The organism is Streptosporangium sp. NPDC000239 (assembly GCF_040300765.1).
In the GTDB taxonomy this organism is placed as follows: Bacteria; Actinomycetota; Actinomycetes; order Streptosporangiales; family Streptosporangiaceae; genus Streptosporangium.
Window position 1 is genome coordinate 455,173 of sequence record NZ_JBEPEI010000004.1, and the last position, 55,613, is coordinate 510,785.

The 55,613-nt window shown below is 70.1% G+C and carries 58 protein-coding genes (2 of these 58 only partly in view); 30 read left to right on the forward strand and 28 right to left on the reverse strand.

What is annotated here, in order from left to right; translation table 11 throughout:
* The 6 genes from ABT340_RS14350 to ABT340_RS14375 form a co-directional block, all read left to right on the forward strand.
* Positions 1-1,598 carry the 3' portion of a sensor histidine kinase gene (locus ABT340_RS14350; protein WP_352011164.1) on the forward strand. Its footprint begins 703 nt before the window's first position, so only the last 1,598 of its 2,301 coding nucleotides appear in the window; its start codon lies off the left edge, out of view; it ends in the stop codon at positions 1,596-1,598.
* Complete coding sequence (locus ABT340_RS14355) at positions 1,598-2,005, forward strand: roadblock/LC7 domain-containing protein (RefSeq protein ID WP_352011165.1); 408 nt, start codon at positions 1,598-1,600, stop codon at positions 2,003-2,005. Before ABT340_RS14350 ends, ABT340_RS14355 begins: the two co-directional genes overlap by 1 nt.
* Before the next feature lie 70 nt (positions 2,006-2,075).
* Complete coding sequence (locus ABT340_RS14360; RefSeq protein ID WP_352011166.1) at positions 2,076-2,426, forward strand: DUF742 domain-containing protein; 351 nt, start codon at positions 2,076-2,078, stop codon at positions 2,424-2,426.
* The gene (locus tag ABT340_RS14365; RefSeq protein WP_352011167.1) at positions 2,407-2,982 is read left to right on the forward strand and encodes a GTP-binding protein; all 576 of its coding nucleotides are present in this window, start codon (positions 2,407-2,409) and stop codon (positions 2,980-2,982) included. The genes ABT340_RS14360 and ABT340_RS14365 overlap by 20 nt, the downstream gene beginning before the upstream one ends.
* Positions 2,983-3,042: 60 nt before the next feature.
* Complete coding sequence (locus tag ABT340_RS14370) at positions 3,043-3,762, forward strand: helix-turn-helix transcriptional regulator (RefSeq protein WP_352011168.1); 720 nt, start codon at positions 3,043-3,045, stop codon at positions 3,760-3,762.
* Between the two features lie 79 nt (positions 3,763-3,841).
* Positions 3,842-4,420, forward strand: coding sequence for a hypothetical protein (locus tag ABT340_RS14375; protein ID WP_352011169.1), 579 nt, complete (start codon positions 3,842-3,844; stop codon positions 4,418-4,420).
* Positions 4,421-4,473: 53 nt separating this feature from the next.
* On the opposite strand, the gene ABT340_RS14380 is transcribed toward ABT340_RS14375, so the two are convergent.
* From ABT340_RS14380 to ABT340_RS14390, 3 genes are all read right to left on the reverse strand, one after another.
* Positions 4,474-5,064 carry a DUF1963 domain-containing protein gene (locus ABT340_RS14380; protein WP_352011170.1) on the reverse strand — a complete coding sequence of 197 codons (591 nt, stop codon included), beginning with the start codon at positions 5,062-5,064 and terminating at the stop codon, positions 4,474-4,476.
* A gap of 54 nt (positions 5,065-5,118) precedes the next feature.
* Complete coding sequence (locus tag ABT340_RS14385; RefSeq protein WP_352011171.1) at positions 5,119-8,988, reverse strand: nSTAND1 domain-containing NTPase; 3,870 nt, start codon at positions 8,986-8,988, stop codon at positions 5,119-5,121.
* A gap of 73 nt (positions 8,989-9,061) precedes the next feature.
* Positions 9,062-9,478 (reverse strand): hypothetical protein, encoded by a 417-nt coding sequence (locus tag ABT340_RS14390; protein ID WP_352011172.1) that lies wholly within the window; start codon positions 9,476-9,478, stop codon positions 9,062-9,064.
* 414 nt (positions 9,479-9,892) lie between these two features.
* On the opposite strand from ABT340_RS14390, the gene ABT340_RS14395 reads away from it, so the two are divergent.
* On the forward strand, positions 9,893-10,894 hold the full coding sequence (locus ABT340_RS14395; protein ID WP_352011173.1) for an RNA polymerase subunit sigma-70: 1,002 nt from the start codon (positions 9,893-9,895) through the stop codon (positions 10,892-10,894).
* Between the two features lie 100 nt (positions 10,895-10,994).
* On the opposite strand, the gene ABT340_RS14400 is transcribed toward ABT340_RS14395, so the two are convergent.
* The 6 genes from ABT340_RS14400 to ABT340_RS14425 form a co-directional block, all read right to left on the reverse strand.
* Positions 10,995-12,959, reverse strand: coding sequence for an FHA domain-containing protein (locus ABT340_RS14400; RefSeq protein WP_352011174.1), 1,965 nt, complete (start codon positions 12,957-12,959; stop codon positions 10,995-10,997).
* A 185-nt stretch (positions 12,960-13,144) separates the two neighbouring features.
* Positions 13,145-15,172 (reverse strand): WD40 repeat domain-containing serine/threonine protein kinase, encoded by a 2,028-nt coding sequence (locus ABT340_RS14405; protein ID WP_352011175.1) that lies wholly within the window; start codon positions 15,170-15,172, stop codon positions 13,145-13,147.
* Positions 15,173-15,474: 302 nt separating this feature from the next.
* Entirely contained in the window at positions 15,475-15,705 is a 231-nt protein-coding gene (locus ABT340_RS14410; RefSeq protein WP_352011176.1) for a BldC family transcriptional regulator, read from the reverse strand.
* A 274-nt stretch (positions 15,706-15,979) separates the two neighbouring features.
* Positions 15,980-16,255, reverse strand: coding sequence for a hypothetical protein (locus tag ABT340_RS14415; RefSeq protein ID WP_352011177.1), 276 nt, complete (start codon positions 16,253-16,255; stop codon positions 15,980-15,982).
* Positions 16,256-16,323: 68 nt separating this feature from the next.
* A complete protein-coding gene (locus ABT340_RS14420; RefSeq protein ID WP_352011178.1) occupies positions 16,324-16,662 on the reverse strand; it encodes a hypothetical protein in 339 nt (112 codons plus the stop codon).
* Entirely contained in the window at positions 16,659-17,105 is a 447-nt protein-coding gene (locus tag ABT340_RS14425) for a hypothetical protein (protein WP_352011179.1), read from the reverse strand. The genes ABT340_RS14420 and ABT340_RS14425 overlap by 4 nt, the downstream gene beginning before the upstream one ends.
* 240 nt (positions 17,106-17,345) lie before the next feature.
* Between ABT340_RS14425 and ABT340_RS14430 the strand changes: the two genes are divergently transcribed.
* Positions 17,346-18,770, forward strand: a complete 1,425-nt coding sequence (locus ABT340_RS14430) for an NsdA family TPR-like regulatory protein (RefSeq protein WP_352011180.1) — start codon at positions 17,346-17,348, stop codon at positions 18,768-18,770.
* On the opposite strand, the gene ABT340_RS14435 is transcribed toward ABT340_RS14430, so the two are convergent.
* Both ABT340_RS14435 and ABT340_RS14440 read right to left on the reverse strand, forming a co-directional pair.
* Positions 18,739-19,773, reverse strand: a complete 1,035-nt coding sequence (locus tag ABT340_RS14435; RefSeq protein WP_352011181.1) for an NAD-dependent epimerase/dehydratase family protein — start codon at positions 19,771-19,773, stop codon at positions 18,739-18,741. The two genes, ABT340_RS14430 and ABT340_RS14435, sit on opposite strands and share 32 nt — an antisense overlap.
* 726 nt (positions 19,774-20,499) lie before the next feature.
* Positions 20,500-21,117: a DUF6461 domain-containing protein gene (locus tag ABT340_RS14440; protein WP_352011182.1), complete on the reverse strand. Its 618-nt coding sequence runs from the start codon at positions 21,115-21,117 to the stop codon at positions 20,500-20,502.
* 147 nt (positions 21,118-21,264) lie between these two features.
* Between ABT340_RS14440 and ABT340_RS14445 the strand changes: the two genes are divergently transcribed.
* Together ABT340_RS14445 and ABT340_RS14450 are read left to right on the forward strand one after the other, a co-directional pair.
* A complete protein-coding gene (locus ABT340_RS14445; RefSeq protein WP_352011183.1) occupies positions 21,265-21,765 on the forward strand; it encodes a DUF6010 family protein in 501 nt (166 codons plus the stop codon).
* Between the two features lie 59 nt (positions 21,766-21,824).
* Positions 21,825-21,971 carry a hypothetical protein gene (locus tag ABT340_RS14450; RefSeq protein ID WP_352011184.1) on the forward strand — a complete coding sequence of 49 codons (147 nt, stop codon included), beginning with the start codon at positions 21,825-21,827 and terminating at the stop codon, positions 21,969-21,971.
* 126 nt (positions 21,972-22,097) lie between these two features.
* On the opposite strand, the gene ABT340_RS14455 is transcribed toward ABT340_RS14450, so the two are convergent.
* From ABT340_RS14455 to ABT340_RS14480, 6 genes are all read right to left on the reverse strand, one after another.
* A complete protein-coding gene (locus ABT340_RS14455; RefSeq protein ID WP_352011185.1) occupies positions 22,098-22,475 on the reverse strand; it encodes a DUF742 domain-containing protein in 378 nt (125 codons plus the stop codon).
* Positions 22,472-22,861, reverse strand: a complete 390-nt coding sequence (locus ABT340_RS14460) for a roadblock/LC7 domain-containing protein (protein WP_184725372.1) — start codon at positions 22,859-22,861, stop codon at positions 22,472-22,474. Before ABT340_RS14460 ends, ABT340_RS14455 begins: the two co-directional genes overlap by 4 nt.
* Before the next feature lie 66 nt (positions 22,862-22,927).
* Positions 22,928-25,141 carry a sensor histidine kinase gene (locus ABT340_RS14465; RefSeq protein WP_352011186.1) on the reverse strand — a complete coding sequence of 738 codons (2,214 nt, stop codon included), beginning with the start codon at positions 25,139-25,141 and terminating at the stop codon, positions 22,928-22,930.
* A gap of 143 nt (positions 25,142-25,284) precedes the next feature.
* Positions 25,285-25,947, reverse strand: coding sequence for a DUF998 domain-containing protein (locus ABT340_RS14470; protein ID WP_352011187.1), 663 nt, complete (start codon positions 25,945-25,947; stop codon positions 25,285-25,287).
* Between the two features lie 222 nt (positions 25,948-26,169).
* Complete coding sequence (locus ABT340_RS14475) at positions 26,170-26,391, reverse strand: hypothetical protein (protein WP_352011188.1); 222 nt, start codon at positions 26,389-26,391, stop codon at positions 26,170-26,172.
* A 169-nt stretch (positions 26,392-26,560) separates the two neighbouring features.
* Positions 26,561-27,007, reverse strand: coding sequence for a MarR family winged helix-turn-helix transcriptional regulator (locus ABT340_RS14480; RefSeq protein ID WP_352011189.1), 447 nt, complete (start codon positions 27,005-27,007; stop codon positions 26,561-26,563).
* 75 nt (positions 27,008-27,082) lie between these two features.
* Between ABT340_RS14480 and ABT340_RS14485 the strand changes: the two genes are divergently transcribed.
* Positions 27,083-27,592 (forward strand): VOC family protein, encoded by a 510-nt coding sequence (locus ABT340_RS14485; protein ID WP_352011190.1) that lies wholly within the window; start codon positions 27,083-27,085, stop codon positions 27,590-27,592.
* Between the two features lie 213 nt (positions 27,593-27,805).
* On the opposite strand, the gene ABT340_RS14490 is transcribed toward ABT340_RS14485, so the two are convergent.
* The gene (locus tag ABT340_RS14490; RefSeq protein WP_352011191.1) at positions 27,806-28,237 is read right to left on the reverse strand and encodes an RrF2 family transcriptional regulator; all 432 of its coding nucleotides are present in this window, start codon (positions 28,235-28,237) and stop codon (positions 27,806-27,808) included.
* Between the two features lie 169 nt (positions 28,238-28,406).
* On the opposite strand from ABT340_RS14490, the gene ABT340_RS14495 reads away from it, so the two are divergent.
* A complete protein-coding gene (locus ABT340_RS14495) occupies positions 28,407-29,168 on the forward strand; it encodes an ankyrin repeat domain-containing protein (RefSeq protein WP_352011192.1) in 762 nt (253 codons plus the stop codon).
* Positions 29,169-29,434: 266 nt separating this feature from the next.
* Here ABT340_RS14495 and ABT340_RS14500 read toward each other — a convergent pair whose 3' ends face one another.
* From ABT340_RS14500 to ABT340_RS14525, 6 genes are all read right to left on the reverse strand, one after another.
* The gene (locus ABT340_RS14500; protein WP_352011193.1) at positions 29,435-29,920 is read right to left on the reverse strand and encodes a hypothetical protein; all 486 of its coding nucleotides are present in this window, start codon (positions 29,918-29,920) and stop codon (positions 29,435-29,437) included.
* Positions 29,921-30,163: 243 nt separating this feature from the next.
* On the reverse strand, positions 30,164-31,057 hold the full coding sequence (locus ABT340_RS14505; protein ID WP_352011194.1) for a bifunctional 5,10-methylenetetrahydrofolate dehydrogenase/5,10-methenyltetrahydrofolate cyclohydrolase: 894 nt from the start codon (positions 31,055-31,057) through the stop codon (positions 30,164-30,166).
* Positions 31,054-31,674 carry a cyclodeaminase/cyclohydrolase family protein gene (locus tag ABT340_RS14510; RefSeq protein ID WP_352011195.1) on the reverse strand — a complete coding sequence of 207 codons (621 nt, stop codon included), beginning with the start codon at positions 31,672-31,674 and terminating at the stop codon, positions 31,054-31,056. Before ABT340_RS14510 ends, ABT340_RS14505 begins: the two co-directional genes overlap by 4 nt.
* A 69-nt stretch (positions 31,675-31,743) precedes the next feature.
* On the reverse strand, positions 31,744-32,697 hold the full coding sequence (locus ABT340_RS14515) for a DMT family transporter (protein ID WP_352011196.1): 954 nt from the start codon (positions 32,695-32,697) through the stop codon (positions 31,744-31,746).
* Between the two features lie 50 nt (positions 32,698-32,747).
* Positions 32,748-33,719: an asparaginase gene (locus tag ABT340_RS14520; RefSeq protein WP_352011197.1), complete on the reverse strand. Its 972-nt coding sequence runs from the start codon at positions 33,717-33,719 to the stop codon at positions 32,748-32,750.
* 90 nt (positions 33,720-33,809) lie between these two features.
* Positions 33,810-35,003: a cytochrome P450 gene (locus tag ABT340_RS14525; RefSeq protein WP_352011198.1), complete on the reverse strand. Its 1,194-nt coding sequence runs from the start codon at positions 35,001-35,003 to the stop codon at positions 33,810-33,812.
* Positions 35,004-35,223: 220 nt separating this feature from the next.
* Here ABT340_RS14525 and ABT340_RS14530 point away from each other — a divergent pair, with 220 nt between their 5' ends.
* From ABT340_RS14530 to ABT340_RS14540, 3 genes are all read left to right on the forward strand, one after another.
* Positions 35,224-35,853 (forward strand): TetR/AcrR family transcriptional regulator, encoded by a 630-nt coding sequence (locus ABT340_RS14530; protein ID WP_352011199.1) that lies wholly within the window; start codon positions 35,224-35,226, stop codon positions 35,851-35,853.
* A gap of 290 nt (positions 35,854-36,143) precedes the next feature.
* Positions 36,144-36,797, forward strand: a complete 654-nt coding sequence (locus ABT340_RS14535; protein WP_352011200.1) for an RNA polymerase sigma factor — start codon at positions 36,144-36,146, stop codon at positions 36,795-36,797.
* A 41-nt stretch (positions 36,798-36,838) separates the two neighbouring features.
* On the forward strand, positions 36,839-37,102 hold the full coding sequence (locus tag ABT340_RS14540) for an anti-sigma factor family protein (RefSeq protein ID WP_352011201.1): 264 nt from the start codon (positions 36,839-36,841) through the stop codon (positions 37,100-37,102).
* Here the strand turns inward: ABT340_RS14540 and ABT340_RS14545 are convergent.
* The gene (locus tag ABT340_RS14545) at positions 37,043-37,387 is read right to left on the reverse strand and encodes a zf-HC2 domain-containing protein (protein ID WP_352011202.1); all 345 of its coding nucleotides are present in this window, start codon (positions 37,385-37,387) and stop codon (positions 37,043-37,045) included. The genes ABT340_RS14540 and ABT340_RS14545 overlap by 60 nt on opposite strands.
* Before the next feature lie 133 nt (positions 37,388-37,520).
* Here ABT340_RS14545 and egtA point away from each other — a divergent pair, with 133 nt between their 5' ends.
* From egtA to ABT340_RS14585, 8 genes are all read left to right on the forward strand, one after another.
* Complete coding sequence (gene egtA / locus ABT340_RS14550; protein ID WP_352011203.1) at positions 37,521-38,747, forward strand: ergothioneine biosynthesis glutamate--cysteine ligase EgtA; 1,227 nt, start codon at positions 37,521-37,523, stop codon at positions 38,745-38,747.
* A complete protein-coding gene (gene egtB / locus ABT340_RS14555; protein WP_352011204.1) occupies positions 38,744-40,054 on the forward strand; it encodes an ergothioneine biosynthesis protein EgtB in 1,311 nt (436 codons plus the stop codon). Before egtA ends, egtB begins: the two co-directional genes overlap by 4 nt.
* Positions 40,055-40,765, forward strand: a complete 711-nt coding sequence (gene egtC, locus ABT340_RS14560) for an ergothioneine biosynthesis protein EgtC (protein ID WP_352011205.1) — start codon at positions 40,055-40,057, stop codon at positions 40,763-40,765.
* A 23-nt stretch (positions 40,766-40,788) separates the two neighbouring features.
* Entirely contained in the window at positions 40,789-41,769 is a 981-nt protein-coding gene (gene egtD / locus ABT340_RS14565; RefSeq protein ID WP_352011206.1) for an L-histidine N(alpha)-methyltransferase, read from the forward strand.
* 238 nt (positions 41,770-42,007) lie between these two features.
* On the forward strand, positions 42,008-43,108 hold the full coding sequence (locus ABT340_RS14570) for a M20 family metallopeptidase (RefSeq protein WP_352011207.1): 1,101 nt from the start codon (positions 42,008-42,010) through the stop codon (positions 43,106-43,108).
* A 378-nt stretch (positions 43,109-43,486) separates the two neighbouring features.
* Positions 43,487-44,602, forward strand: coding sequence for a sensor histidine kinase (locus tag ABT340_RS14575; RefSeq protein WP_352011208.1), 1,116 nt, complete (start codon positions 43,487-43,489; stop codon positions 44,600-44,602).
* Between the two features lie 11 nt (positions 44,603-44,613).
* Positions 44,614-45,267 (forward strand): response regulator, encoded by a 654-nt coding sequence (locus ABT340_RS14580; protein ID WP_352011209.1) that lies wholly within the window; start codon positions 44,614-44,616, stop codon positions 45,265-45,267.
* A 388-nt stretch (positions 45,268-45,655) separates the two neighbouring features.
* Complete coding sequence (locus ABT340_RS14585; RefSeq protein ID WP_352011210.1) at positions 45,656-47,296, forward strand: carboxylesterase/lipase family protein; 1,641 nt, start codon at positions 45,656-45,658, stop codon at positions 47,294-47,296.
* A gap of 132 nt (positions 47,297-47,428) precedes the next feature.
* On the opposite strand, the gene ABT340_RS14590 is transcribed toward ABT340_RS14585, so the two are convergent.
* Together ABT340_RS14590 and ABT340_RS14595 are read right to left on the reverse strand one after the other, a co-directional pair.
* Positions 47,429-48,232, reverse strand: coding sequence for an MOSC domain-containing protein (locus ABT340_RS14590; protein WP_352011211.1), 804 nt, complete (start codon positions 48,230-48,232; stop codon positions 47,429-47,431).
* Positions 48,233-48,318: 86 nt separating this feature from the next.
* Positions 48,319-49,179, reverse strand: coding sequence for an oxidoreductase (locus ABT340_RS14595; protein WP_352011212.1), 861 nt, complete (start codon positions 49,177-49,179; stop codon positions 48,319-48,321).
* A 113-nt stretch (positions 49,180-49,292) separates the two neighbouring features.
* Here ABT340_RS14595 and ABT340_RS14600 point away from each other — a divergent pair, with 113 nt between their 5' ends.
* The 7 genes from ABT340_RS14600 to secY all read left to right on the forward strand — a co-directional run bounded on the left by ABT340_RS14600 (position 49,293) and on the right by secY (position 55,075).
* Positions 49,293-49,931 (forward strand): helix-turn-helix transcriptional regulator, encoded by a 639-nt coding sequence (locus tag ABT340_RS14600; RefSeq protein ID WP_352011213.1) that lies wholly within the window; start codon positions 49,293-49,295, stop codon positions 49,929-49,931.
* A gap of 301 nt (positions 49,932-50,232) precedes the next feature.
* Positions 50,233-50,493: a hypothetical protein gene (locus tag ABT340_RS14605; RefSeq protein WP_352011214.1), complete on the forward strand. Its 261-nt coding sequence runs from the start codon at positions 50,233-50,235 to the stop codon at positions 50,491-50,493.
* Between the two features lies 1 nt (position 50,494).
* A complete protein-coding gene (locus tag ABT340_RS14610; RefSeq protein WP_352011215.1) occupies positions 50,495-50,902 on the forward strand; it encodes a hypothetical protein in 408 nt (135 codons plus the stop codon).
* Positions 50,903-50,921: 19 nt separating this feature from the next.
* Entirely contained in the window at positions 50,922-51,149 is a 228-nt protein-coding gene (locus ABT340_RS14615) for a hypothetical protein (protein WP_352011216.1), read from the forward strand.
* Positions 51,150-51,170: 21 nt separating this feature from the next.
* Positions 51,171-52,373 (forward strand): radical SAM protein, encoded by a 1,203-nt coding sequence (locus ABT340_RS14620; RefSeq protein WP_352011217.1) that lies wholly within the window; start codon positions 51,171-51,173, stop codon positions 52,371-52,373.
* Positions 52,370-53,551, forward strand: coding sequence for a cupin domain-containing protein (locus ABT340_RS14625; protein WP_352011218.1), 1,182 nt, complete (start codon positions 52,370-52,372; stop codon positions 53,549-53,551). Before ABT340_RS14620 ends, ABT340_RS14625 begins: the two co-directional genes overlap by 4 nt.
* A gap of 201 nt (positions 53,552-53,752) precedes the next feature.
* Positions 53,753-55,075, forward strand: a complete 1,323-nt coding sequence (secY, locus tag ABT340_RS14630) for a preprotein translocase subunit SecY (RefSeq protein WP_352011219.1) — start codon at positions 53,753-53,755, stop codon at positions 55,073-55,075.
* On the opposite strand, the gene ABT340_RS14635 is transcribed toward secY, so the two are convergent.
* Positions 55,050-55,613 carry the 3' portion of a response regulator gene (locus ABT340_RS14635; RefSeq protein WP_352011220.1) on the reverse strand. Its footprint extends 108 nt past the window's final position, so the window shows 564 of its 672 coding nt (coding positions 109-672); the start codon falls outside the window, past its right edge; it ends in the stop codon at positions 55,050-55,052. The two genes, secY and ABT340_RS14635, sit on opposite strands and share 26 nt — an antisense overlap.

Consider the following 55,613-nt stretch of genomic DNA (forward strand, 5'->3'; position numbering starts at 1 on the left):
CCCTGGAGAGGGCCATCGCGGGGACCCAGGGGGACCGGCTGCCCATCGAGGCGCAGCGCTGGAAGCAGACCACCAACAGCGTGGCCAACTGGCTCGACCAGCTCGGCGTCTCCTCCTCCAACACCCTGTCCCAGCGGTCCAGGTCCATCGCCACCGGGATCATCGTCAGGATCGTGGTCGCCGGCGGCCTGGGACTCGTCGCGGTGATCGCCTCGATCATCCTGTCCGTCCGCTTCGGCCGCAGGCTCGCCGGTGAGCTCGCCACCCTCCGTTCGACCGCCCTCGACCTGGCCGACGTACGGCTCCCGAGCGTCGTCGAACGGCTGCGGCGCGGCGAGGAGGTGGACGTCCCCGCCGAGATCCCACCGATCAAGGTGGGCGACTCCACCGAGGTCGGCGACGTCGCCCACGCCTTCGACTCGGTACGGCGCACCGCCGTCGAGGCGGCCGTCGGCCAGGCCAACCTGCGCCGCGGCGTCGGCCAGGTCTTCCTGAACCTCGCCCGGCGCAAGCAGAACCTGCTGCAGCGCCAGCTCACCCTGCTCGACGGCATGCAGCGCAGGGCGACCGACCCCGACAGCCTTGAGGACCTCTTCCGGCTCGACCACCTGACCACCCGCATGCGGCGGCACGCGGAAGGCCTGATCATCCTGTCCGGGGCGGCCCCGGGACGCGCCTGGCGCAACCCCGTGGCGGCCGTGGACATCGTCAGGGCGGCCATCGCCGAGGTCGAGGACTACACCAGGGTCAACGTCGCGCCGATGCCCGCCGCCGCGCTCGACGGCGCCGCGGTCGCCGACATCACCCACCTGATCGCCGAGCTGATCGAGAACGCCACGATCTACTCCCCCGAGCAGACCATGGTGACCGTGCGCGGAGACCTGGTCGCCAACGGCTTCGTCATCGAGGTCGAGGACCGCGGCCTGGGCCTGAGCGCCGAGGAGTACGCGGTCCTCAACGAACGGCTGGCCACCCCGCCGGAGTTCGACCTGGCCGACAGCGAGCGTCTCGGCCTGTTCGTGGTCGGGCGGCTCGCCGCCAGACACGACATCCGCGTCATCCTGCGCGGCTCCCCCTTCGGCGGGACCACCGCCATCGTGCTCATCCCGCGCACCGTGCTGGCCGAACTGCCCGCGCAGCTCGCCCTCACCGCGGAGCGGGTGGAGGAACGGCCCGCCGAACCTCCCGCGCGTCCCTCCGGCGGCCTGTTCGAGTCGTCCATTCCGGGCGCCCTGCCCCGCAGGAGCAGGACGACGGGTGCCCCGCCCGTTCCCGAACCCTCCCTGTCCGTGGTCGCGGACGGCCCCGTCGCGGGCGGCCCGGCCCCGGGAGGCCCCAACGGCGCGGGCGGCGGGGAACCCGCGCAGGGGGCGCCACGGCCACGGGCCCTGCCCCGCCGGGTACGGCAGGCCAACCTGGCCCCGCAGCTCCGCCAGGAGCCTCCAGAGGGCCCCGAGCCCGGCCCCGCCGAGGCACCGGAGCGCTCACCGGACGAGGCGCGGGCGTTGTTCTCCGCCTTCCAGGCGGGCGCGCGACGCGGCCGGGAGGAAGAGAAACCCGATCTCGCACACCACAGGACAGGCGACAAGGAGGACTAATGACTGGAAAAGCGTCCAGTACTGGCGAGCTCAACTGGCTCCTCGACGACCTGACCAACCGGGTGGGCGCGGTACGTCAGGCGGTGATCCTGTCGACCGACGGGCTCGCCGTCGGCTTCTCCAAGGGGCTCAACCGGGAGGAGGCCGAACACCTGTCCGCCATCGCCTCCGGGTTCCAGAGCCTGGCGCGCGGAGCGGGCCGTCACTTCAACGGTGGTGAGGTGCGCCAGACCATCGTGGAGATGGAGTCGGCGTTCCTGTTCGTCACGGCCGCCGGGCAGGGCACCTGCCTGGCCGTGCTGAGCGCCGCGGACGCCGACGTCGGCCACATCGCCTACGAGATGGCGATGCTGGTCAAGCGGGTCGGCCAGCACATCTCCGCCCGGCCGAGACAGGGCCTCACATGACCGGGCTTCCGTCGTCCTGGTTCTCGTCCCCCGGGTTCTCCCACCCCGGGGCCGAGGGCGGAGCGGGCGGATGACCCGGTGGATGGACGAGGAGGCGGGACCGGTCGTCCGGCCGTTCGCGCTGATCGGAGGCCGTACCAGATCGTCCGGTGACACGCTGGACCTGGTCGCGATGGTCAAGGCGACCGGTTCGGCCCCGTCCGGCGGGTTCGTCCCGGGACCCGAGCACGAACGCATTCTCTCCCTGGTCACCGTCGAGGCCACCTCGGTCGCCGACATCGCCTCCGACCTGGACCTGCCGCTCGGCGTCGTCCGGGTGCTCCTCGGTGACCTCAAGGACCACAAGCTCATTTCGATCGGGCGCGCGTCGGCGAGCGAGCGCATTCTCAAGGAAGTGATCAATGGACTTCGGGCCCTCTGACGAACCTGTAGCGCTCAAGATCCTCATCGCGGGCGGATTCGGTGTCGGCAAGACCACGCTCGTCGGCTCGATCAGTGAGATCCGCCCACTGCGCACGGAGGAGGTGCTCTCCGACCGCGGTATCGGCATCGACGACGTCGAAGGCGTGGAGAACAAGACCACGACCACCGTGGCCATGGACTTCGGACGCATCACGATCCGGGAGGGGCTGGTCGTCTACCTGTTCGGCACCCCGGGTCAGGAACGGTTCTGGTTCATGTGGGACGAGCTGTCCTACGGCGCGCTCGGCGCCGTCGTGCTCGCCGACACCCGCAGGCTGACCGACTGCTTCCCGTCGATCGACTATTTCGAGCAGCGTGGCACGCCGTTCATCGTGGCGGTCAACTGCTTCGACGGGGCCGAGCAGTACGAGGCGGAGGAGGTGCGCGTCGCCCTCGACCTGGACCCGGACGTCCCGGTCCTGCTCTGCGACGTACGGCGCCGCAGCTCGGCCAAGACCGTCCTGGTGACCCTCGTGGAGCACTCCCTGCGGGTTCTCACCGCCAGCCAGCCCTGACCCCGCCGTCCGTTTTGGTGAGAGTCGTCGGGTCTGGTGGGTCATGGGAAACTTCTCCTGATGGAAGCGTCTCTTGACCAACTGGCCCGGCGGCTCGAAGAGGTCGTCGGCGAGCTGCGCGGTGTCCCCGTGGACGTCGCGCGGCTGGAGGACGGGGAGCGGGTCAGGCAGGAGATCACCCGGCTGGTCGCCACCTCGCGCGAACTACGCGCCATGCAGCCGCTGGGCTCTCCTGAGCAGGGGCGCGAGGAGCAGCGCAGCCGCCGCCAGGTGCTGGACGCCCTGGCACGCGGGATGCGGATGCGGACGGTCGTCCACGCGAGCGTGCTGGACGACGAACGCAAGCTCGCCCGGCTCAGGGAACTGCACGCCGCAGGTGACCTGCACCGGGTCGTGGACGAGCCGATCCAGCAGCTGCTCGTCTTCGACCGGGAGGCGGCCTTCGTCAGGATCACCCCCGTGCTCCGCTCGCCGGGCGCGCTGCTGATCCGGCAGCAGAGCCTGATCAGCGTCCTGATCGACCTGTTCGAACAGACCTGGGACAGGGCCAGGGAGGTCACCGAGCCGACGGCGCGGCTGAGCCCTCGGGAGCGGGAGGTGCTGGCGCTGATCGCGGAGGGACGCTCCAACGCGGCCGTGGCGCGGGCCCTGTCGATCAGTGAGGCGGCGGTCGGCAAACACGTGGCCGGTGTGTTCGCCAAACTCGACCTGCCCTCGGGCGACGACGTCAACCGGCGGGTGCTGGCGGTGCTGGCCTACCAGCGCGGGGCCGCCAGGTAGGGGCGGCACTACGTCAGGGTAGGTCTGGCACCCGTGTCCGGCCGGCGTCCGGCGGGCTTGGATGAAACGCATGCAACGTATGAGCGGATTACTGGTCGGCGCCGTCTTCGGTGCGGTCTTCGTCTTCGTCAACGCGCGGAGTCCGCTGGGCGACGTCGTGGTCACGGTCCTGCGGGTGCTCGCGGGCCTGGCCGTCGCGGCCGTGCTGGCGCTGTGGTTCACCGATGTGCGACGACCTGCCGCCGCCGTCTCGGGAGGGACCGCCGTCTCGGGAGGGACCGCCGCCTCCGGAGGGACCGCCGCCTCCGGAGGGACCGTGAGGACGATGTTCGGGCGCGGTTACCTGATCGTGGTGGCCGTCGAGGTGCTCGCGCTGTTCGGCGGCCTCCGGCTGCTGGCCGCCCTGGGCGCGCCCGCGGAGGTCAACGTGGCGTGGGTGGCGATCATCGTGGGCGTCCACTTCGTCGCCCTGGCCCCGGTGTGGAAGGACGGGACCATCGCGGTGCCGGGCGTGGCCCTGACCCTGCTCGGGATCGCCGGATTCCTCATGGCCTGGGCGGGTTCCCTGCCCTGGGTGCCGATCGTCAGCGGGGTGGCCTCCGGTGCCGTACTGCTGGCCGGATCCCTCACCGCCGGACTACGGCTCGCCAGGCCCTGAACCCCTTGGTCGTACGGCCCGCTCTTGTCGGCCACGCCGTACGGACCGGGGTTTCAGCCCTGCAGGACCACGGACGCCGCGTCGCAGGGAGGGCAGGCGAAGACGAACGCCTCGCCGCCGCCGAAGTTCATCAGCCAGTTCCTGCTGTAGCCCTCCCTCATCTGCGCGACGAAGCCCATGGGGGTGCCGCAGGTGGAACACGTGGGCGTCATGTCCGTCTCCCACCACTCCGCCTCGCCACCCAGCCAGCCGACCACCTTGAACTCCGCGACCTCGTCCGCCGTCTCCGGCTCGACCTCGCAGATGCCGATCTCGAAGCACTGCGGGAGAACGAACGCCTCCCCGGGGGACGGCAGGGGCACCGTGGCGTCCTCGGCGAACAGGTAGGCGCGGTTGCCGCCCGCCTCGGGGTTCCAGGCCTCGCACTGGCCGGGATCGTTGTCGCACATGAAGAACGACAGGAGTGCCCCGGGCCGCAGGGCCTCGGCGTGGTCGCCGAGGTCGTCCGTGATGAGCTGCAGCAGGAACCGCAACGGCCCATCGCACACGGCGCAGCGCGGCCAGTCGAAGCCCTCCGGCGCCAACGGCAGCCCACCGATACGGCTCACCCGCGCCGCGACCTCGACATCCTTCACAAACGCCATAGATCCACTCACGGCTCGGCAGCCTATACCGGCCAGATACCGGATATGTCGGGATCAGGGGCAGGGCGGGTCGTAGGGGATGCCCTCCCCCACGAAACGGCGCCACTTCTCGGGGTCGAGGGCGCCCCTGGTATAGGCGCAGATCCGCCGGGCGGCCTGTTCCTCGTCCAGCGTCCACAGCCAGACGGCCCCGTCGTCACTGCCGCCCGCCAGCAACCCGCCGGTCCGGTCGAAGGCGACGGGAAGGAACGCGGTGGTGTGTCTGAGCAGCGGCTGCCCGAGAGGTTTCCCTCCTGCGGGGTCGGTCATGTCCCACAGCCGAAGCACACCGTCGAAGCCGGAACTCGCCATGGTGCGCCCGTCGGGACTGAACAGCGCCGAATAGGCGACACCCGTGTGGCCCGTCAACGGTCGTTCCTTGAGCGTGGCCCGCGCGGGGTCGGTGATGTCCCACCGGTACACCTTCCCGTCGGCGCTTGAGGCGGCCAGGGTGTGCCCGTCGGGACTGACGGTCACCGAGTAGAAGTTGGAGGACTCCGAACTCCTGCTCGTGGCGTCGGCCCGCAGTTCCAGCGGACGGCCCACCGGCCTGAGACGGGCGGGATCGGAGACGTCCCACAGCGTGATGGTGTTGTTCAGGTTGATACTCGCCAGGAGCCTTCCGCCCTGGCCGAACGCGATCGAGCTGAAACGCGCCTCGTCGTCCCCGGCGGCCTTCTTCCCCGGCGACTCGGCGAGGAGCTTGCGGGCGGCGACGTCCCACAGGCGCACCGCTCCGTCGCCCGACGCGGCGGCGAGCACGTCTCCCGTGGGGTCGAAGGCCACCGCGTAGATGATCGCGACCTTCTTCCCAGCTCTCAGCGGCGTTCCCACGGGAGTGGCCCGCGCGGGGTCCGTCACGTCCCACAGCCGGATGTCCCCGTCGGCGCCCGAGCTCACCAGCGTGTGCCCGTCGGGGCCGAAGGCCAGGGAGGCGACGGAGTTCCTGTGCCCCAGGAGCGGACGGCCGACGCGCCTGGCCCGCAGCGGGTCGGAGACGTCCCACAGGATGATCGATCTGTCGACTCCGGCACTCGCCAGCAGCCGCCCGCCTGGGCCGAACGCCACGGAGGTGACGGTCTCCGTGTGCCCGGGGAGGTAGGCGCTGGGCGCGTTCCACAGCCGCACCGACCCGTCCGAGGCACCGCTGGCCAGGGTCCGCCCGTCAGGGCTGAACGCGGCCGAGGTGACGAACCCCGTGTGGCCGACGAGGAAGTGACCCAGCGGCGTCATGACGGAGGGGTTGGAGACGTTCCACAGCCGGACGGTCCAGTCGGTGTACGTCGCGGCCAGGGTCCGCCCGTCAGGACTGAATGCGACCGACGTGCCGATGAAGGTACGGCTCCGCGAGGGAATGTTGAGCAGTGTGCCGTCGGTGGGGTCGGAGACGTCCCACAGCAGCACCCCCGCGTCACCGGCGCCTCCGATCGTGGCCAGCGTCCTGCCGTTCGGACTGAACGCCATCGCCTTGACCTCACCTCTGTGGATCTCCAGGAGATCGCTGAGCGGTTTGGGACGGTTGACGTCTGAGATGTCGAACAGGTGCACCTTCGCGTCGCCCGTGCCGACGGCCAGGGTCTTCCCGTCCACGCTGACGGCGGTCGAGGAGACCGATCCGCCGTCGTCGAAGACGGAGTCGGCCATGCCCCGTCCCTCCAGCAGCGGGGAGGGAACGGTCAGGTCCCACTTCTGGACGACTCCGTCCGCCCCCGAGGTGATCATGGTGTTCCCGCCGGATGTGAACCTGATGGCCGTCACCTGGAATATGTGCCCGAGCAGCGGCTCCCCCGTCGGCTTGATGTGCGCGCGGTCGGAGAGGTCCCACAGCTGCACCCTCCCGCCGGAGTCACCGGCCGCCAGAAGATGTCCGTCAGGGCTGAAAGCCACCACGGACACGCCGCTTATGGAGCCGCTCAGGGGACGGCCGAGCGGCTTCGGCAGGGCGGGGGCGGAGACGTCCCACAGCCGGACCGTGCCGCTGCCGTCGCCGCTGGCCATGATCCGCCCGTCGGGGCTGAAGACCACCGACTCGACGTAACCGACGTGTCCCGTCAGGCTTGTGGAAAGGGCGTCGCCCTGGGTGCCGAGAAGTCGTGTCCGGGTCTCCTCCCCGGGGTTCATCCGATGGGCGACCAGGGTGAGCTGGGCGGACAGGGAGATGTCGGTCTCCCTGAGCCGGTCGGCCTCGGCGACGACACGCTGGTAGACGGCCAGGTCCCGCTGGGTGATCGCCTCCCTGCCCCGTTGGAGGGCGTAGACGGCCGCGACGGAGGCGACCAGGGCGAGCACCGTCAGGGCGGCGACGGCGCCGGTCCTCAGCCGGGCCGTACGGCGTCGCTGGCGGGCCGAGGCGGCGAGGAAGTCGCGTGCGACGGGAGTGAGTTCGTCCTCGGGCCTGGTCTCGGCCCACACACGTACGGCGTCAAGCCGGGTTCCCCGGTACAGCCGGGAGGAGTCGCCCCTCTCACGGCTCCACGCGGCCGCGGTGTCCTCCAGGTCCTGGTGGATGAGCCGCCCCGCCCGGTCGTCGTTGAGCCAGCCGCGCAGCCGGGGCCAGTGGCTCAGCAGGGCCTCATGAGTGATCTGTACGGCTTCGCGGTCCAGGGTGAGCAGCCGTTCCCCGGCGAAGGCGTTCACCACCGCCGCGGTCGTCCCCGGGTCCGCGTGCATGCCGACCAGATCGGTGTGGGCGACGCGCCTGCGGGTGTCCTCGGCTCCGTCCCCGAGCTTGACCAGACGGAGGAACAGCAGCCTGGCCAGCCGTTGGGCGGTGTCGTCCAGACCGGTGAAGACCTGCTCCGCGGTGGCCGCGAGCGCGCCCTCGATCCGGCCGGTGGCCTTGTACCCCTCGACGGTCAGCGTGGCGCCGTTGCGCTGCTGCCAGGTCAGACGCAGCGCGTGGGCCAGCAGCGGGAGCCGTCCCGCCTCGTACCCGCTCGTCCGCCTGTCACCCGCGGTCGCCCTCAGGTCGCCCAGGAGAAGCTCGGCCAGCCCCGGTTCGAGATCCACCCCCAGGTCCTGGGCGGGGTAGACGATCGCCTCCCTGAGGTTCGCCTCCGGCATCGGCCCGACCACCAGCGGACGGTCCTCCAGGGCGGGCTGCAGCAGGGGATGCGCGGCGCAGGCGGAGTGGAAGTCGTCGCGGACCCCGATCACCACGAGCCCGGCCTGTGTGGCGGCCAGCCGTACGAGCAGTTCGACGAACGCCTCGCGCTCCCGCTCGTCGTCGCACTCGGTGAACAGTTCCTCGAACTGGTCCACCACCACGACGATCCGCGCGGCGGCCGGGTCGCCGGCCCGCTCGCGCAGCCACCTCTCCAGCGCCGAGACGTACCGCTCCGGCCCGCCTGCGATCTGTTCGGCGATGCGGTCCCGGTCGACACCAGTGAGGCGTTCCAGCCTGCCGGCCATCTCCCTGACCGGTGTGGCGGCGGGGGTGAGCGTCACCTGCGGCCACCGGTTGGCGTACGGCAGGGCCGCCTGGTCGAGCGCGGGTAGCAGACCGGCGTGCAGCAGCGAGGACTTCCCCGCGCCCGAGGGGGCGATGACCACCTGAAGACCGCCCGTGCGCAGCCGCCGGTCGAGACGGCCGACCAGCGCACCGGTCAGGTCCTTTCTGCCGAAGAACCACCTTCGCTGCTCACGGCCGAAGGCGGACAGCCCTGGATAGGGGCACTCCTCGATCACCGCCCCCGGCCGGGTCCGCTGTTCGGCGCTCAGTTTCTCGCCGTAGTGAAAGTGCTGGTCCCTGTTGGCCAGGTACACGTGGCCCTGGTCGGAGACGGACACCTCAAGGCGGACGTTGTCTCCGGTGGGCGTTTCCCGTGCCGGTGGGACCGGTTCGGGTTCCGGCTCCCGGCGGTCATTCTGAAAAGAGTCAGCCATTGACTTTCCGGCCTGGTCATACGACGTTGTGGAGCCGGACGAGGGCGGCGTCACGGCCGCCGGGGAATTCCGTTCAGCGTTCGTTGATGTGCTGGTCCCGGCCCGCCTGATAAAGGCGTCCCTGGTCTCGGACGACCGCCTTCATGACGATCGAACCGATCCGGGTCTGCTCCGTGACCGACAACAGCGGGGTCAGTTCCTCGTCGAGGAGGCGTCTCAGTTCGGCGGCCGACTCGGGGGCCTCTCTCAGCAGGTGCGCCAGCCGTACCTGCCAGACACCGGCCAGTGCCCGCTCGGTCTCGACGTCCCCCGCCTGTCGCGCCGTCAGCAGTTCGGCGTGGGCCTCGACCAGCTCACCCTCGACGACCTCGGCCTGTTCGGGGCGGAAGCGCCGCCACAGCGCGACCACCCCGGCGCGGGCGTCCTGCCAGGCGTCGGTGGCCATGGCCGTCACCAACGCCGTCCCCGCGGCCAGCACAAGCGGATCCATGTGTCGCTCCTATTGCGCCTTATTATCACTTGCCACGATAAATCAGATCCTTCCACCGAACCACCCCACAAAAAAGGGATAGCACGATGTCCCGACTTGAGCGCTTTGTGGAGCATTCGCCGCATATCTAGATCACCAAATAACCCACTTCCAGGCCAGATTGCCCCCTTCTGGAATTTCCCTCCTTCAGCGAACAATCATCCCATTCCACCCCGTACGGCACCACGCTTTCGGACACCGAATGGACATCGTTCATTCATCCTCTGTTCCCCTCGGACGTCCCGGCGCGTACGGCCGCGAGTTCCAGTCTTCATGGCCGCCCACGCCCTCCTCGCCGTGCTCCGCGGTGATGAGTTGTCGCGCCAGAACCCGTCATACCTACGACGGGACACGACGAGGCGGAAGGATGACGTGATGAGTGTGGGAACGCTGCTGGAGGAGCTGGGCGTGAGCGGTCTGGGCGAGGTCGACGAGCCCGCGTTCTCGGGACTGGCGGAGCGGCACCGGCGGGAGCTGCATGTGCACTGCTACCGGATGCTCGGGTCGTTCGAGGACGCCGAGGACACCGTGCAGGAGACGTTCCTGCGTGCCTGGCGGCGGCGGGAGACCTTCGAGGGACGGTCGACGTTCCGGGCCTGGCTGTACCGGATCGCCACCAACGCCTGCCTGGACCTGCTCGCCAGGTGCCGCCCGGAGCCCGCGACCGGTGGCGAGGCGTTGTGGCTTCAGCCCTACCCGGACCGGCTGCTCGACGAGTTGCCCGCGGGCGACGCGGACGAGCCGGAGACCGCCGCCGTCGCACGGGAGACGATCGAACTGGCGTACCTGGTCGCGATCCAGCACCTCGCGCCGCGCCCTCGGGCCGCGCTGATCCTTCGGGACGTGCTCGGCTGGCCGGCGAAGGACGTCGCGGCACTCCTCGGGGACTCCGTCAACTCCGTGAACAGCGCACTACAGCGGGCCCGCGCCGGAATGCGGGAGCACCTGCCCGCCGAGCGGCAGGACTGGACCGGTGGTGAGGAGGAGGACGCCGGGACGCGCGAGCTGGTGCGCCGGTACACCGACGCCAGCGTGGCCACGGACATCGACGGGCTCGCCGCACTGCTGCGGGACGACGTCCGCTACTCGATGCCGCCCACGCCGGGCCTGTACGTCGGCCGCGAAACGGTGGTGAACGGCTGGGCCGAGAGCGGCTTCGAGGGCATGGGGCGCCTACGTGCCGTCCCCACCTCCGTGAACCGGCAGCCCGCCGTCGCCTTCTACCTCTGGCGGGAGCGGGAGGGCGCGTACCTGCCGCTGACGATCGACGTCCTGCGCGTCACCGGCGGGGCGATCACCGAGATCTTCACGTTCCACGGCGACCGGTTCCCACGACTCGGGCTGCCGGAGCGCCTTCCTGCGGACGGTACGGAGTAGCGCCCGGACCGGTTGACGATCTCGCAGGTAAGGGCACCGACGCGACCTCCGCCCTCGTCCCTCATGCGTGGGGCCACCCCCCGCGCGCGGGGGGTGTCTCTCACTCCGCCTCGTTGTGGACCGGTTGGGGGCCCGTGGTTCCCGAGAGGTCGTGCGGTGCCGTCGTGGTGGGCCTCACGAACAGGGTCGCGTCGGCGGGGGACGGCTCCGCCGGGACCGGGGTGTCGAAGATGTCGATGTCCACCTCCTCACCCCCGACCGTCAGTGTGTCCCAGGCGCCGCTGACCACCAGGGACCGTACGGTCTCGCTCCGCAGCTCGCTCAGCCGCTCCAGCAGGGCCGCGTCGTCGGGCATGCCGGGGATTCTCGGGGCCAGGCGGGACCGGATCTGGCGCAGCCGGTCCATCAGGACGTCGATGTCGGCGTTCCTGTCCACCCCGGCGGCGCCCTCTTCGAGGCCCTGGGCGATCTTGTCCTTGATGGCCCGGGTGACCCCCTGCTCGTCGGCGGCCACCATCGCGTTCCAGGCGCGGCTCTTGTGCCGGTACTGCAGCATCGACATCGCGGCCTCGTGGCGGACGAAGTCGGCGTCGCGGAACGGCCTGCCCCGCCAGTTGCGGTTGAGCGAGCGCGCCAGCGAGATGGCCGAGGCCAGTCCGCTGTTGAGCCCGCGTCCCGGCCAGAAGTGGATCGCGTTGGCCGCGTCCCCCAGGAGGAAGCCGTACGTGCCCGGGGTGGTCGAGGTCGGGAAGAACAGCCGGGAGGTGAAGCGGGGCCGCTGCACCATGTCCAGCCGGAAGCCGGTGACGGCGCTCACGTTGTCCTCGGTGATGCCGAAGAGGGTCAGCCCCTCCTGCACCCGCCTCCACAGCGCCGAGCCCCTGATCAGGGCGGGCAGGAACAGCGTCTGGTGCGTCGAGCAGTGGAAGTCGCCGCTCTCCGTCCGCTCCATCAGGCAGGGGTTGGAGGCGATGCACTCCTCGAACACCTGCCGGATGGGGTCTATGCCGATGACCTCCTTGGCCTCGGCGTCGGTGAGGCGAACGTTCAGGAACCCCTCGCCGCGCAGCGAGTTGAGCAGGAAGCGGTTCTGGGCCACGGTCAGCAGGACGATCATGGGGTCGGGCAGGTCGGACTTCACGCGGATGCCGAGCACCACGTCCTGGACGTGGTGACCGTCCAGCGAGTAGATCGACTTGTCGGCCTGCCCGAACCTGTCACCGAAGTGTTCGCGGGTCCGGGAACGCCCGCCTTCGCAGATGGCCAGCACGTGGTCCTGCGCGATGCCGTCGCGGTGTGCGACCGGGTCGAGGTTCTCGGGGATCAGCCGGATGCGGTCGGCCTTCTCGTTCACCATGTCGAGGAGAACGTCCTCGACGTGGGCGATCCGGATGTTGCGCGGGCTGTAGCCGCGGATCGAGTCGGGGCCCGCCGGCCACATCTCGCTGTAGGAGCCGGTGGTGAACAGCCGTTCCTGGACGTCCTCGGGCAGGTTGAGATACTGACGGCTCTGTACGGTCACCACCTGCTGGCGCCGGTTGTTGCCCTGGGCCGCGTTCCGCCACACGATCCGCGCCCCGTCCCGGGTCCAGCGGCCGTCGTACATCGTGATGGACACCCGGTGTCCCATGAGGTGTTCGAGCAGCAGGGCGAGGCTCAGCCCGACGGGCCCGCCGCCGGAGATCGTGACGTGCAGGACCTGTCCCATCCCGACGCCGGGCACGGCCCTGACGACCGTCGGGAGCATGGAGGCGTCGACGACGGTCTCCAGGTCGTCGAACGTCTCGAAACGGAACGTCTCGCCCCCGATGGAGATCGTGTCGCCGGGCTGGAGCACGTGGGAGGTGATCTTCCTGCCGTTGACCAGCGTCCCGTTGCGGCTTCCACGGTCCTGCAGCACGTAGTCGTCACCCTGGGCGCGCACCTCGGCGTGGAAGCGCGAGGCCCGCTCGCTGGTGATCACCACGTTGTTGTCGCCCCGGCGGCCGAAGGTCACCGGCTCGTCGCCGATCAGGAACCGCTGTCCGGTGAGAGGACCTTCGTGCCCGACGATCGCATACGGCATGGGGCCGTACTCCCCTCCGTCAAAAATCTCCAGCAGAAACCGGTTTGATCGTTTATCGTGTCACGCTTCGCCACACAGGAAAAGCCACAAAAACCCGACACATCCCACCTACGGCGCCTCCTGCGAACTTTGTTCCGGACTATCGAGAATTCCATTTTCGGACATCGAAAAAGTGGCGCGGAATTTCAGGACGCGGGTCCCAGGTCCCACACCCGCACGGCCGTGTCCCTGCTGCCGCTGACCGCGACGGCCCGTCCTCCGATCCGCGTGACCGCCACGCCGTAGACGGTGCTGGTGTGCCCGGTGAACGGCCCGCCGACGGGCCTGCGCGTGGTCAGGTCCCACAGGCGGACGCTCCTGTCCCAGCTCCCGGTGACGGCGACGGTGCGGCCGCCCACCTGCCCGACCGCCACCGACGTGACGTTGCCCGTGTGACCGACCATCGGCTGCCCCACGGGCTGGTGCGTGGCCAGGTCCCACACCCTGACCGTGTCATCCTCGCTGCTGCTCACCACCACGGGACGGCCGTCGAGCCGGGTGACCGCCACGCCGTACACGTCACCGGTGTGTCCCGTTATCGGCTCCCCGACGGGACGGCGCGTGGTCAGGTCCCACACCCGGATCGTGTCGTCCACCCCACCGGTCACCGCGACCGGGCGTCCGTTCAGCTGCCCGACGGCGACCGCCCAGATGTCCTCGGTGTGCCCCTTCATCGGCTCGCCGACGGGTTGGCGGGTGGTCAGGTCCCACACCCTGACCGTGTCGTCGCCGCTGCCCGTGACGGCCACGGGACGTCCGTCCACCTGGGTGACCGCCACCGCGTAGACGTCCTCGGTGTGCCCCCTCATCGGGTCGCCGACCGGCTGACGCGTCACCAGGTCCCAGACCCTGACCGTGTCGTCCGCGCTGCCGGTCACCGCCACGGGACGTCCGTCCACCTGCCCGATCGCGACCGCGCTGACGTCCTCGGTGTGCCCGCGCAGCGGATCACCGACCGGCGTGCGCGTCGTCAGGTCCCACACCTGGGCCGTATCGTCCGCGCTGCCGGTCACCGCCACCGGACGCCCGTCCACCTGCGCGGCGGCGACCGCCCAGATGTCGTCGCTCTGGGTGCCGACCACGCCCGGCACCACCGCCGCCGCCGTCGCCGGAGCCGCGCTCGTCACCGGCTCCCTTGAGAAGGGCCAGAAGACCACCCCGAGCACGACGACCACGACACCGGCCGCCGCGGTGATCCACCCGGCACGGCCACGCGGAAAGGAGCGCCGTACCGGCCGGTCCCCGGTGGAGATCATGTCCCGCTCGGCCGCCGGATTCGGCGTCACCGCGCCGGAGACCGCCGATCCGTCCGGGGCGGGGGCGGGGCTCTCGGTGACGGTCTCCATCTCGTACGGCTCCGCCGGAATACGGCCGGTCAGCATCGCCAGCACCTCGCCGATCCCGGGGCGGTCCCTGGGGTCCTTGGCCAGGCAGGCGGCCAGCAGCGCGCGCAGCGGCTCGGGCACCCCGTCCAGGTCGGGTTCGCTGTTGAGGATGGTGCCCATGATCGCCGCAGCGTGCTCACCGGCGAAGGCCCGGCGGCCGGTCGCCGCGTAGACCATGGTCGCCGCCCAGGCGAACAGGTCGGAGGCCGCACTGGCGGGCTGGTTGGCCAGTTGCTCCGGGGCCAGGTAGGCGGGGGTGCCGACCAGCGCGGAGACCGTGGTCGCGTCGGTGCCCTCCAGGATGCGGGCGATGCCGAAGTCGATGACGACCGGCCCCTCGGGACCCATGATCACATTGGTGGGCTTGAAGTCGCGGTGCACGATCCCGGCCCGGTGGATGGCGTCGAGGGCGGTCGCGGTGGCGATCGCCAGCCGTTCCAGGCCGCTTCCCGTGCGGGGGCCGTCGGTGGCGACCAGCTCCTGGAGGGAGGGGCCGGGCACGTACTCGCTGACCAGGTAGGGCCGTCCCTCGCTGAACCCGGCCTCAAGGACCGTGGCGGTGCAGAAGGCCGCCACCTGCCGCGCCAGCGCGACCTCGCGCTCGAAGCGCCGCATCTCGGTGGTGTTCTCGACCACGCGCGCGTGCAGGACCTTCACCGCCACCTGCTGCCCGGAGGGGCCCCTGCCCAGGTAGACGGTGCCCTGGCCGCCGCTGCCCAGCACTCCGAGCAGGTTGTGGACGCCGATGCGCCGGGGGTCGGTCGCCTTCAACGGTCCTGCGTCGGGCACCGCTACCGTCCTTTCCCGCCGGATGCCCAACGGGCGCCCGACGGAGCCATCCGGCCGCGCAGCCGGGAACCTCACAACGCGTCGATCATGATCTGCGAAAGACACACTTGACCGACAAATCCGACGCGCATGACGACTTTCCTCGGGGCAACAATACGAGCCGGATCACATCCTCGGTACACCACGGCCACACCGGCACACGATGTATGGACCTCGCGTCATGAGATTTATAGCTTTTTATCCTCCTAAATGTGATTTATCACCAAACCGAATTGAGAGGGTGATTTCGTGGAGACAGCCGGTCAGGAGCCCTGGGAACCGTCCAGCAGAGCCCTGATGTCGTTCTCCCGGTAGCGTCGCTGCCTGCTGGGGGTCCGCACCGAGGGGATGCGGCCGGTCAGTGCCCACCGGTTGACGGTCTTGGGGTCCACGCCGAAGATCCGGGCGACCTCGCCGGGCGTGAGAAGCCGTTCGGTCGTTCCGGCCTCGGTGATGAAGGTGCCATCGGGGGCGACGGCCTTGAGTGGGGACATGGAGGGCTCCATGGGGGTCAGTAGCGGCTGCGGTGGGGGCGGGTGCCCGGCCCCGAGCCGGGGAGCATGCGGCCGGGCACCCTGGAGGAGGACCGGCCTTCCTTATAGGAAGACCGGTGTGCCAGACGGCTCCCTCTTCCCCAGCACACTCGGCGTGTGTGGGAGCCGTCCTGCGAGGGTGTGCGGCCCAGGTCCCTCCCACCTGAGCCGCACGTTCACGAGGTACGGCGGAGCGGCGGGTGGGATGACGTCCCACCGCCCGCCGTACCGGCTTCTAGGAACGCAACAGTCTGCGCAACGCCGTAGACCGACCCGGCGCGACGGCGTGAACGGCCCGGGAGATCCGGGCGGCCCGGGTCTGCAGAGCACGGGCGACGGCGACGGCCTGAATGCTCGGCGGCACCACCGGGGACACCTGAGCGGCCAGCTTGCGATCCAGCTCTTCAGCGGACCCGGCCCGTACCAACAGCACGTCCCCGGCGTACGACCTGCCGGGCAGAACACCTCGGTAGGCGCTCCACAGGCCGGAATGCGAACTGTGGAAGACCAACCAATCAGGATGAGCCCGCTGCAGACTGTCACAGCTGGGATCCGCGCCTCCCGGCACCGACCACGGCATCACGCCGCCCTCCTCGCCGACCGCAACCGTCGCCTCCCGGCCGGTCGCCGCCCCTCAGCGGTCGGCATCCGCAGGATCAGAAGCGTCTCGGCCTCACGCATCCGCCGCTCCAACCCCTCGGCGGTGGTGTCGCTGACGATCACCGGCTGCGGAGCAGGCCACGAACACAACCCGTAGAACCGGCGCGTCCCCAGGCTGTAGAGCACCGTCCATCCGGCCCACGCCTGGTTGAGGCTCTCGGCCTCCGCACGGGCCGGGCCGTCCCACACCCGCCGATACACCAGGCTGTACGGCCGCCCGTCACGATGCCGCCCACCCGGCCGAGACGACCCGATCACGAGGACGCCCCCTCAGCCGACGCGGCACCCTTCAACCCAGGGGCCGGGAGACGAGCCAGATGCTCGACGATCTGACGGGCCGCCTCCTCCACCTGCGCTACCGGGACCTGGTGGGCCCGCTCGTTCCGGTGCTTCCAGAAGAAGTCCCGCTCCCGAAGATCGGTCCAGATCGCGAACTCCATCGAGGGCACCTCCAGCAACGGAGCCCCGTCGTCACACCGGAACACCACCTCCACCCGCGACCGGGTGAGCAACCCCTGAAGCCGACGCAACTGCGGCGCCTTGGGGTCGTAGAAACCCTCACTGACCTTCCGACGCAGAGCGTCGGCCATGGGCGTACCGATGGGAAACACGATTCGGCTCCTCCACGGGATGAAGTGAACGGCCTCGGGGTCGCTTCCGGCCCGGTCCGTTGCGCGATCTTCGGCGTCGATGCCGGTCACCAGGGGGTACCTCTGGTGGTCGGCGGTGGGACGTGGCCGATCATCGCCAGTAACGACTTGTAATGAACATGTCGCGAAGGGTGACTTCTGTTGATGTTTGATGTCCGGAACGGACGTCACCACGGACACCGCCATGACATGTCAGTGCCCAAGGGTGACATCTGCTGCGAAGTCCCTCCGCACCACGAGACAGCGTTTTACGCTGCCAGCGACCGCACCCGCACGAGGAGGAACAACCCCGTGCACCATGCCGAAGAAACGCTCCTGAAGCAGCTCGTGCGCGCGCGTGGCCTGTTACTTCCGCGCGCGTTCCTCACCGCCTACAGCCGATGCGCCGCCGGCCTTGGTCTACGCGGCCTGACCCTCGACGAACGCCAATACCGGCGCTGGCTGGCAGGCAACGTCAAAGGGCTACCGCTGCCGGATGCCTGCCGCGTCCTGGAGGAAATGTTCGACCGGTCGGCGCAGGAACTGTTCACGATGGTTCCCACCCTGGTGGCAGACCCCGCATCACCGGGCGAGGTAATCGACCTCTCACCCACCCGCAGCGTCGTATGGACGACGCCCGACCTTCCCGCCTCTGGTGCAGGCTCAAAGCCTGCTCCTTCTCTGCGTGAGTTGATGATGGCTGCTGCCGAAGATTCCCGACATTCCGCCCGAGCAGCGGACGCCGCGATCGGGCCCTCAACCCTTGAAACACTGCAAGACGATGTGGTCCGTGCAGCACGCACGTTCCACACCCGACCGCCGATCGTGACGTTTCCCGAAATCAAAGACCTACGCGACCAGGTAGAGAAGAAGCTTGGACAGACCCGGCAACCTGGGCAGATCACCGAACTGACCTACCTGAACGGGCTGCTGTGCCTGCTGCTGGCCGAAACCTGCATGGACTTGGGCGAGCATGGATTTGCTCGTGATCACGCGCGTGCCGCGTGGGCACACGCCAACAGCATCGGCAACACCGGTCTGGCCGTATGGGCACGCGGTGTGCAGGCGACGGCGGCCTATTGGGGCGATTCTCCCCAAGAGGCGATCACCGCAGTCAAACGCGGCCGGGAGCACAAACCCACCGGCCTGGCAGCCGCGCGACTGCACAGCATCACCGCCCGCGCGTGGTCACACCTAGGCAATCCCGACGAAACGCTCCGGGCCGTCCGCGACGCGCAGGAGGCACGGACAACCGACTCAGACGCCCATGACGACCTGGCTGTCATCGGCGGTCTGTTCGACTGGGGACCAGCGCGAGAGGAGCGTTGCGCCTCAACCGCGTTCTTGGAACTGCTGCAACGCCGCCACGACAGCCTGGAGCCAGCGACGCTACGCCGCTTTGTGAATCTGGTGCTGGAGCACGCCGAACGAGCGCTGAACCTGGAGCTCGCCACTCCAGCCGACAAACGCTCTCCGATCCTGAAAGCGACCATCCTGCTGGACATGGCCGCCGCTCGGGTACTGCTCGGCGATGTGAACGGGGCCCACGAAACGGTCCAGCCCATGCTGGGCCTGTCTCCGGATCTGCGCACCTTCTCCGTACGCTACCGGCTGCGCTCCCTACGGGCACCGCTCAACCAACTCCGCACGCGGGCGGCTCAGGAACTGGTCGAGACGGTCACCGCGTTCGGTGAGGCTTCGACCGCTAAGCACCTGCCGCCTGTTCCTGGTTCTTGACCACTGTCCGGTTGTCCCAGGCGGTGAGGATCGCCGTTTCCCGTTCCACGGAGATGCCCAGCTCCGCAGAGCGAGCGGAAGAGACCGTGACCCCGGTCTGGAGCCACCGCCAGGTATCGGTCACGGTCTCCTCGATCGAACGGCACGTCAGACCGGCGGCATGCGCACGGGAGGCGTCCACCTGCCAGGTGCCGTCGTAGTCGCGCCAGATCGGCAGCTCCGTCCACTCGCGTACGTCGTGCTTGCGGAGGAACGAGTCGTCCACCCACACCAGTTCGGCGCTGCTGCCGGTCACCTTCCGGCACGCGGCGAGGAACTCCCCGAACGTTGTGTGCCCGATCGGCGCGGCCACGTTGTACGGGCCAGGCAGATGCCGTTCAGCGCACTCCAACGCGAAGGCGGCGACGTCTCGTACGTCAATCGGCTGGATCTTCCACGTGGCCGTGCCCGGGGCCAGCACCCGGCCCCCGACACGGATACGCGACAGCCACCATGGCAGACGGCCCACATACTCGTGCGGGCCGAGAATCACACCCGGTCGCAAGATCGTGGCGTGCTCACCGAAAGCAGCAATGACGGCCTGCTCGCAACCGGCCTTCTCCCGCCCGTAGGAGTCAAGCCCGCTCTCCCCCTCCGGGCCTTCGGGAGCGTACTCCCGCAGCGGCGAGGCGTCCGTCAGCGGAGTGGTGGGCCAGCCCTTGTAGACGTTCACGGTGGAGACGAACACGTACCAGCCGACGACATCGGCCAGAGCGCGGGTGGTGTCCTCCACCATGGCCGGGGTCATGCCGCTGGGGTCGATCACCGCGTCCCACGGACCCGCGTCAGCGAGCGCCATCAGGTCCTGAGGGTTGGTCCGGTCTCCGCGAATCATGGTGGCGCCGGGCACGTCATCACCGGAACGGCCACGGTTGAACGTGGTCACCTCATGACCACGCCGCAGGGCCTGCTCCACGAGCACACGCCCCAGGAACTTCGTTCCGCCGAGGATAAGGAGCCGCATGGTCTCGATCCTGGCCCAGGAAACCCGATTCACACAGGTGCTTCCCGGGAGCAATACGCAACTGTCGAGGAAACAAGGAAAGCCCTCCAGAGGACATCGCTCGCGGCCTTCCCCACAGCCCGCGACGCCTCGTCTCCTCGACCGTTAACCCGGCTGCCCAGACGTACCGCGAAAAGGTGATCTTTCTTCGTGTCACATGGCACAGTGGGGTCATCAGGTACACCCCCGCGAGGCGCGGATCACACTATGGCCGCCATCGGTACGAGGAGGAGACTATTCTCGAACCAAGTCGGATCTCAAAAATGATCAACGCTCTGACCTGCACCGCTGCACTACCGCCGGACTGCTGCAGAAATCGCGCACCCCACTTCCACAGCGTCCGGCCCGACCTGGGACTTTACCCTCGGGTCGCTCATCGCCCGGAAGGGTTCGCCACACCTGGCGGTTCCAGCGGCGTTCACGGTGGTGGAGTCGCTCATCACCCTGAAGGGTTCGCAACGCGGCGACCGGCCCGCGTTCTTGCAGTACTCCGGTGTCACTCATCACCCTGAAGGGTCCACAACTCCCCACCTTGTGGACGGTCACCAGCCGGGGTCGAAGAAGGGGGTGGTGGGTTCTCTCCAAGCCAGGGTGTACAGGAGGAAGGCGTTCAGGGCCATCGCCAGGATGGTCACCAGTACGGCGGGGCCGACGTCCGGTGAGTCGGGGAACCCTCCAGGGGGGCCGTCAATCAGGGTCGTCGGCCGGCACGACATACGTGGTGTGTGTGGCCTCCAGCCATTCTCTGTCGATGCGGTGGCCGACCATTCGGCCGATCGCGGTCAGGGCGGATGTGAGGCTTTCACCGGGCTCGACGGCGGGTTCTCCTGGAATGTCGTCGTCGATGTTGAAACGGAGACCGTAGAGGTACGGGTCGAGGGCGTTCGGATCGGTGCCGGACCGTTCGCCGGTGTCGAAGATGTCAATGACCGTGATCAGCTTCCCATCTTCGGCGTATTCCAAGGTGCTCTCACCATGAAGATCCCAGCGGATGGCCAGAGCGCGCCTGCCACATCGTGACAGCGCGAGCAGCGCTTCATCCTCCGTGGAACGGTGGTCACCGATGACCAGAATCCAGTCACCGACCTGCCCTGCCAGCAGACCTGCCGCCTCTTCGCCTCCTCCGTCGGAACCCGTCCCCCACCCGAGAAAACCGTCCCGCGTCCCGGAGGCCGGATCGCCGTTCAAAATGACGACCGCTTCCTCGACAGGGATGGACTCCACCCAGACGGCGTGGAACTGCTGCATCGAAACGTCACTGGGATCGTACGAGCGGAGCAATTGATACAGGTCGTCTGCCGTCACGGATTCAGCCTCCTCCGCGAATCATTCTGCCCGGCCTTTCAGGGCCGTACGGCCCGCGTACGGCGCACCCGGCCAAACGCGTGAGGCCTTCCCGGAACTCCGGCCCGGTCGCCGACGACTCCTGAGGTAAAGACAGGAGGGCCGAGCATGGGCGGACGGGTGTGGGTGACGGCCGGGTGGGCGTTCTACGTCGTGGTGGTCATGGTGGCGATGTCGTACGCCATCGGGGCCGTGGCGCGGGCCGGGTTGCTCGTGGTGGCGGCGGCGCCGTTGGGGGTGGTGCTCGTCCTGGCGCTGTGCCGGTTGCCCGGCAGGACGGAACTGGCGGCCTGGAGCGCCGTCACCGTGGGGATTCTCGCGCCGACCTACCTGGCCGGCGGCGGGGTGGAGTACGCGGCGTCCGGGGTGGTGGCGGCGCTGGCCCTGCTGGGGGTGTTCCGGTCGCCGTGGTTCCTGGTGGCCGCCTGGGTGCTGCACCCGGTGTGGGACGTCGTGGTGCCCCGTCATCTTGAGCCGCCGCTGACCGACCTTCCGACGGCCTGCGTGCTGTACGACCTGCTGGTCGCCGGTTACCTGGCCTACCGCGCCCACCGTGGCGGTTTCGCGAAGGGCGTCAGGTCACCCGAGGAGGCGGGAACCCGGGGCTGAGGCCGTCGCGTTCTCCAAGAGTCGTCTCTTCGAGGAAGCGGACTGTGACCGGAGGAAGCTTGGCACTCAGGGCACGTTATCTCCTGAACGCGGCCCTCGCCGTGGTCGTCCTGGTGCTGACCATCTGTATCGACGGGATAGGGCTGACCGCCCTGTTCGGCGTGATCGCCGTACTGTTCTTCCTGGTCTGCGCGTTCAGGGCGTAGCCCGAAAAGACCTGAGAAGCCGGGAGGAGCTTTCCCCGTGCCCTCCGACGGTGCACGGGGCCTCCGAAGTCGTCCTGGATCGTACGGCCGGCCACCCCACCCCCGCCGGGCCGTACGGGAAGGACGTTACAAGGCCCGCAGGCCGCTGATCACCTCTCGCAGCAGCCCCTCCGCGGGAGAGGTGTTGGCGGGAAGCGGGGAGCGCACGAGGATCAACCCCTGGTCGAGCAGGTCGCCGAGGAGGACCTTGATCACGCCGATCGGCAGGCCCGACTCAGAGGCGACCTCGACGATGGGCCTGGTGCGCTTCATCAGGCCGAGCAACCGCCGGTGCTCCGAGCCCAGGTGTGAGCCCGCGGAGATCACCGAACCGTTGGCGACCACCATGGACAGCAGGTCGAACGCGGACGAGGACGTCGAGGTCGCGGTCCGGCCGCCGGTCAGCGCGTAGGGACGGACGACGGGCCCGGCCTCCTCGTCGACCCACTCGACGTCGTCGCTCATTGGCCCGCCACCCGGGGTGCGGTGGCCAGATGCTGGCCGACACGGGTCACGAGGCGGGCCATCTCGTAGGCGATGAGGCCCACGTCCGCGGCGCCACTGGTCATGACGGCGAGACAGCTGCCCTGGCCCGCCGAGGTGACGAAGAGGAACGCCGAGTCCATCTCCACCATGGTCTGCCGTACGGCGCCGCCGCCGAACTGCATGCTTGTCCCCTTGGCGAGGCTCTGGAAGCCGGAGGCGACGGCCGACAGGTGGTCGGCGTCCTCCTTGCTCAGACCTCGGGAGGAGGCCATCATCAACCCGTCGTTCGACAGGATCAGCGCGTGGGAGACGTCCGCCACACTCGTGACGAAGTCATCCAGAAGCCAATAAAGCTCACCCGGCACGTGCTCAAACCCCTTCCCCTGTGACGATCACACTCGGTGCGATCCTCGGTTCACTACCCCAGCTCATCATTCGGCACCGCCGTCCTCGCTCTCGGCGCGTCCGCGCCGCCATCCCGACTGGAAGGAGTTCAGCAGCGCCCGAGCCTCCTCGGGCGAGCGCTCGGTGGCGCCTGAGGTCTGGTCGTTCTCCTGGCGCTGGTCGTCCTGGCGCAGGCCCGGTGAGAGGTTCGCCTGGCGGACCCTGCGGGGCAGCCCGGTGCCGCGCCGTACCGACGACTTCCACAGGTCCGCGGGGACCGGCAGCACCGGTTCGGTGAACCGGGGCTCCGCGGACACCGGGGGCAGCGCGGCGACCGGCGGCATGTGCTCGGCCCTGAGCGGCACGACCGGCTCGACGGGCTCCGGGTCTCCCAGGAGGTGCTCGGGAAGCAGGATGACCACCCCGGTCCCGCCGTACGGCGAGGGCCGCAGCGTCACGTTGACCCCGTAGCGGGCGGCGAGCAGGCCGACGACCGCGAACCCGAGGCGGTCGGTCTCCGACGGGTCGAACTCGGGCGGGCTGGCCAGGCGCTCGTTGATGGAGGCCCGCTTCTCGGCGGTCATGCCCAGGCCCCGGTCCTCGATCTCGATCGCGAACCCGCGGCCGACCAGCTCACCGCGGATCGACACCTCCCCTCCGGGAGGGGAGAAGACGGTGGCGTTCTCGATGATCTCGGCGAACAGGTGCATCATGTCCGCGACCGCGCTGCCGATCAGGGTGGTGCCCGACATGGGGTAGACCCGCACCCGGGCGTAGTCCTCGACCTGGGCGGCGGCGCCGCGCAGCACGTCCTCCATCAGGACGGAGGAGCGCCACTTACGGCCGGAGGCCCCGCCGGACAGGATGACCAGGCCCTCGGCGTGGCGACGCATGCGGGTGGTCAGGTGGTCGAGCAGGAAGAGGTTCTCCAGGGCGGCGGGGTCCTCGGCCTGCTTCTGCATCCCGTCGAGCAGTTTGAGCTGACGCTGCAGCAGGGACTGGCTGCGCCTGGCGAGGTTGCGGAAGGACTGGGCGACGCCCTCGCGCAGCTTGGCCTGGTCGACGGCCGACTGCATGGCGCGCTGCTGGACGCTGTCGAAGGCGGCGGCCACGTCGTGGACCTCCGCCGTGCTGCCCAGCGGTTCGAGCGGCGGCGCCTCGACACCGACGTCCACCGGCTCGCCCCTGCGGAGCTTCTCCATGACGCGGGGCAGGCGCACCTCGGCCACCTCCATGGCGGCCCTGCGCACCCCGGCGAGCTCACGGGTGAGCCCGCTGCCGACCCGGTAGGAGACCAGCAGCGAGGCGACGACGGCGACGAGGCCGAGCGCGCCCGCGATTCCCGCCCTGGTGAACGTCGTCGCGGCGGACGGGGCCGCCCGGTCGGCCAGGGAGAGGGTGACGGCGGTCAGCGCCCGCTCGTAGACGGCCTCCAGGTCGTCACCCGCCGAGCGCCACTCGGTGGCGGGGATGAGCTCCCCCTCCTGGATGGTCTCCTCGAAGCCGGTGTACCTGGTGTAGATCGTCGAGGTCATCATCCCGGCGAACGGCAGGCGCAGCCTCGGCTCCAGGTCGGGCAGGGCCTGTTCGAGAAGGAAGACCCGGTTGGTGGCGAGCTGGTTGAACAGCTGCAGCTCACTCGGCGACATCGGGCGGCCCAGGCCCAGCACCCCGGCGGCCAGCGCCCGCTCGCGGCTCATCAGGTCCTTGGCGTAGCTGACCATGCCGAGGCTTCGTGACTGCTGGAAGAGCGGCAGGTCGTTGTTGAGGCTCATGATGCTCGACAGCCGGTTCAGCGCGTCGGGCACCAGGGAGAAGTCCCTGGAGAGGCCGACGAGGCCGATCCTGCCGCCGTCCACCTTGACGCGGGTCCCGTCGAGGGCGTTGATCCGGGTCATCACCTCGTTGAACCGGATGCGCATGTCGGGGGTCATCGCGGACTTGGCCGACTCGGTGTTCGTCCGCTCGCGGAAGCGCTGGCGTGCCTGGTTGGTGATGTTCCGCTGTACGGCCAGGGCCGACCTGGCCGAGTCCGTGCGGGAGGCGAGGTACTCGGCCGAGAGCAGGTGTTCGTGCTGCAGGGCGTTGTTCAGCTCGTCACCGGGTTTGCCGACCGTGTCGTACAGGGTGGAGACCGTGAGCAGGCTCATCGAGTCGCCGACCGTCACGGTGGCCGCGAATCCCCACAGGGCGAGCAGCGAGATGATCGGGATCGCCAGGAGTGCCGAGATCTTGAACCTGATGGGTCTGCTCGATGCCATGTCACCTCATCGGTTCGGTCCCGGAGCGCCGAAGTGGGGGGCTCCGGACGACCTCTAGATCGCCGACGAGGATAGCACTGACAAGCCTGTGTATTCGTATCCTATTTGTGACATGTCATGAATTAGTAAAGCAAAGTGACAAGTCAGCCGAGCGCGGCCTGGGACGCGCGGGCGGTCCTCCCGGCCCGGCTCAGGTGCGCCAGCCGTACGGCGAGCACCGCGACCAGGGCGATCTCGGCGGTGAGCAGCACCCACTCGGCCAGCCCGATGAAGACGCGGTCGCCGGGGAGCGCCACGTAGGTGACCGCGACCAGCCCGAAACCGCAGGCCAGCGCCAGCCACTCGACCGGCCTGGCCACCGCCTTCCACCGCTCGTCCTCCCCGAGGCGCGTGACCATCAGCGCGCCCGCGACGGGCAACGCGACGAACGCCACCGCCGAGGCGTAGCCGTGCACCTGGTCCCGCATCCAGTCGTCCAGGGCTCCCGCCGAGCCGGGAACGCCCGCGGGCACGAACGCCATGACGGTCAGGGCACCGCTCCACACCGCGAGCAGGCGTTCGACCGCCGTCCCCAGCGGGGCCCTGGCCGCCCGCAGTCCCGCGACCAGCGCGAGGGAGGCGACCGCCAGTGAGATCATGGCCAGCTCGGTCGTCCCGTTGCCCTCGACCGCGGCGTACTCGCCGATCGTCAGGGCGAACGGGTCGGAGTGGGTGGTCGCGACGACCTGTCCCACGACCATGGACCCGACGGCCACCGCGATTCCGGCGCAGGCGACCAGCGGGTAGAGCCTTCTCAACGCGAGCATGCCCCAAGACTGTCCCGGAAGGGGCCCCTGACACATCCGGCGCCGCCCCTGATCCGACCCTGAGCCGCCCCTGATCCCGGCTCGTTGTGCACAGGCTGTGGACAACCGCCCCGCACACCCTGTGGAAACCCCGTGCCAGCTGGGGAAAGTCATCCACAGGCCTGTGGACGGAAAGGCCGCCCCGTGCCGCCTGTGGGCGGAGGCGGGACGGCCCACCCTGGTCTACAGCCCGGACGGGTCCCGGCCGACGCTGATCTCCTCCGCGATCCTGCGGATGCCGTGGTCGTCCATCCCCGGCACCCCGGCGAGCCTGCCGCGCAGGACGGCGATCACCTGGGAGACGTCGGCCCCCGCGTACCGGACCGCCACCTCGTGGACGGTTCCGAAGAGCGCGCGGTTCGCCTCGTGCTCACCGTTCGCCCGCCTCAGAGAACTCTCCGCCATCTCCGCATCCCCCTGTTGAGCCGATCGGTCGGGGGAAACGGTACGACGGACGGCCCCGGGACGGGGACGGACCCGGCTGGATTCTCCTTCTGTTCCCCGCCCCTTCCAGCGCCTCGACCGGGCCGGGCCGTACGGCACGGCGGGCGTGTCGCCGGACCGGCGAGGGGGTTCACCCCCGGTCGTCGAGCACCGCGGAGCAGATCTCCATGAGCCGCTTGACCTGCTCGGAGTCGACCCGGTCGAACAGCACGCGCCGTACGGCCTCGACGTGGCCGGGGGCGGCGGCGGTGAGCGCGGCGAACCCCTCGTCGGTGAGCTCGGCCCAGCTGACACGGCGGTCGGCGGCGCAGGGCACGCGCCGTACCCAGCCCCTCTCCTCAAGACGGGACACCGCGTGTGAGAGCCTGCTCTGCGAGGAGTTGAGCTCGGTGGCCAGATCGCTCATCCGCATCCTGCGATCCTTCGCCTCGGACAACTTCACCAGGATGATGTAGTAGGTGTGCGGCATACTTGAGTCGCGTTGCAGCTGGCGGTCCAGTTCCTCGTGGATGAACTGTGAGGCCCCCATGAAAGCGCGCCACGCGCGTTGCTCTTCGTCGTCAAGCCATCTGGTCACGAGGCCCACTTTACTTGAACTTTCAAGCATACGGGGATAGTGTACTTGAGAGTTAAAGTTTTTCGGGGAGGAAACATGCCGGTCCAGCGGCTCAACCACGCCGTCCTGTTCGTTCGCGACGTCGAGCGCAGCGTCGCCTTCTACCGGGAGGCCCTCGACTTCCGGGTCGTCATGGGCGGCCAGGGCTCGGCGTTCCTGCAGGCCCCCGGATCGAGCAACGACCACGACCTCGGCCTGTTCGAGATCGGCGCCCAGGCGGGCCCCTCCGGCGCCGGGCGGACGACCGTCGGGCTCTACCACCTCGCCTGGGAGGTCGACACCCTCCAGGAGCTTGAGCGCATCGCGGTCAAGCTCACCGAGATGAGCTCCCTCGTGGGCGCCTCCGACCACTCGACCACCAAGGCCCTGTACGCCAAGGACCCCGACGGGATCGAGTTCGAGGTGTCCTGGCTCGTGCCCGCCGACCTGATCACCGAGGAGACGATGCAGGGCCGCAGCCACATCAGGCCCCTCGACCTCGCCAGGGAGAAGGAGCGCTACGGCGCGCAGACCCGGGGCGGCCTCGGGGTCTCCATCCCCGTCTGAGACACGGAGGGCCCGGCCGTCCCCAGGGGATCCGGCCGCCGGCGCCCGGGACCCGACCGCCCTCCGGAGACCCGGCCACCCGCCGTGGTCCGGCCGGACCTTCAGAGGGCCCGGCCGACGTCCGGGGCCGGGTTCCGGCGCTGCCGGCATGCCCCGGTCCGTCAGGGAACCCGGCACGGAAAGCGCGGTGACGGCGCGCCCGGCACCCGTCCCTCAGGCCGTCTGCCGCCGCGGGACCTCGGCCCCCTGGGACTCCAGGAGGGTGGCGAGGCTGACGCTGTCCACGACGGCGCCGATGGAGGCCTCGACGTCCAGCCAGACGGCGCGCAGCGGCACCGCCTCGCCGAAGTAGACGACGTCGGCCGTCGAGAAGCCCCGCACCGAGGTGAAGCCGCCGCCGACCGCCCGCAGGATGTCGCCGACGAAGACGGCCTCCGCCCTCCTGGCCAGCGTGAACCCACCCTCGTTGCCCCGCTGGGCGAAGACGAGGTTGGCCCGCCGCAGGTCGGTCAGGATGCCCCTCAGGAAGCTCGGCGGGATCTTCTGAGCCCGGGCCAGCGTCTCCGCGGTGACCGAGGCCGGGTCATGGGCCGCGATCACCAGCATCGCGCGTATGGCGTAGTCACTGCGGGCCGTGACATGCATCCGAAGATCCTCCCGATGACGTGAACCGATGATCGGCGACCTCTGGGCGGGGCTCAATAAATCTACTATCTCTATGGGTTAACCATGAATTATCGCCACAGTCAGAAATGGAGATCATCACCGGGAAAACCCATAGATCACGGACACTTCGCCACGCACAATGAACCGCATGACAGGGGAGCGACTGGTGACGGCCGCGGCGACCGGGGACGCCGAGACGGTCGGGCGGCTACTCGACGACGGCCTGGCCCCGGACACACCCGATCCGTACGGCTCCACGGCCCTCTACCGCGCCGCCGTACACGGGGACGCGGGCATCACGCGGCGGCTCCTGGCGGCCGGAGCCGACCCCGGCCTTGAGAGCGGGGGCGAGCACGAGGGGCTCCCGCTGTGCGCCGCCGCGTCCTGGGGACACGCCGAGACGGTGACCGCGCTGCTCGACGGCGGCGCCGACCCCGACCAGCGGGAGCACGCCGAGGAGAACGCGATGACGGCCCTGCACTGGGCCGTGGCCGGTGGGCACCTGGCCGTCGTCGAGGCCCTGCTCGCCCGGGGCGCCGATTCCGCCGTCCGCGACTCCGCGGGCGGCACCGCCCTCTGCCGTGCCGTGACGTACGGCGCGGCGGCCGTCGTCAGGGCGCTGCTCGACGGCGGCGCCGATCCGGAGCTGCCCGACGGTCAGGGGCGGCGCCCGGTCGAACTCGCCGAACTGCGCGCCGGGCACGACGTCGAGGCCGAGGCCCTCGCGCGGGCCACGGAACACGCCCCTCCCGGGGCGCGGATCACCGTCCGCCGGGAGGGGGCCGAGGGAGGGGACGCGTTGCTCGTGGTCGAGGTGCGCGACGCCACCGGCGCCCCGCGCTCGGAGTCACGCACGGGCACCGGCCAGGCCGAGATCCTCGACCTCCTGCGAACCCGTACGACCTCATGACCCGCCGGCCGTACGGGCTCATCCCGGCGAAGAACGCGAGCGGCTCCGGCGGGACATCGGGTGGTCAGCGGTTCGGCCGCGCCGCGCGCCGGGCGTCTCGTCTCACGCACCGTTCACGCGCCATGAGGATCCTGACGGTGCGGGCGGAGTCCACCGCCCTGGTGAACCCCGCCCGCACCACCGCTCAGGGAACACAGACGGTCACGACCGCCACGCCGGACCGCCCTGCGTCCGGTCGCTTCCGCCCTGCGAGGAGACCGGCAGATCTAGGGGCATTCGCCGCCCCACCGCTGGTCGGACAGGATTTGGTAGAGGGATGAGCGCAAATACACCCACGACCCCTGGTTGAGGGTCGTCCCCACGTTGAAGTGCAGGCACTTGGTCTTCCCCGCGTGTTCGAAGTAGTAGTGGTCGAGTCCGCGCTTCGCGTTTCCGTTGTTGACGACGTAGTAGGACGTGTTCGCTTTCAATCCGTAGTGGCTCAGCGTGCCGTAGGACGAGTCGACCATGTCGTTGTCCGCCAGGCTGCCCTCATAGAGGCAGACCTGCCCGGAAAGGCAATCAGCCAGGTTGTCTCCGGCCAGTGCGGTGCCCTGCGTGACCGTGAGCGCGAGTACTCCCGCCACGAGGGTGACGAACGCGACGCGGAAAGGTCCGGCACCGAAGGGCCTGCGCCCCGACCGGATTCCGGATTCGACGTTCACGGCCGCGGCGCCCGTCGTCGGCGCGTCCACGATGGTTGGTTTTCTCATCAGGATGTCTCCTGTCGGTCGCCTGGAAAGGTCGGCCCGCCGAGCGGATAACGGCAGGCAGGGGCCAGTGTCAGCGGCCGACGGATTGTCTGGAACCCCGATTCGCCACCTGGACAAAACCAATCGCGGTACTGACGGGCGCGGAGTCGGCCCATTCCACCGGGCCCGGGATCGTCACCCGGTTCCGGCCTGAACGGGGGCACGCGCGTCGACGGCCGTCACTTGGTGTGAGGGCCGAAGGAGTCACCGGCCTTCGGTCAGGGTCTCCGCGGCCTGGACCGTGTGGGCCAGCAGGAGGGCGGTGGTCACCGGTCCCACGCCTCCCGGCACGGGTGTCAGCGCCGAGGCCCTGGTCGCCACGGCGGGGTCGACGTCGCCCGCGAGGCCGCCGTCCTCGGTCTGGTTCGTGCCCACGTCCACGACCACCGCGCCGGGCCGTACGTGGTCGGGGGTGACGAGCCCGATCCGGCCGACGGCCGCGACCAGGACGTCGGCCGCCGAGGTGACCGCGGCCAGGTCGGCGGTCCGCGAGTGGCACACGGTCACCGTGGCGTCGCGGTCGAGCAGCAGGTGGGCGGCGGGCTTGCCGACCACCGTCGAGCGGCCGACCACGACCGCGTGCCGGCCCGCGAGCGGGACGCCGTGGTGGTCGAGGAGCCTGACCACCGCCTCGGCGGTCGCGGGTGCGAAGGCGGGCAGTCCGGCGGCCAGGCGGCCGAGGGAGAGCGGGTTGGCGCCGTCGACGTCCTTGGCGGGGACGATGGCCGAGGCCAGGTCCTCCAGTTTCGTCCCCTTCGGCAGCGGGGTCTGCAGGATGATCCCGCTCACCCACTCGTCGGCGCTCAGCGCCTCAAGACGGTCGCGGATCTCGCCCGCCCCGGCCCTCGGACCGAGATCGGCGACCTCGCACTCGATGCCCACCTTGCGTGCGGCGTTCACGATGGAGCGCACGTACCAGGCGCTGGCCTCGTCGTCGGTGGCCGTGACGACGGCCAGGCGCGCCGGGCGTCCCCGGGCGGCGAGGGCCGCCGCCCGCTCCGTCGCGTCGGTCCGGATGGCCGTGGCGAGCCCCCGCCCGGACAGTTCCCGCGCCGAACCCGCCGAACTCCCCGCACCCGACAGACCCTCAGTACTCATCGGCTGATCTCCTCGCGGACGGTCGCGGTCACCCGGTCGGCGTCGGCGGCCAGGGCGTCGACCCCGGCGATCCTTCCGGCCAGTTCGGCGCGGACCGCCTCGTCCCGGATGCCCCCGAGGTTGATCTCGACGTTGACCCTGGCCGTGGTCGCGGCGGCCCTGGCCGCCTCGGCGGCGGCGGCCACGTCGGTGATGACGTTGCGGTTGCCGACGGGCAGCAGTTCCCCGGCCAGCTCGACCAGGCGGCGCGCGACGTCCACGGTCTCCGCGGGTGGCCCGGCCGCGGCGGCCAGCGCTCCGGCGATCGCCGCCGAGCGGGCCGTACGCTCCTGGTCGGTCTCCTTCGGCAGCCGGTAGGCGTCGGTGACCGCGGTGAACGCCGCCGCGTCCTCCTCGGCGAGTTCGAGCGCGCGTTCCCGCAGCGTGTCGGCCTCCGTCAGGATCCGCCCGATCAGCCGCTCGTGCCCGGCCTGCTTGGGGCCGTCGCTGTAGCGGGCGACCATGCCCAGCAGAGCGGCCGCCTGCGCGGCGTGCAGGGCCGCGCAGGCTCCCCCGCCGGGGGCGGGCACCCGGGCCGCCAGGCTCCGCAGAAAGTCACCGATCGTCTGGTCTCGCATCCGCGCCTCCCGAGTCACCCGGGGCGGGTGCGCCCCCCGTCCCCGTGGATCACGCAACGGGCTGACACGTTACCGGGACCGTACCGCCCGCACCGAGGACGGGGTGGTGGCACGCGGGCCGCCTCGGGAGACGGCGACGCCCGCCAGGCACAGCAGGCCGCCGACCAGGGTCAGCCAGCCGGGCACCTCGCCGAGCACCGCCCAGGCCATCAGGACCACCAGGGCGGGGACGATGTAGGTGGTCGCGCCCATCTTCCCCGCGGTGGTGCGGGCCAGCGCGTAGGCCCAGGTGGTGAAGGCCAGGGCCGTCGGGAAGACGCCCAGGTAGACGACGTTCAGCGTGGCGGCCGGTGGGGCGGCGGCGACCTGCTCGACCAGCTGCCCGGCGAACGGCAGGCAGACCACGGTGCCGACGAGACAGCCGAAGGTGGTGACCTGAATGGCGGAGCCGTGCCTGAGGGCCGGCTTCTGGCAGACCACCCCGGCGGCGTACGTCACGGCGGCGAGCAGGCACAGCAGGACGCCCAGGATCGAGGCGCGGCCCGCGCCCGACATGGAGACCCCGACCACGGCGGCCCCCGCGAAGGAGACCGCCATCCCGGCCAGCAGACGGCGCGGGAAGCCCTCCCGCAGCATCCAGCCGCCGAGGAGCGCGATCAGGATGGGGCCGATGTTGACGAGCATGGCCGCGGTTCCGGCGTCCACCTCGTGCTCGCCCCAGTTCAGGGCGACCATGTAGAGGCCGAACCACAGCACGCCCGAGCCCAGGATGCCGGGCCAGGCACCCCGGGACGGCAGTCCCCCGCCGCGCGCAAGCCAGATGACGAGGAGTACGGCCGAGCCCGCGAGCAGGCGACCGAGGGCCAGGGCTCCGGGGCCGAAGTACTGGGCGGCGTCGCGGATGGCGACGAAGGCGGAGGCCCACAGCAGTACGGTGACCCCCGCCGCGGCCAGTGCCCGGCGGTCGATCCGGTCGTCCGATGTAGTGATCTGCCCCGTACCCGAACCAGCGGTCTGTTCCATACCCGAACCCTAGGATGTGGACATTTCACTCCACATCTAAGTTTCCCTGCTCAAAGTCTGGCGAACCAGTCGCGCACCGCGTCGACGCCGCCCGTTCCGAGGGCGACCATCAGCGCGACGCGCGCCTTGGCCGGGCTGAGGCCGTACGCGCCGACCGCGCCCACCTTGGCGGCCAGGACGGCGCCCAGGCCCAGTTCGTCGAGGGGCGCCCTGCGGGTGCGGGCGCGGGAGGTGACGACCACCGGGATGCCCCACCCGGTCAGCTCGTCGATCGCGGTGAGCAAACTGACCGGTATGTTCCCCGCACCGGTTCCCTCGATCACGACTCCCCTGACGCCCGCGTCCACGAGGGCGGTGAGCGCCGCGGTGTCCATGCCCGGGTAGGTCTTGACCAGGGCGACGTCCGTCTCCGGGTCGCCCGCGACCGTCGGCGGCCTGCCCGGCGGGACCGTGGAGATCACGGCCCGTCCCCCGTGCACGTGGCCGAGCACCGGTTCGGGGGCGGAGGACATGGCGCACACGCCCGTCGCGTCGGTCATGGTGACCCAGCGGGCGGCGTGCAGTTCGTCGTTGACGCACACGACGGCGCCCACGCCGCACAATGCCGGGTCGGCCGCGGCGGCCAGGGAGGAGGCCAGGTTGCGCGGGCCGTCCGGCGACAGGGCGTCGAAGGGTCGCGTCGCGCCGGTCAGGACGATCGCGCCGTGGTGCGCGGCCCGCCCGGCGAGCAGGTCGGTGAGGAAGGCCGTCTCCTCGACGGTGTCGAGACCGTGAGTGATCACGACACCGTCGAAGCCCCGGTCGAGAACGGCCTCCCGTGCCTTGCGGGCGAGCAGCAGCATGGTCGAGGGGGACATGTCCCAGCTCGGCTCCGCCTGGACGTCCTCGGCCACAACCTCGGCCGTGAGCGTGCCGGGCGGCAGTGTTTCGAGGAGCCGCGCGCCCGAGGCCACCCCTGGGCTGCGGGGATCGGTCGAGTAGGCGATGGTGTCGCCGGTCGCCAGCAGCAGCACACGCCCCACCGCACGGTCCCTTCGGTTCTCCGAACTGTCCACAGCCTTTATAGCCCATAGATAACCCCATATGGGGTTATCTATGGGGTCATTCGGTTTCTACCAGGCGACCGGCAGCCGGTGCACGCCGTAGATGGCCATGTCGGAGCGCATCGGCACCTCCTCGGCCGGTACGGCGAGGCGCAGGCCGGGCAGCCGTTCGAGCAGGGCCGGGATGGCGATGCGCATCTCGTTGCGGGCGAGCTGCTGGCCCAGGCACTGGTGGATGCCGTGGCCGAAGGACAGGTGTCCGCCCGACTGCCGGAAGACGTCGAAGTCGTCCGGCCGCTCGAAGCGCTCGGGGTCGCGGTTGGCCGCGGGCAGCGAGACCGTCACCGTCTCACCGGCCCTGATCGTCTGCCCCTCGATCTCCACGTCCTCGACGGCGCCCCTGACCGTGAAGTCGATGATGCTCAGATAGCGCAGCAGTTCCTCGGCGGCCCCCGCCGCCAGGGAGGGGTCGGCACGCAGCGCCGCCAGCTGCGGGGGGTTGCACAGCAGCGTGTAGGTACCGAGCGCGATCATGTTCGCCGTCGTCTCGTGCCCGGCGACCAGCAGGAGCAGGGCGATCCCGGTGATCTCGTCGTCCGTCAGCTCGTCGCTTTCCGCCAGGCCGCCGAGCAGGTCGTCGGTCGGCTTCGCGCGCTTGCTGAGCACCAGTTCGTGCAGGAAGGTCAGCAGGTCGGTCACCGCCGCCAGCTTGCTCTCCTTCGACTCCTCCCGGCTGACGATCACCGCCGAGTCGTGCTGGAAGCGGTCGTGGTCGGTGTAGGGGACACCGAGCAGCTCGCAGATCACCAGCGAGGGGATGGGCAGCGCGAACGCGCTCACCAGGTCGGCGGGCGCCCCCTGACGCTCCATCTCGTCCAGCCGCGCGGCGACGATCTTCTCGATCCTCGGTTCGAGCTGCCGCATCCTGCGCACGGTGAACTGGCCGGTCAGCAGCCGCCGCAGGCGGGTGTGGTCCGGCGGGTCCATCCGCAGGAAGAAACCGGCGGGCATCGGAAGCTGCCGCTGTTCGACCATGTGCGGCAGCGCCGGGTGCTGGGCCTCGACCCGGCTGCTGAAGCGGTTGTCGGCCAGGATCGCGCGGACGGCCGAGTGGCTCGTCGCCAGCCAGCCGATGTGGCCGTCGGCGTAGGTCATGCGGCGGATCGGGGCCTCCTGGCGCCAGACAGCCAGCTCAGGAGGTGGATCGAAGGTGTCGTGACGAGCCACGGAGAGGGTCACGGGGCCGAGATCGGCTTTGTGCACAGCGTGCTCCTTCGAAGTGGGACGCGCATGTTCGCCTCCACAAAACCTCACTGAGAGAAAAATTGCAACCCATGAAGATAAGCGTTCGATGCAGTATTTTTTCACCCGGCGTCGTCCGCCCCGGGACCGGTGGGACGCCTGACCATTGCGCACACAGGTTTGACCACCCCAAAACCGGCGCTTAGCTACGTCCACCTGCGACAACGACTTGAATCGAACCATGACTTCTGCGGATGAGCAGCAGAGCGAGGCGGTCATAGAGTTCGCGACCCGGCTTTTCGCCGCGTTCGGGTATGACGGCACCACCCTGCAGGGACTGGCAGAGGCCATGGGCTTCGACCTCGAATGGCTGCACGAGACGTTCGGCGACAAACGCGCGCTCTACCTCGCCGTCATCGAGCGGACGAGCCGGGCCCAGCGGAGCGTCGTCGAGGGGGCGCTGGCGTCGTTGCCCGCCCGCGACGCCGCCGGGGTCGCCGAGGCCATGCACGCCCTCGTGGACGACTACCTGGAGCTGTGCCTGTCCAACCCGCAGATCCCGGCGCTGTGGATGCACCGCTGGCTCGGCGACGCCGCCGACATCCCCGACCTGGAACAGCGGTACGCCATCCCGATCATCAACCTCACCCGGGACGCGCTGCGCGCCGCCGTCAGGGACGGGCTCATCGAGGGGGACACCGACCTGGACCTGCTGGTGCGGACGCTGGCCTGGAGCATGTACGGCTTCCTGCACGGCGAGGCCCTGGCCCCGCCCGATCCGCCCGATCCGGACAACCCCAGGACGAAGCCCCGCCTGCGGGCCCACCTCCACCAGTTGGTCGACCGCATGCTGCGGCTCCCCGAATCCTGAGAACGTTTCACCAACGGACGGGAAATTTCAGGAACGTCCCGAAATAACGGTGTAACACCTGGGCGTGCCGGGGAACCGTACAGCCTGGACCGCACCCTCTTCGGTGCCTTCTTGCGCGTTCCTCCGGCGCTCCCCCGCGGCCCCCGCGGGGAGGTGTCGGACCGGCCGTGGACGGGAACCCTCATCCTCGCAGTCGGTGGCGCCTCGGGGGCGCCGGACGGTCCAGGCACCTTCTCGTGTCCACGGGCACGAGAGCGGCGTCCCAGACGCCCGACCGCAAGGAGGCGATCGTGGAGTCCTTCACGGGCAGCAGGCTCCCCCCGGATGACGTCGTCGTCGCGGCGCTGCGCGCCGGGGACGAGGCGATGTTCGCGGCCCTGCTGGACACCTGGTCGAGGGGCATGCTCTGGCTCGCCCGCTCCCACGTGTCGACCAACGACTCCGCGGAGGAGGTCGTGCAGGACACCTGGCTGGCGGTGATCAGGGGCATCGACGGCTTCGAGGGTCGCTCCTCCGTGAAGACCTGGGTCTACCGCATCCTGGTCAACACCGCCAGGAAACGGGGGCTGCGCGAGAACCGCACGGTACCGTGGAGCAGCGCCTTCGAACATCGGGAGGAGCCGGTCGCCGACCGGTCGCTCTTCCAGGGGCCCGACGACCCGTTCCCCGGGCACTGGAAGAACGTCCCCTCGGCCTGGTCCACCCCCGAGGGCGAGGTGCTGGCCGCCGAGGTGCGCGACCTGATCGCGGCGGCCCTGGCTGAGCTTCCCCCACGACAGCGCGCCGTCATCACACTTCGCGACGTCGAGGGGTGCACCTCGGAGGAGGTCTGCGAGATCCTGGAGATCTCCGCGGCCAACCAGCGGGTTCTGCTGCACCGCGCCCGCGTGGCGGTGCGCGGACGCCTGGAGGATTATTTCGAGACGGCGAGGCGGTCGGCGTAGTGAAATCGGTTCGGTTCAGAGACGGTAAGGCGTTTCACGTCGTGAAGCGGTTCAGTTGCGACGAGTGGGTCGAGCTCGTCACCTCCTACCTGGAGGGCGGCCTCGACGAGTCCACCCGGCACGTGTTCGAGGAGCACCTCGCCGCCTGCGAGTGTTGCGGACACTACCTGCACCAGTTCCGCGTGACGGTCACCGCTCTGGGCGCCCTGCGACCCGAGCCGCTGCCAGGTCAGGCGCGTGAGCGGCTACTGGCCGCCTTCCGCGACCGGCGGGACTCCAGGGTCGAGGAGCCGCGGAGCTCCTGAGGACGGCACCGGGAAGAGCCGCCCCCGCGACGGGCCCTGCGACGGGCTTTCGGGTGGGCCGAAGACGTCGCACAACCGGGTGAGCACCTCCTGCGGGATGTCCTCCCCGCCGAAGGCCCGCAGCACCTCGACCGTCACCCGGACCCGCTCAAGAAGGTCCGGGCACAGAGCGCATCCGGCCAGGTGCTCCTCGAAGCGCCGCCGCGTCCCGGCGGGCAGGGCCTCCTCCAGATAGGCCGTGACGAGGCCCCCGGCCTCCCGGCAGCCCAGGCTCGCCCGTCTCATCGCAGCCCCCCGTTCCATACGGGACAGTCCCCCGGGGCCGTCGAACCGTTACACACACCCCGAAAGTCCCCCTGTAACGCCTGCACGCCTCACGGGTCTATAGACCGTACACATCAGGCGAAAAGGGGGGACGATGGCCAGTCTTGTGGCCGAGGACACGCCGATCCGGAATGCCTCCGATGTGGAGGCATTCGCGCAGGACTGCTTCCTCGGCGCCGCCGGGGACGAGGTGGGGGTCGAGCTGGAGTTCCTGGTCTTCGACCGTACGGCCACCGGCGACCAGGTTCCACTGGACAGGACAGCCGACGTTCTGCCGTCGATGGACGGCGGAAGCCGGGTGACGTTCGAGCCCGGCGGGCAGCTCGAACTGTCGGGACCCGCGGGCCCGCTGCCCGAGGCGATCGCCCGGATGCGCGCCGACGTCGACGCGACCCGCCGGGCGCTGAACAGGACCGGTCTGGCCCTGGCCGGGGTCGGTCTCGACCCCGTACGGCCCGCCAGACGGCAGTTACACCTGCCCCGCTACGACGCGATGGCCGAGTTCCTCGGCCTGCCGTACGGGGCGTTGATGATGTGCTCGACCGCGTCGATCCAGGTCAACCTCGACCTGGGCGACAGACCCTCGGCGCGCTGGGAACGCGCCCACCGGCTCGGCCCCGTCCTCCTGGCCGCCTTCGCCAACTCCTCGCTGCGCGAGGGACGGCCGTGCGGGTGGATGTCCGGCCGTCAGGAGGTGTGGGAGAACCTCGACCGCACCAGGACCGCCCCCGTCCAGACCACCGGCGACCCCGTCGCCGACTGGGCCGCCTACCTCCTCGACGCCCGGCTGATGCTGGTGCGCGAGGACGACGACCACTACCGCACGATCCGCGACGGCTCGACCTTCCGCGACTGGCTCGACGCGCCCGTGCCCCCGCCGACCCTGGCCGACCTGGCCTACCACGCCACGACGATCTTCCCTCCGGTACGGCCCCGCGGCTGGCTGGAGATCCGCTACCTCGACGCCCAGCACCCGGCGAACTGGCCGGTGTGCGTGGCCGTCACCCACGCCCTGGTGATGGACGACCGGGCGGCCGACACGGCGCTGGCGGCGGCGGAGCCGTACGCGGGGATGTGGCGTGAGGCGGCCCGCTGCGGCCTCACCGACCCCCGGCTGCGCCAGGCGGCCGAGGAGTGCTTCCGCGCCGCCTGCGAGGCGCTGCCCAGGCTCGGTGTGGACGGCGCGCTGGCCGCTCAGGTGGCCGCCTACACCGACCGCCACGTGACGACCGGGCGGCCCCCCGCCCTGGACCTGCTGGACATGGCCGCAGAACCGGGACCGCGCCTGTCGGCCTGGTTGACCGAGGAAGGACAGGCATGAACGACTTCAAGGAGCGCATCGCCGCCGAACTGACCGCGGTGCGCGGCCGGTCGCTGGCCTACACCGACGCCGAGGACGACCTGCTGGTCAGGCAGCACTCACCGCTGATGTCGCCGCTGGTGTGGGACCTGGCGCACGTCGGCAACTACGAGGAGCTGTGGGTGCTGCGGGAGGCCGGGGGCATCACCCCGCTGCGCCCCGAGATCGACGACCTGTACGACGCGTTCAAACACCCCAGGAAGAACCGGCCGAGCCTGCCCATCCTGGGACCCGCCGAGGCGCGGCGCTACATCGAGGGGGTACGGGGGCGGGTGCTCGACGTCCTTGACCGGCTCGACCCGGAGAGCCCCGACCCGCTGCACCGGGACGCCTTCGTCTTCGGCCTGGTGATCCAGCACGAGCACCAGCACGACGAGACCATGCTCGCCACCTGGCAGCTCTCCGGGACCGCGGGCCTGATCCGCGACGGCGAACTGCCGTCCGGCAAGCACTACGGCCCCGAGGAGGTGTTCGTGCCCGCCGGGCCGTTCACGATGGGGACGGACACGTTGCCGTGGGCCTACGACAACGAGCGTTCCGCGCACCGGGTCGACCTGCCCGCCTACTGGATCGACCGGCTGCCGGTCGGCAACCGCGCCTACGCCGACTTCGTCGAGGACGGCGGCTACGACGACCCGCGCTGGTGGAACCCCCAGGGGTGGGCCTGGCGGCGGGAGACGGGCGCCTTCGCCCCGCTGTTCTGGACCAGGGACGGCGACACCTGGTGGCGGACCCGGTTCGGCAGGCCGGAACCGGTGCCCATGGACGAGCCCGTACAGCACGTGAGCTGGCACGAGGCCGACGCCTACGCCCGCTGGGCGGGCAAACGGCTGCCGACCGAGGCCGAGTGGGAGAAGGCCTGCGGCTGGAACCCGGAGGCCGAACGGGCCAGGAAGTACCCGTGGGGGGACGACGACCCGGACCCCGGACTGGCCAACCTCGGGCACCGCGCGGCACGTCCCGCCCCCCTCGGCGCCTACCCCGCCGGGGCGAGCTTCTACGGCGTCGAGCAGATGATCGGGGACGTGTGGGAGTGGACCTCCTCGGAGTTCCTGCCCTACCCGGGCTTCCGCAGCTTCCCCTACCGCGAGTACAGCGAGGTCTTCTTCGGCGGCGACTACCGGGTGCTGCGCGGCGGCTCGTGGGCGGCCGACCCGGCCGCGGTCCGCACGACGTTCAGGAACTGGGACCACCCCATCCGCAGGCAGATCTTCACGGGCTTCCGCTGTGCCCGGTCCGTGTCCGCCGAGCGTCTGGAGCACCGATAGATGTGCCGCCACGCCGCCTGGCTCGGCGCTCCCCGGTCCGTCGCCTCACTGGTCAGTGAACCGGAGCACGGCCTGCTGCGGCAGTCCTACGCCCCGCGCATGCAACGCCACGGCCTCATCAACGCCGACGGCTTCGGCATCGGCTGGTACGACGCCGGCCGCGCGGAACCGGTCCGCTACCGCCGTTCGGTCCCCATGTGGGCCGACGCCAACCTGCCCGCCCTGGCCGAGATCGCCCGCTCAAGCTGCCTGCTGGCGGCCGTACGGTCGGCCAGCGAGGGCATGCCGATCGAGGAGAGCGCCACCGCGCCCTTCGCCGACGGGGCGTGGCTGCTCAGCCACAACGGCCGCGTCGCCCGAGGCCCCGTCAGGGAGCTGGCGGGCGACGCGGGAGCGGAGAGCACCTGCGACGCCGCCTGGGTCGCCGCCGCCGTCTTCGTACGGCGCCGCGCCGGCCTCACCCTCGGCGACGCCCTGTCCGAGGTCGTCGTCACCGCCGGGGCCAAGGACCCCGCCGGGCGGCTGAACCTCCTCGCCTGCGACGGCTCCTCCCTCGCCGCGACCACCTGGGGGGACACGCTCTTCCTCAACCTCGAAGACGGCGTGCTCGTGGCGAGCGAACCGCTCGACGACCGGTCCGGCTGGCAGGCCGTACCGGATCGGAGTCTGGTCCTCGCGTCCATCGACGGCGTGCGCGTCCAGCCGCTGTGACCTGCGACATCCAAGGAGTCATCATGCCCGTCAGCCAGTCCGACGTACGCCTGACCAACCATCTCGGTGACGACTACCTCAGCCAGGCCCTTGAGCACGACGTCCGCGCCGGGCTGACGTCCGACCCCAAGTGGCTGCCGCCCAAGTGGTTCTACGACGAGACGGGCAGTGAGCTGTTCTCCCAGATCACCCGGCTGCCCGAGTACTACCCGACCCGCAGGGAGCTGTCCATCCTGCGCAGGCACTCGACCGACATCGCCGCCGACAGCGGGGCGGACACGCTGGTCGAACTGGGCTCGGGGACCAGCGAGAAGACCGTGCTGCTGCTCGACGCCCTGGCCTCGGCGGGGACGCTGCGCGCCTACACCCCGGTCGACGTGGACGCCGTCACCCTCGGCGACGCCGCGCGGCGCCTCGCCGCCCGCTACCCGGGGATGGCGGTGCACGCGGTCTGCGCCGACTTCGAACGCCACCTGGCGCTGTTGCCCAAGCGGGGACGGCGGATGGTGGCCTTCCTCGGCGGCACCATCGGCAACCTCGACCCCGAGGCCAGGGCCGTGTTCCTCAAGGAGCTGCGCGCCACCCTCTCCCCCGGCGACTCCTTCCTGCTGGGGGCCGACCTGGTGAAGGACACCGGGCGGCTGGTCGCGGCCTACGACGACGCGGCCGGGGTGACGGCGGCCTTCAACAGGAACGTCCTGCACGTGCTCAACCACCGGCTCGACGCCGACTTCGAACCGGACGCCTTCGAACACGTCGCGCTGTACGACCAGCGCAACGACTGGATCGAGATGCGGCTGCGCGCGAGCCGCGCCATGACCGTGCGGATCGCCGCCCTCGACCTGTCGGTCTCCTTCGAGGCGGGAGAGGAGACCCGTACCGAGATCAGCGCCAAGTTCCGTCAGGAGGGCCTGCGCCGGGAACTGGTCGCGGCCGGATTCACCCCGAGCCGGACCTACACCGACCCGACGGGGGACTTCACCCTCGTCCTCGCCCACGCGTGACGGATTCACCCGCCCGTGGCCCGTCCGCACGCGACCGGGTTCGCCATCGTGCGGTTCGTCCACCGTGACGGAGTCAATCGTGTGATTCGTCCGCTCGTGGTGGATTCGTCGGCTCGTGGCCTGTTCGCGCATGGTTCGTTCGCGTGTGGTTCCTTTCGCACGTGACCAGGTTCGTCATCATGTGCTTCCTCCGCCCGTGACGGGTGACGGAAGCGCCGGGGCGGGGGACGATGAGGCGGTGGATCTGGACTCCCTCCTCGTGACGGCACGGCGGCTGCTCGCCGTGCCGTCGACCGCCGACCGCCCCGGCGACCTGCGTGAGGCGCTCGAACTCGTGCTCGGCCTCCTCGCCGACGACTCGTTCACGGTCGAACGGTTCGTCTCGAACGGCAAGCCGAGCGCGCTCGTCTACCCCGGTCCCCGCAGGCCCCGGTTCCGGGTCGTCCTCAACGCCCACCTCGACGTGGTGCCCGCGCCACCGCACCAGTTCAGGCCCCGCCTCGAAGGCACCCGCCTGTACGGCAGGGGCGCCCACGACATGAAGGTGTCCGCGCTGGTCGAGACACTCGTCTTCCGCGAACTCGCCGGGGCGCTGCCGTACCCGATCGGGCTGCAGCTCGTCACCGACGAGGAGGTCGGCGGCCTGGACGGCACGGCCCACCAGATCGACCAGGGCGTGACCGCCGACTTCGTCGTCATCGGCGAACAGAGCGGGCTGCGGGTCGTGACCGACTCCAAGGGCATGGTGTCCGCGAACCTGCGGGCGAACGGACTCGGCGCGCACAGCGCCTACCAGTGGCTCGGCGACAACGCGCTGCTCAAGCTGAACCACAGCCTGGGGGCCCTGCTTGAGCGCTACCCCGTGGCGACCGAGGAGGCCTGGCGGACCACGGTGAACGTCGCCAGGATCGAGACCTCCAACACGGCCCGCAACCAGGTGCCCGACCAGGCGGAGGCGTGGCTGGACATCCGCTTCCCCGCCGGTGACCCCGACCTGGACGGCAGGACCGAGGAGGAGGTCACCGCGCACCTGGCGGCCTTCTGCGCGCCGGGCGTCGTGCCCGTCGTCACCCACGTCGCCCCGCCGCACCACGCCGACCCCGAACGGCCCGAGGTGCTCGGGCTGCGGCGGGCGGCGCGCAACCAGGGCTACGACGGCGCCCTGCTGCGTAAGCACGGCGCCGCCGACGGCCGCTTCTACTACCGCCGGGGCATCGACGCCGTCATCTTCGGCATCGGCGGGGACGGGCAGCACGGCCCCGAGGAGTACGCCGACATCACCACGATCGAGCCCTACCGCAGGGCCCTGCGCGAGTTCCTCACCGACCTCGGGCCGTGAGTCCCCGGGCGTGCGCCCTCCGGGCATGGGCCTCACGACATGGACCTCAGGGCACGGATCCCCTGGCGTCGGCCTCTGGACGCGGGCCTCGCCGCCTGCCCCGGGAGGTCCCCATGGGAGTCGGCCCAGAGGGTTCTCTCCGGGAAGCTCACCCCGGAGGCTCGTCCGGGAGACTCCCCGGAGTTCCCGAGGCCGCCCTCCCTCCCGGGAGGGAGGGCGGCCTCGGTCGGGCGAGGGAGGCGTGTCCCGGTGGGGGGCGCATAGCCTTACAGGACTCCTCAATGGTCGGCGGCCTGGCCGTCGAACGGGGCGGGAGTCCAACGGCGCATAGCCTTACAGGGCTCCTCAATGGGGCTTTCGACCCGGACGGTGACACCAGTGGACTCCCTACGCGCGCCGAACCTCCTGCGCGTGCCCCGGGCCGACGTCGCGATCGCCGCCGTCGTCACGGCCGCGACGGTGGTACCGGTCCTGCTGCCTCGCCTCCAGCCGTGGTGGGTCGTGGTCCTGGCCCTGCTGTCCTCGGCGCCGGTCCTGTGGCGGCGGACGCTGTTGATCGCGGCGAGCCTGGTCGCGGGTCTGGCGATGACGGCGCTGGTGCTGATGCAGGACGCGCTCACGCATCCGCCGTTCCTGCTCATGCCGTACGGCCCGCTGGTGTGCACCTACACCATCGCGGCCCTCGCCCCGCCGACGCTGCGGATGATCGGCGTCGGGCTGCTGGCCGTCGGGGTGCTGACCTCCCTGATCCTGCCGCACGAGGACTTCGACACCTTCCGCTACGTGGTGACGGCCTACGTCGCCGCCTACGCGCTGGGGGTCGGCGCCAGGGCCGGACGCGCGCAGCGCGGGATGGTCGAGGAACGCGCGCGGCGGCTGCGTGAGGAACGGGCGGCGGCGGTCGCCGAGGAACGTACCCGCATCGCCCGCGACATGCACGACATCGTGACCCACTCGGTCGGACTCATGGTCGTGCAGGCCGAGGCGGGGCCCCTGGTCGTGCGGGACGACCCGGCGCGGGCGGAGATGGTGTTCGAGGCGATCGCGACGGCCGGGCGGGACGCCGTCGGCCAGCTCCGCCTGATCCTCGGGACACTGCGGGACGGCCCGGTCCGCGAACCGCAGCCCGGCCTCGAAACCCTGGCCGACCTGGTCGAACGCACCCGTGGGGCCGGTCTCGACGTGGTCGTCGAGGAGCACGGGACCCGGTCGCCGGTCCCGGCGGCGGTGGACATCGCCGCCTACCGGATCGTCCAGGAGTGCCTGACGAACGTCCTGCGGCACGCGGCCGTACGCACAGCGCGGCTGCGCCTGACCTGGTCGGGACGGGCGCTGACGATCGAGGTCACCGACGGGGGCGGCGGCACGGCCGAGTTCCGCGAGGGACACGGTGTCGTCGGGATGCGCGAACGCGCGGCCTCCTGCGGGGGCGGCCTCACCGTCGATCCCCGGGGGTTCACCGTCACCGCCGTCCTCCCCCTCGGCTCTCTCTGACAGGGGCTCCCATGCGTGTGCTCGTCGCCGACGACCAGGACCTGTTCCGCGCCGGTTTCTCGCTGATCCTCAACGCCCACCCCGACATCACGGTCGTCGGGGAGGCCGCCGACGGGGCCGAGGCCGTCGCCAGGGCCGTCGAGCTCCAGCCCGACCTGGTCCTCATGGACATCCGCATGCCCCGGATGGACGGCGTCGCGGCCACGGCGGAGATCTGCCGCCGCACCTCGGCGAAGGTGCTGGTCCTGACGATGTACGACGTCGACGAGTACGTCTACGACGCGCTGCGCGCCGGGGCCGGGGGCTTCCTGCTCAAGGACGCGCGGCGGGAGGAACTCGTGCGCGCGGTCCTGCTCGTCGCCTCGGGGGAGGCGCTGCTCGCCCCGGCCGTGACCCGCAGGCTGATCGAGGACGTCGTACGGCGCGGCACCGCCAGGCCGGAGCTGCGCAGACGGCTCGGCGAACTGACCGACCGGGAGACCGACACGTTGCGGCTGATCGCCCGGGGGCTGTCCAACACCGAGATCGCCGCCGAACTGGTGGTCAGCGAGCACACGGTCAAGACGCACGTGAGCAACCTGCTGACCAAACTCGGCCTGCGGGACCGGGCCCAGGCCGTCGTGTTCGCCTACGAGTCAGGCCTGACCGTCCCCGGCTCCGCGTAGCCCGGTCTCCTGTCTCCGTACGGCTCCCGGCTCCGTGCGATGCCCGGCCCCATGAGCTCCGGCGCCGCGTGATCTCGGTCCCCTGTTTCGTACGGTTCCCGTGTGATGCCCGGCTCCATAGCTCCGGTGCCGCGTAGCCCCTGCCCCCTGCTTTCCGTACGGCTCCCGTGGGTCCTCTTGTCCCCGTGTGGTGCCCCGGCCCCCGCCCGGCAGGCACTTTTGGTCCCTGCGCGGTTCCCGGCTCTGTCAGCCTTTCGCCCCGGAGCGGTTCCCCGCTCTCTGGTTCCTGGTTCTCGCGGGTGATTCCGGGTTCGCTCGGCAGGCCGATCCGCGACGGTGCCCTCAGCCGCGAGGCTCTCCTCGATCCGCACAGCCCGAGGAGGTCTCGATGTTCCGTTCGCTCCGCCTGCCCATCTCCCTGCCCGCCGCCCTGGCCGTCGCGGGGGCGGCCCTGACGCTGGCCGTACCCGCCACCGCGTCCACCGCGTCCGGCGCTTCCACCGCCGGCGCAGCCGGGGGTACGGCCTGCGTGACCCGGACCTCGCTCGGCGTCGTCTCGGGGACGGCCACGGACGGCCTGTGCGCCTTCCGCGGCATCCCGTACGCGCAACCACCCGTCGGGAGGCTCCGGTTCAGGCCACCGCGCCCGGTGTCCCCGTGGCGGGGCACGCTCAAGGCCGTCGACGGCACCAGGGTCTGCCCCCAGGGCCGCGACCAGATGTCGGAGGACTATCCCGACGACAGGAAGGTCTACACCGACGAGGACTGCCTCCACCTGAACGTGTGGACGCCGAAGCCGGACCGCTCGAAACGACCGGTGATCGTCTTCATCCACGGCGGCGCCGCCGCGTACGGCACCGGTAACGAGCCCCGCTACGACGGGACGAACCTGGCCACCAAGGGGGACGCGGTGGTCGTCTCGCTCAACTACCGGCTCGGGCTGCTCGGCTGGGCCGAACTCGGCGGCCTCGACCCGGCCTACCGGGGCTCGGGCAACAACGGGCTGCGCGACCAGATCGCGGCGCTGGGCTGGGTGCGCGACCACGTGGCCGACTTCGGCGGCGACCCGGCCAACGTCACCGTGGTCGGGGAGTCCGCGGGCGCGTTCTCGATCAGCGCGATGCTCGCCACCGACCACCCCGAGCGGCTGTTCCGCAGGGCCGTACTGCAGAGCGGCAGCGGGGCCCTGGTGCACACCGCGGCGTTCGAGCGGAAGCTGGCCTCGACCCTGCCGGTGCGCGACCTCGCCGCGCTGCGGACGATGCCCGTGGCCGAGCTTCTCAGGGTCCAGGAGAAGGCCGTGGCCGCCTTTCCCGGCGCGGCCGGGCACGCGCTCTACTTCGGCCCGTACGTCGACGGGACGCTGGTCCGCGACACGGTGACCAAACGGGTGAAGGCGGGCAACGCCCGGGGGATCGACCTGCTGATCGGCACCGACCGGGACGAGATGAACTTCTTCGGCCAGTACTCCAAGGAAGGGCTGGGAACCCTCGCCGAGCAGTACGACGCGTTCTTCCCGAAGGAGCTGGCCGCCCGGCGCGCCCGGATGACCGAGGTCTACCGCAGGGACAGGACGAAGCAGGCCGCGGCCCTGGCGATGTTCACCGACCAGGGCATGCGGGTGCCCGCCCTGAGGCTCGCCGAGGCGCAGAGCCGCTGGCGGTCCACCTACGTGTACCAGTTCGACTGGGCGCCGCCGAAGGGCGTCGGGGCGGTGCACACGATCGAGCTGCCGTTCATGTTCGGCACGCTGCGCTTCGTCGGCGTCCAGGGTGGCCCCGAGGCCCTGCGGACCGACCGGGCGCGGCTGACGACCCTGTCGGCCCAGATGATCGACGCCTGGGCCTCCTTCGCCCGCACGGGCGACCCGGACGCGCGCCGTACGGTCCCGCGTCCCGCCTGGCCCGCCTACCGGGTGCCGCGGCGCGCCACGATGATCTGGGACCTCTCCCCCAGGGTGGCCGACGACCCCAGGGGGCACGAGCGCGCCCTGTGGGACGGCGTCCCCTTCGACGGCGCCTACCTGTGACCGGCCGCCGGCCGACGCCCCTCACCGGGGCGGGGGCGTCGGCCGGACCGGCACCAAGCCCCACAGGAACGACCAGACTCGAACGGCCATCGCCGGCCGGTCAGGATAAAGTGACAATCCAATGACAGATTGTCACTCCAGGAGGACGACCGGGTCGCCGACGCGGATCGTGCCCGGGGTGTGGGGCAGGCCGGACTTGCCGAAGACGACGCGTGGCTTGTCCGTCCTGACGGTCCGGTATCCGGCGAGTGTGCGCAGCGGCTCCCGGCCCCTGGCCCCCGTCGCCTGGTCCACGTTGACGATCACGCAGCGCCCGCAGGGTTTGACCAGTTCGACCTCGATCTCGCCGATCCGCAGCCGCCGTACCCCGTCCTCCTCGAACGGCTCGTGCCAGCCGGAGACGACGATGTTCGGGCGGAAGCGGTTCATCGGCACCGGCTCCGCCAGCCGCGTGTTCAGCTCGGCCAGCGACTCGGCCGAGGCGACCAGCAGCGGGAGGGCGTCGGCGTAGCGGAGTTCCCCGACGGCGTGCTTCGGGTTGATCCTGCGGACGTGGTCGTCGGGGAAACACACCAGGCGGCAGGGGACGCCGAGCACCGTGGAGAACCAGTCGGCCGCCTCCTCCCCCTGGTCCACGCCCCGGTGCGGGGCGTTGAAGAGGGTGATGTCCCGCGCGGGCAGGTCACGCCGTACCTCGTGGGTGAGCGGGACCGTCGCGGACGGGTCGGGGGGCTCGACCCTGAGCTTGTCGCCGTCGTAGACCGGCCGCAGCAGCGCCATCCCCGGCACCTCCCGCTGGGACAGGTGCGTGCCGTCCGGCGAGACGAGCATCAGCTCGCGGTCGTGCCGTATCCCCCTGGGCGTGATCTCCGCCTCCCGCAGCGCGGTGCCCGCGCAGCTCTTGAGCGGATAGACGTTCAGCTCCGTCACGATCACATGGATCTCCGTGCCGTCATGGCCGCGACCCTACGCGTCCACGGGAACGACCAGAAGGCTTCCCCGGCGAATCTCACAGCAAAATGTCAATCTTGCTGAAGGCCGAGGGTGTTCAGCTCCGTGACCTCCCGCTCGTCCAGCACGAGGTCGGCGGCGGCCGTGTTCTCGGCGAGGTGCGCGAGCGAGGAGGTCCCCGGGATGGCCAGCGTGACCGGGGAACGGGCGAGCAGCCAGGCCAGCATGACCTGCGCGACCGTGGCCCCGTGCCGGTCGGCGATCCGCCTGATCCGCCCGTCGTCCGGCAGCCCGAACCCGCCGAGCGGGAAGAACGGCACGTACGCGACCCCCTCCCGCTCGCACTCGGCGAGCAGGTCAAGGTCGTCCTGCCGGGTCAGGTGGAAGTGGTTCTGCACCGCGACGACCGGCGCGATGTCCCGTGCCTCCGCGAACTGCTTCGCCGTCACGTTGCTGAGGCCGAGGTGTCGGATGAGCCCCTCCTCCCGCAGCGCGGCCAGTACGGCGAAGCGCTCCCCGATCGGCTCCTCCGACGTCCCCATCAGGCCGACCCGCAGATACACCAGGTCGAGGTGGTCCCGCCCCAGCCCGGCGAGGTTCTCCTCGACGGCGGCGCGCAGGTCGCCGGGACCGGCCTCGGGCAGCCACCCGCCGGGGCCACGCCGGGGACCGACCTTGGTGGCGATCACCAGGTCCTCGGGGTAGGGACGCAGCGCCGCCCTGATCAGCTCGTTGGACGAGAGGTCCTCGTAGGAGTAGAACGCGGCGGTGTCGATGTGGTCCACGCCGAGTTCGACCGCCCGGCGCAGCACCGCGAGCGCGCTCTCCCTGTCGCCTCTGGGGCCGTCCCAGCCGCGTGCGGGCAGCCGCATCGCCCCGAACCCGAGGCGTGAGATCCGCCTGTCACCACCGAGCGTCACGTGTTTCGTCATGTCTCGACCCTGCCGTCTCCGCCCCGCCCCACGCGAGGCGATGGCAGCAAGCTGCCACCCGCCCTGACCTGTATGGGTTTGTCCCGTACGGCGCGGCACCGCAGACTTGGGGCGTGGACCAGGATCGGAACGTGACCCTGCGCGGAGAGCGGGAGCTGACCGCGCGGGTGGGGCACCTGCTGCTCGGCGCGCGGCGGGAGTTCTCCTGCGCGGCCGGTGACCTGGAGACCTGGAGCATGCCCGGCATGCGCGCCCGGATCGTGAAGGACCGTCCCCTGACCGTCCGCAAGCTCTTCGACGCCCGGCTCCTCGCCGACGAGGAGGGACGGCGCCATCTCGACGAGGCCGCCCGCAGGGGCGCCCTGGTACGGATCTCCACGACGGGCCTGCCGTACGAGACGATCATCGTCGACGGGCTCCTCGCGGTCCTCGCCGGGCCGCCCGGTCCCGGCGAGCGTTCCTACACCGTGGTCCGCTCCCCCGACGTGGTCGCGAACGTCAACGCGCTGTTCCTCACCGCGTGGAACGCCGCCGCCGACCTGGCCGAGTTCCGCCGTTCGGCGCCGCCCGTACTCGACCAGGAGAGCCTGCGGGTGCTGTCCATGCTCGGCAGCGGGCGCAAGGACGAGAGCGCGGCGCGTGAGCTGGGCCTGTCGCTGCGCACCTACCGTCGCCGGGTGGCCGCCCTGATGAAGGCACTCGGCGCCGACTCCCGCTTCGAGGCCGGCCTGCGCGCCAGGGACCTCGGCTGAACCGGTTCCTTCCACACTTCGGTGCGGACGCGAACATGGTCGCAGAAACGTGGTCCGCTGAACGCCCGGAGCGTCCTTCGCGCAGGTCGACTTGTCAGGACGATCCGCACACCCCAACCCCGTGAAGCGGGATGAGAAGCCTCACTGAAACCAGTTTCCTCGACCGGTTCGAAAAGCCGGATAAAAAAGACACCCGACGACGCCATCCATCGCGCAAAGAGGGTATTGTCTTGGTTTTCCCATGATTACGGCCGGTGTCACAGCGGGATAAAAGCCTGGGAACACTGTGGAGGAGGCGGCCGTGGCGCGACACGAATTTCGTGTGGTGCTCGATTTCGAGCTCGACGAGAGCGTGATCGGCAGGATCGACCAAGCCGTGCAGAAAGCGGTGGCCATCGAACTCGCGAGCGTCGACCTCAGCGACAGGGCATGGATCAACAACCCCATCCTGGCCGCGCGGGCAGGGGGCGACGGCGGGAGGACACGGGGAATCTGGGCGGTCGAGATCTCCGGCGAGCAGATCGCGGCCACCGGGCTCAGGAAGCCGGACTTCGGGAGCTGACGTGGTGGGCGTCCACGGGGAGAAGGCGGCGGAGACCCTCTGCCCGAGCGCCCGGTGCGAGAGGGACGCGATCCTGCTGGGGGTCTTCGACGCCACCGGTCGACTCGGATACATACGTCCGGCTCTCAGGATCGATGACGAATTCGTGGCCGACGCCACCAAAGGGCGGGTTCCCGAGGAGCGTTTCCGATTCGCCCAGCCCTGCGTCGAGGACGGCTGCAGGAACTGGACCGGCGAGCGGTGCTCCGTGATCGACGACGCCCTGGAACTCGGGACCGCCACCGAATCCCTGCCGGCCTGTTCGATCCGGAGAGCATGCCGCTGGTTCACGCAGGCCGGGCCAAGCGCCTGTGCGGTGTGCCCCCTGATCGCAAGAAACGTGAGAACGGCCGATCCGGTCACTGATTGACACGAAAGGAGATCGCGTCATGCCGGATGCGAATGAAGAAAAAGTATCGGAGGGTCGGTCGACGATTTCCGTCGAGGGCCGTAAAATCCTCGGAGAAAGCATCCTGAACGGAATCATCGCACCGGGTGAGGTAATCGCGGGCTCCCTCGACTACAACCAGCACGGCGGTAATTACTCGCAGCGTGGCGGAGGCAACTACACCCAGGGCGGCGGCGGGAATTACGACCAGGCCCCGCTGCAGAAGTAGGTCCGCGCGGTGGTGGACAGGGTGGTCCGGCCGGCATGGAGCCCGGCGGAGCCGGGCTCCATTGAGGCGCTCCAGGTCGTCTACAAGGTGGCCGAACGGTGCAACATCAACTGCACGTACTGCTACTACTTCAACATGGGCGAGGAGACGGCGTTCGACAGGCCTTCACTCGCCTCCGCCGACGTCACGGAGGCGCTGGCCCACTGGATCGCCCAAGGCTGTGAGGAGCTGCGCATTCCGTGCGCGAAGATCGCCTTCCACGGCGGCGAACCGACCCTCATCGGGGTCAGAAGGTTCGCTGAGGCGTGCCGGCTCCTCCGGGAGGTCATCGAACCGGTCGCGACCGTCCTGCTGAGCATCCAGACGAACGGCACGCTGCTCGATGACCAGTGGATCGCGGCCTTCGCCGAGCACGGCGTCGCCGTGGGTGTCAGCATCGACGGGCCGCGGACGGTCAACGACCGCTTCCGCCTTGACCGGCATGGTCGTTCGAGCTTCAGCCGGACGGAGGACGCGATCCGGCGACTCGTCGAGGCCCATGGGCCCGGGAGTCCGCTGCCGTCGACCGTCAGCGTCATGCACAGCGGGAACGACTACCGCGAGGTCTACCGCTACCTGCGGGCACTGGGCGTGCGGAACATGACCTTCCTGCTTCCCGACAGGAACGCCGATGACGTCGAGTTCGTCTCCTCGGGTGCGGCGAAGCAGTACGGTTCGTGCCTCTCGGATCTCTTCCACGAATGGTTCAGCGAAGACAACACGGACGTGCACATCCGCTTCGTCGACCAGTTGCTCGACCACTTCCGGCCGGGCGTGACCCCCGGCCAGGCGTTCTGTCGGCCGCGCAAGGAGAACCAGGTCGTCATCGCGCGCAGCGACGGCACCGTCGCGATCGACGACACGTTCATCCCGGCACTGGGCTGGTACACCGGGACGCCGGTGTACTCCACCGCAGAAACCAGCCTGCGCGAATTTCTCGCCGAACCGGTCTTCCTGGAGGTCGAGGAGACCTTCAACACCTTGCCCGAAGGATGTGCCGGGTGCCGGTGGCGTCATGTCTGCCGCGGTGGCGACCTGGAGAACCGCTTCTCGAAGCGGAACGGGTTCGACAATCCGTCGGTGTACTGCGACGCCTACAAGGTGATGTACCAGTACGTGTGCGACGAGCTGGTGCGCAACGGCTATCCCGGTGAACTGATCACGGCGAAGTTTGGGAACGCATGACCGTCGAATTCACGCTGGCCCGGTTGCTCCAGCCGCTCACGGTGGAGACCTTCCTGCAGAAGGTGTGGGGCATCACGCACTACCACGTCGAACGCGACCGCGAAGACTACTTCGGCAGCCTGTTCGGCCCGGCAGCCGTCGAGGACGTCCTGGAGATCGTCCGGCCGGAACCGTCGACTGTGACGGTCGTGCGGGAGAACGACCGCAGGAGCCCCGACTCCTACAGGTTCGCCGACGGCACCATTGACCTCGTCCGGATCCGCAACGACTTCGCAGACGGCCACACGATCGTCATCAACGGCGTCGAGCGTCACGTGCCCACCGTCGCCTCACTGGCCCACAGTCTTGAGGTCGAGCTGAACTTCGAGACACAGGTCAACGCCTACATCACGCCGCCCGGATCGCGAGGCTTCCTCCCTCATTACGACGACCACGACGTGCTGGTCCTCCAGGTCCAGGGATCCAAAACCTGGCACGTCCACGACGACGCCGACGTGCCGCCGCACAAGATGCGACGCCGGGAGAAGGTCGTCGTGTCCGACCTCCCGGCACCGGCCGTCCTGCGGCTGAACGCGGGGGACGCGCTGTACCTCCCGCGCGGCCGCGTCCACGCCGCCACGGCCAACGCCGAGCCGTCCATCCACCTGACCGTCGGGATCCACGCACCGACCGTGCTGAAGCTCGTCACCGAGGCACTTGAGGCGCTGAGTTACCGGGACGACCGCGTCCTCGCCCAGTTGCCACCGCGGCACGTTGACGACGTGGGCGTCCGTGCGAGCCTCGACGACCTCCTGCGCGACGTGGCCAGGGCCATCGAGGACCCGGCCGTCATGGCCGAAGGTTTCGGGGCTCTGGGGGACGCCCTGGTTCGGCGTGGCCGATGCCGGCCCGTCGGGCAGTTGGTCCCCAACGCCGTCGAGGCTCCCCGGATCGACGGACGGACCCGTGTGGTCAGGTATCAGCCGCTCTACTCACGTGTACTGATGATGGCGGACGGCGTCGCGCTACAGTTCGCGCAGTCGCTGGTGAGCGCCGACGCGGACCATCGGGCCGCGATGCTGTTCCTGTCGAGGAGCACCGAGCCGTTCGAGGTGCGCGATCTGCCGGAGCTGTCCGAGGCGAAGCAGATCGAGTTGGCCCGCACGCTCGTCGTGGACGGGTTCCTCGTGCGGCTGTGACCGTCAGGTCTCGCGGGCGCGGCGGGTGTTCTCCCGGCACAGCCGATGGACCGGCCACTGTTTGCGATGGCCTCCCCCGATCGTCTCCACCGCTGATTTCCGCACTCAGACCTCTCTCGGTCCGGCATACGCGGATTCGCGTACGGCGAAGCCTCCGGTGGGCGGATGCCCGGCCGACGGCCCCGGAGGAAGACTCGGCGCATGCCGACCCTCCTCATCCGAGCCTTCCGTGTGCCGGAACTCAGGAAGAAGATCCTGTTCACGCTGGCGATCATCGCGCTGTTCCGGTTCGGGCAGATCCTCCCGGCGCCGGGGGTGGACGTGGACGCGGTGCGCTCCTGCCTGAGCGGTGCCCGGGGCGGGATCCTGGACGCGGTGCAGCTGTTCAGCGGCGGGGCGATGCTGAAGCTGTCGGTCTTCGCGCTGGGAATCATGCCGTCGATCGTCGCCGCGATCGTGATCCAGCTGCTCACGGTGACGGTTCCCCGGCTGCAGGCGCTCAAGAAGGAGGGGCAGCAGGGGCAGACGAAGATCACCCAGTACACCCGGTACCTGACGATCGCGCTCGCCGTACTGGACGCCTCGACCGTCGTCTCACTGGCCCGTACGGGCCGGATCTTCCCCACCTGCGGGCGGCAGCTCCTGCGGGACCAGGGGATGCTGACGACGATGGTGATCGTGGTCACGCTGGTCGCGGGGGCGTCCATGATCATGTGGCTGGGCGAGCTGGTCACCGAACGGGGGATCGGGAACGGCATGTCCATCCTGATCTTCACGCAGGTGGTCGCCGTCTTCCCGTCCTACCTGTCGAACATCTTCGTGCTCAACCCGTTCGCGCTGGTCACGATGCTGGCCGCCGGGATCGTCCTGGTCGCCGCCGTGGTGTTCGTCGAGCAGGCGCAGCGGCGCGTCCCGGTCCAGTACGCCAAGCGGGCGGTCGGCCGCAGGATGTACGGCGGGACCTCGACCTACCTGCCGCTCAAGGTCAACCAGGCCGGGATCACCCCCGTCATCTTCACCTCGTCGCTGCTGTTCCTGCCACAGCTGGTGGCGCAGTTCACCGGCGGCACGGGGCCCGTCGCGGCCTGGATCGAGCGCTATCTCACCTCCGGCGACCACCCCGTCTACGTGACGGCCTACCTGCTGCTGACCGTGGCCTTCACCTACTTCTACGTCTCGGTCACCTTCGACCCGGTCGAGGTGGCCGACAACATGAAGCGTTACTCCGGGTTCGTGCCCGGCATCCGTCCCGGACGGCCGACCGCGGACTATCTGGCGTTCGTGCTGTCGCGGCTGACCGCGCCCGGCGCCGCCTACCTGGCCGTGCTGTCGCTGATCCCGATCGTCGCGTTCGTACTGCTGCGCGACCCGGGGACCCAGCAGAACTTCCCGTTCGGCGGGACGACCCTGCTCATCATGGTCGGTGTCGGCCTTGAGACGGTCAAACAGATCGAGGCGCAGCTCGAACAGCGCGCCTACCGGGGCTTCCTCAAGGACCTCAGGGGGACGCCAGTCCGGACCTGACCGCGAAGACGACGAGCTGCGCGCGGTCCCTGGCGCGCAGCTTGACCATGGCGCGGCTGACGTGGGTGCGGACGGTCTCCGGGCTGATGACCAGTTCGACGGCGATCTCGTCGTTCGACCGGCCGGTGGCGACCCAGGCGACCATCTCGCGTTCCCTCGGGGTGAGGGTGTCGATCCCCTCGACCGGGGCGGCGTCGTGCCTGCCGAACAGGCCGATGACCTTCCTGGTGACCGAGGGGGACAGCAGGGCCTCCCCCGAGGCGACGACCCTGATGGCGCGGGTCAGCTCCTCGGGCGCGCTGTCCTTGAGGACGAACCCGCTGGCACCCGCCTGGAGCGCGGCGAAGACGTAGGTGTCGACCTCGAAGGTCGTGACGACGACCACCCTGGTCGCGGCCAGCCCGGGGTCGGCGGCGATGGCCCGCAGCGTTTCGAGGCCGTCCATGCCCGGCATCCGGATGTCCAGCAGGAGCACGTCGGGACGCGTCTCACCGAGCAGCCGCAGCGCCCCGGCGCCGTCGGCGGCCTCCCCGGCGAA

Bases quoted from the DNA above. Each gene is read 5' to 3' on its own strand.
- ABT340_RS14365 (WP_352011167.1), top strand. From the start codon at position 2,407: ATGGACTTCGGGCCCTCTGACGAACCTGTAGCGCTCAAGATCCTCATC.
- ABT340_RS14505 (WP_352011194.1), bottom strand. From the start codon at position 31,057: ATGAGTACTGAGGGTCTGTCGGGTGCGGGGAGTTCGGCGGGTTCGGCG.
- ABT340_RS14580 (WP_352011209.1), top strand. From the start codon at position 44,614: ATGCGTGTGCTCGTCGCCGACGACCAGGACCTGTTCCGCGCCGGTTTC.
- ABT340_RS14445 (WP_352011183.1), top strand. From the start codon at position 21,265: ATGGGCGGACGGGTGTGGGTGACGGCCGGGTGGGCGTTCTACGTCGTG.
- egtA (WP_352011203.1), top strand. From the start codon at position 37,521: ATGGCCAGTCTTGTGGCCGAGGACACGCCGATCCGGAATGCCTCCGAT.
- ABT340_RS14385 (WP_352011171.1), bottom strand. From the start codon at position 8,988: ATGGCTGACTCTTTTCAGAATGACCGCCGGGAGCCGGAACCCGAACCG.
- ABT340_RS14380 (WP_352011170.1), bottom strand. From the start codon at position 5,064: ATGGCGTTTGTGAAGGATGTCGAGGTCGCGGCGCGGGTGAGCCGTATC.
- egtC (WP_352011205.1), top strand. From the start codon at position 40,055: ATGTGCCGCCACGCCGCCTGGCTCGGCGCTCCCCGGTCCGTCGCCTCA.
- ABT340_RS14510 (WP_352011195.1), bottom strand. From the start codon at position 31,674: ATGCGAGACCAGACGATCGGTGACTTTCTGCGGAGCCTGGCGGCCCGG.
- ABT340_RS14355 (WP_352011165.1), top strand. From the start codon at position 1,598: ATGACTGGAAAAGCGTCCAGTACTGGCGAGCTCAACTGGCTCCTCGAC.
- ABT340_RS14545 (WP_352011202.1), bottom strand. From the start codon at position 37,387: ATGAGACGGGCGAGCCTGGGCTGCCGGGAGGCCGGGGGCCTCGTCACG.
- ABT340_RS14455 (WP_352011185.1), bottom strand. From the start codon at position 22,475: ATGAGCGACGACGTCGAGTGGGTCGACGAGGAGGCCGGGCCCGTCGTC.
- ABT340_RS14595 (WP_352011212.1), bottom strand. From the start codon at position 49,179: ATGACGAAACACGTGACGCTCGGTGGTGACAGGCGGATCTCACGCCTC.
- secY (WP_352011219.1), top strand. From the start codon at position 53,753: ATGCCGACCCTCCTCATCCGAGCCTTCCGTGTGCCGGAACTCAGGAAG.
- ABT340_RS14400 (WP_352011174.1), bottom strand. From the start codon at position 12,959: ATGCCGTATGCGATCGTCGGGCACGAAGGTCCTCTCACCGGACAGCGG.
- egtB (WP_352011204.1), top strand. From the start codon at position 38,744: ATGAACGACTTCAAGGAGCGCATCGCCGCCGAACTGACCGCGGTGCGC.
- ABT340_RS14495 (WP_352011192.1), top strand. From the start codon at position 28,407: ATGACAGGGGAGCGACTGGTGACGGCCGCGGCGACCGGGGACGCCGAG.
- ABT340_RS14375 (WP_352011169.1), top strand. From the start codon at position 3,842: ATGAGCGGATTACTGGTCGGCGCCGTCTTCGGTGCGGTCTTCGTCTTC.
- ABT340_RS14615 (WP_352011216.1), top strand. From the start codon at position 50,922: ATGCCGGATGCGAATGAAGAAAAAGTATCGGAGGGTCGGTCGACGATT.
- ABT340_RS14390 (WP_352011172.1), bottom strand. From the start codon at position 9,478: ATGGATCCGCTTGTGCTGGCCGCGGGGACGGCGTTGGTGACGGCCATG.
- ABT340_RS14530 (WP_352011199.1), top strand. From the start codon at position 35,224: ATGACTTCTGCGGATGAGCAGCAGAGCGAGGCGGTCATAGAGTTCGCG.
- ABT340_RS14515 (WP_352011196.1), bottom strand. From the start codon at position 32,697: ATGGAACAGACCGCTGGTTCGGGTACGGGGCAGATCACTACATCGGAC.
- ABT340_RS14625 (WP_352011218.1), top strand. From the start codon at position 52,370: ATGACCGTCGAATTCACGCTGGCCCGGTTGCTCCAGCCGCTCACGGTG.
- ABT340_RS14500 (WP_352011193.1), bottom strand. From the start codon at position 29,920: ATGAGAAAACCAACCATCGTGGACGCGCCGACGACGGGCGCCGCGGCC.
- egtD (WP_352011206.1), top strand. From the start codon at position 40,789: ATGCCCGTCAGCCAGTCCGACGTACGCCTGACCAACCATCTCGGTGAC.
- ABT340_RS14485 (WP_352011190.1), top strand. From the start codon at position 27,083: ATGCCGGTCCAGCGGCTCAACCACGCCGTCCTGTTCGTTCGCGACGTC.
- ABT340_RS14370 (WP_352011168.1), top strand. From the start codon at position 3,043: ATGGAAGCGTCTCTTGACCAACTGGCCCGGCGGCTCGAAGAGGTCGTC.
- ABT340_RS14410 (WP_352011176.1), bottom strand. From the start codon at position 15,705: ATGTCCCCACTCAAGGCCGTCGCCCCCGATGGCACCTTCATCACCGAG.
- ABT340_RS14470 (WP_352011187.1), bottom strand. From the start codon at position 25,947: ATGCTCGCGTTGAGAAGGCTCTACCCGCTGGTCGCCTGCGCCGGAATC.
- ABT340_RS14360 (WP_352011166.1), top strand. From the start codon at position 2,076: ATGACCCGGTGGATGGACGAGGAGGCGGGACCGGTCGTCCGGCCGTTC.
- ABT340_RS14395 (WP_352011173.1), top strand. From the start codon at position 9,893: ATGAGTGTGGGAACGCTGCTGGAGGAGCTGGGCGTGAGCGGTCTGGGC.
- ABT340_RS14490 (WP_352011191.1), bottom strand. From the start codon at position 28,237: ATGCATGTCACGGCCCGCAGTGACTACGCCATACGCGCGATGCTGGTG.
- ABT340_RS14475 (WP_352011188.1), bottom strand. From the start codon at position 26,391: ATGGCGGAGAGTTCTCTGAGGCGGGCGAACGGTGAGCACGAGGCGAAC.
- ABT340_RS14585 (WP_352011210.1), top strand. From the start codon at position 45,656: ATGTTCCGTTCGCTCCGCCTGCCCATCTCCCTGCCCGCCGCCCTGGCC.
- ABT340_RS14465 (WP_352011186.1), bottom strand. From the start codon at position 25,141: ATGGCATCGAGCAGACCCATCAGGTTCAAGATCTCGGCACTCCTGGCG.
- ABT340_RS14435 (WP_352011181.1), bottom strand. From the start codon at position 19,773: ATGCGGCTCCTTATCCTCGGCGGAACGAAGTTCCTGGGGCGTGTGCTC.